This is a genomic window from Microvirga lupini (assembly GCF_014191055.1).
Lineage (GTDB): Bacteria > Pseudomonadota > Alphaproteobacteria > Rhizobiales > Beijerinckiaceae > Microvirga > Microvirga lupini_A.
Window position 1 is genome coordinate 398,893 of record NZ_JACHWB010000004.1, and the last position, 57,671, is coordinate 456,563.

Genomic DNA, 57,671 nt, shown 5'->3' on the forward strand with positions numbered 1-57,671 from the left:
TCGAGGGCCAGGCAAAGTAGTCGTCGGGGTTGACCGGATCCAGGCGCCGGCGAACCCACTCCTGCCCGATGGCGTCCAACAGGAATCTCGCGTCGCCGTGGCGGAAGGCCCGGTCCGGATCGCCAAGCGTGGTGAGGCAATTGCGCCAGAGCTGGATCGTCTCGGGCAGGTCCATGCGCGGCAGGGCGTCGATCAGCCTGAGCGTTGCCTGGCCCGCCGCCTGCCGCGCGGGAGGGGCGGCTGGAACTGCGGGGCGCCCGGTCGGCACAGCCGCGGCGGTTTTCCCCTGTGCGCGGGCATGGGCCTGAAGGTTGCGCTCATGGGCTCGGAGCTTGCGAAGGGACGCCCCGCATTGGGGCGCCACGGGAAGGGCCTCGATCTGGGCGATGATCCCGCGCACGTGCTCCGGGGACGTGGCATCCAATCCTTGGATGACGAGCGTGCTCACGGTTCTGAGCGCCTGGTTGACCTCTTTGTTGGTCAGTGGGGTGGCTGTCTTCTTGCCTTTCCACCGGGTGTAAGGAGGAGCCATGGACGTTCCCCAGTTCGGTGCCCGTTCCTGAAACCCGCTGTCAGATGTCGGCCTCGGAACCTTCCGGCTTCCACTCATCGGCCCGCAGCGCCTTGATCCGTGGACCCAGGACCCGCACGTAGGCCTCCGCGGTGTTCGCAAGCCAGCCGTAGTACTCGGGCCACTTGTCCGTCCGGGCGAAGTCCGCCGGCTTGAGCCCGGTGTAGATGTGGCTCTCCTTCTTGCCGGGGAGCTCCTTCCACTGCAGCTCCATCCCGAGCCCGGCCTCGATGGCCGCCTTGTCCCGCGAGAGCAGGTGGAAGAAGGCCTTCGCCTGGTCGTCGCCCATGACGAGGTTGACCGCGATGCCCTGGTCCCGGACGAGGGCCATGGTGTCGAGGCGGAACCCGGACCGGCCGATGCTGAAGGACACCCAATGCTGCGGCTGCGGCTTGATCGGGCGGATCTTGCCGTTGCGCCCGGCCAGGTGCTTCATGAACCCGGTCCAGAATTCCAACTGAGTCTGCTTCGCCTCCGTCAGATCGCCGGCCTCGATCCTGTGGGCCGCCTGCGAGACCTGGCGGCTCCAGTCGTTCGGCTTGGACACGATGTTGAACTTGGGCGCAGGTTCGGATTGCCCGATCTTCCAGAGCTCGACCTCCAGGCCGAAGAACTGGAATTCCTCGTCGGTGATCCCGTTGAGCCAGTCGAGCGTCGCCCGGTGCTCCTCCGTGAAGCGCTGGGCGATCCAGACGATGGTGACCGCCTTCAGCCCGGAGGCGTAGACGAGAAGCTGGCCCAGGTGGGTGTGGTCGGTGCGCTCAAGCTGGTTCTCGATCAGCACCCAGTTGCCGGTGCGCAGGTCCTTGCAGAGGATGTCGGCCCGGAACGGCCCCACGTCCTTCTCCTGGGCCTCCAGCTCCAGGTCGAGGCCAATGGTCTCGCCCAGCACCTCCAGGTTTTCCGGCCTGGCGAGCCACGGCGTGAAGTCGGCCGACTCCGACGACCAGACGCTCCGAAGGTCGACCTTCTGCAGCCGCCCAAGACTGATGTTCATTCCCGCGCCCCCCGGCCTGTGTTTGGTCGCCGTTAACCGTGGCCATTCTTCGCAGCTTTGACGCCCAGGAGAACCCCAACGAATCGCCTATACGGTCATTGCGGATCTGGATTCGCGCAAGTCGGCGGGGCGAGCAAGGCCTTGGATCGATTGCTCGAATCCAGGGTTCGTGCACAATTCGGCAAAACCCAAGAACATGCGGGGGGCAACCATGGACATGCAGACGATCACCCGGCCCATCTCGGGGCGGCCTTCCAACCGGGCGAACGGGTAAACCGCCATGGCCCGTGGATCCCTTGTGGCGGGTGCCCGCATCCGTGTCCGTGACGCCGAATGGGTGGTCGGCCACGTCGAGCCCAGCCCCCTGTCCGGCAATGTGATCCATGCCGTCGGCCTGTCCGGCGTCGTGCGCGACAAGGCGGCGATCTTCGTCGAGACGGTTGAAAAGGTGCGGGGGCGCGGGATCGAGGTGGTCGATCCGGCCAACGTCACCCTCGTGGCCGACGACTCCTCCGGCTACACCGACACCCTGCTCCACCTTGAGGCTGCCCTGCGGAAGTCCGCCCCCACGGGCGAGGCGATCCAGGTGGCCGGCAAGGCCGCCATCGACGACCTGGATTTTCAGCTGGAGCCCGTGCGCCTTGCCTTGAAGGCGCCCCGCGCCCGCATCCTGATCGGCGACGACGTCGGCCTGGGCAAGACCCTGGAGGCGGGCCTGCTCACCTCGGAGCTGATCCTGCGCCGCCGCGCCAAGCGGATCCTGGTCGTCGCCACCAAGGCGATGCTGGCCCAGTTCCAGCACGAGTTCTGGACCCGCTTCTCGGTGCCGCTCGTGCGCATCGACAGCGACAAGATCCGCCAGATCCGCGCCCGGATCCCGCTCAACCACAACCCCTTCGACCAGTTCGACAAGGCGATCATCTCGGTCGACACCCTCAAGAACGACCTCCAGTATCGCACCGCGCTGGAGAAGGCGTGGTGGGACCTGATCATCATCGACGAGGCCCACAACGTCGCCGAGCGCCGGGGCGCCGGCGGGGTGAGCCAGCGCAACCAGCTGGCGGAGCGCCTGGCGTCCCGCTCGGACGCGCTGGTGCTCATGTCGGCCACGCCGCATGACGGCTCCCGCCGCAGCTTCGCAAGCCTGATGCGGATGCTGGACCCAACCTCCATCGCTGATCCCGACAGCTACGGGCCGGAGGACATCAAGGGCCTGTTCGTGCGCCGCTTCCGCACCACGCCCTCCGTCCGCGCCGCCCTGAAGAGCAAGGTCCAGAAGCGCGTCACCAACCGCATCAACTTTGCGCCGTCGCCGGCCGAGGAGGCCGCCTACGAGATCCTGGCCAATCTCGACCTGCAGCAGGACAAGGCCGCCCGGAACCGCGGGCAGCGCCTGTTCAAGACGCTCCTGGAGAAGGCGCTGTTCTCCAGCCCGGCAGCCTGCGCCGAGACGCTCGACAAGCGGATCAAGGCGCTCATCAAGGAGGGCAGCCCTGAAGCGGAGGCCGACGCCTCCGCCCTCGGGAAGCTGCTCGACGCGGTCCAGGCCATCGGGGCCGAGGACTTCACCAAGTACCAGCGCCTGCGCAAGCTGCTCGCCGACATCAAGTGGTCGCCGAAGAAGAAGGACGACCGCATCGTCGTCTTCTCCGAGCGCATTGCCACCTTGGAATGGCTCGCCGAGCGCCTGCGCGCGGATCTCGGGCTGAACGAGGAGCAGGTGAAGACCCTGCACGCCTCCGGTGGCGACGCCGACCGCAAGGCGCAGGAGGTGGTCCGCGACTTCGGGCTGGAGCGCTCGCCGATCCGCATCCTGCTCGCGTCCGACATGGCGTCCGAGGGCCTGAACCTCCACTACCTGTCGCGCAAGCTCGTTCACTTCGACATCCCCTGGGCACTGCTCACGTTCCAGCAGCGCAACGGCCGCATCGACCGTTACGGGCAGGAGCACCAGCCTCACATCTGGTACCTCGTCGCCGAGCCGGCCCAGCCGAAGATCCGGGGCGACCTGCGCGTCCTCGACCGCCTGATCGAGAAGGACGAAGCGGCACAGGACAGCATCAGCGATCCTTCCGCATTCCTTGGCACCAACGACGAACTGGAGCAGGAGGACGTCGTCGCGCAGGCCATCGAGAAGGGCCTGTCCGCGGAGCAGTTCGAGGCCGAGATGGACGCCCGGGCGGATGCTTCGGACGCTGCGGGCGACGACGCCTACGCCGCCCTGGAGGCGTTCTTCGAGATCGCCCAGCCGGAAGCGCCTGCCGTCCCGGCCGAGCGCGAGGCGGGGCGCCCGTCGGTGTTCGAGACGACCTTCGACTTCACGACGGCGGCGCTCGAACGGGTGAAGGCGTGGAAGCACGACCTGGAGTACGAGGTCGACCGGAAGGACCGGGTGATCACTCTGCCGATTCCGGACGACTTCCGCGAGCGTTCGGACTTCGGCGGACGGGCGGCCCGTGCGGTCGACGCGCGCTTCATGCCGCCCGAGGCCGAGCCACAGGACGGACGGGTCAGGCTGACCGACAACCGCTCGCTGATGAACGACCGCATCGTCGCCTCGCGCCAGGGCGCCGGCGGTGGCTGGCCGGAGTTCCAGTACCTGTGGGACGTCCATCCGGCGGTCGACTGGCTGGCGGACAAGATTTCGGGCGTGTTCGGCCGCCAGAACGCGCCGGTGGCGCGCCTGGTCGGTGTTCTTGAGCCCAAGCAGACGGCGTTCGTCTTCAACGGCGTTGTTCCGAACCTCAAGGGGCAGCCCCTGGTGGACGAGTGGCCCGTCGTCCTGTTCTCCGGATCCGAGTTCGCAGGGATCGAGACGGTGCGCGAGTTCCTCGCGCGGGCTGGTCTTGGCCGAACTGAGATCCCCAACATCGGCGCAACCCGTCTCGACGACGTGCAGAAGCTGGTGGAGGAGGCGGTCAACCGCGCCCAGACCTACGTGCATGAGGCCCGGAAGCGCTTCCAGAACGAACTCGATGGGGAGCTGCTGGCCATTGACGAGCGGCTTGAAAAGCTGCGCGCCCAGCACCGTCAAGCAATCAGAGACCTGTTCGGCCGCCTGGAGGACAACGCCATCCAGCGCAGCAAGAAGGCGCGCCAGGAGGAGAAGGTGGAGCAGATCTTCGCGTCGTGGTGGGACTGGATCAAGAAAACGCGCGAGACGCCGAACGATCCCAATCCTTACGTCCGCCTTGTAGCCGTGTTTCGGGGGTGAACCATGCCGATTGAACTCGCCGGTATTTCGAACGAAAACGAATTCTACTCCGAGCACTACCTCTCGACGATCTTCGAGGGGGACATCGAGGAGACCTTCCGCGGGTGGAAGGAGGCCGAAAAGGCTGGGGAGACTCCGCCGAACAAGCTCATGGAGAAGGTCGGCGTCCAATGGCGTCGCCTGTCCGCGGCCTACCTTGAGGAGCGGGACGACCGCAAGCGCCTCCTGATCGGGCGCACGTTCGCTCATGAGATGCTGACCGCCTTGGGCTTCGAGCGGCATTCGGAGCTCGTTGTCGACGCTGAGGGCAAGCTCATCCCCGTTCTGGCTCGCCGTTCGTTCCACGACGGCCGTGACGCCGTCTGGGTGGTCGAGGTGCCGTCGCCGGCCGGAGCCGACTTCGAGGTCGACCCGCTGCAGATCCGGTTCCGGTGCGAGCAGTTCGAGGGGATCGCAACCGCGGAGGAGGTCGAGAAGCGCCGCAAGGACAATGCCGAGGCGGCCCTCGTGAAGGGCATCTTCGCGCTTGAGGCGCCCCCACGCTTCGTCGTGCTCCTCAGCATGTCCCAGGCAGTCCTGATCGACCGTAACAAGTGGTCCGACAGCCGCCTGCTGCGTTTCCGCTTCCCGGAAATCTTCGGGCGCGGCGACAACGCAACCGTCGGCGTAACGGCGGCTCTGCTGCATGCCGCGTCGCTGGCTCCGGGATCGGGAACCTCGCTCATCGACCGGATCGACGAGGAAAGCCACCGGCATGCCTTCGGCGTCTCGCAGGATCTCAAGTACGCACTTCGGGAGGCCATTGAACTTCTCGGCAACGAGGCGGCGGAACTGATTGTCGCCAAGCGCCGGGCCAACAAGGAAGGTGTTTTCACGGGAGGGAATGCCCTCGACGCGGAAAAGCTCACGACCGAATGCCTGCGGTACATGTACCGCCTTCTCTTCCTGTTCTTCATCGAAGCGCGTCCGGAGCTTGGCTTCGCGCCCATGAAGGCGAAGGCATACCGCATGGGCTACAGCCTGGAGAGCCTGCGCGAGCTTGAGTTGGTTCCTCTGGAGACGGACGAGGACCGCAACGGCCATTATATCTCGGACACCCTCGACACGCTGTTCAGCGTGGTCTTCGAGGGAACACCCGGAGCCGGCGTGGCGAAGGGGGACCTCACCGAGGAGTTCACCTTCAACCCGGTCCGGGCGCGCCTATTCTCGCCGGAGGCCATCGGGACCTACTTGCGGGGACTGCAGTTCCGCAACGCGACCATGCAGCGGATCATCGAGCTCCTGTCGCTGTCGCGCGGTGACCGCACACGGGGGCGCGGCCGCATCTCGTATGCCCAGCTCGGGATCTCGCAGCTTGGCGCCGTCTACGAGTCGTTGCTGTCCTTCTCGGGCTTCTTCGCGTCCGAGGATCTGATTGAGCTCAAGCCCGCGGGCAAGCCGGCACCGGGGCCGCTGGAGGCAGCCTTCTTCGCCCCCCGGAGCCGGTCTGATAACTTCGACGAGAGCGAGATTGTCTACGAGGGGACGACGGCGAAGATCTTCCCCAAGGGCACGTTCATCTATCGCTTGGCCGGACGCAACCGCGAGAACTCGGCCTCATTCTACACGCCTGAGCCCCTGGCCCGCGTCATGGTGAAGTACGCGCTGAAGGAGCTCCTTGCCGGCAAGAAGGCGGATGACATCCTGAAGCTGCGTATCGTCGAGCCCGCGATGGGATCGGCAGCATTCCTGGTCGAGGTGGTCAACCAACTCGCCGACAAGTACCTGGAACTCAAGCAAGTGGAGCTCAAGAAGCGGATCCCGCACGAGCGCTATGCCTTGGAGCGTCAGAAGGTTCGCGCCTACCTGGCTGACCGGAACGTGTTCGGCGTCGACCTCAATCCGGTTGCCGTTGAGCTCGGGCAGGTGTCCCTCTGGCTCGATTGCCTCCATGAGGGTGGGTTTGCGCCCTGGTTCGAGGACCAAGTTCACGCCGGAAACTCGCTAGTGGGCGCCCGCCGGGCCGTATTCCCCGTATCCTCGCTCGATGCGCGAAAGGAGGAGGACCGCTGGCACAAGCGTGGGCCGCGCGAGATCGGATGGTCTGGGGAGGCTCGCAAGGCGGAAGAGGTCTGGCACTTCCTTCTGCCAGATCCCGCCATGAGCACGTACGACCAGAAGGTGGTTCGTCCGCTTGCGCCCCAGGCCTGGGCTACGTTCGCTGAGTGGCGGCGCGACTTCATGCGTCCACTTGATAAGGATGAGATCGCAACCGTGAAGCGACTGTCCAGCGTGGTCGATACCCTGTTCGAGGATGTCGCAGATCGCCTTCAGGAAGTACGCAAGGAGGTTAATGACGAGATCTCGATCTGGCCGGCGGAACCGCAGCCAAACGAGCGGCACGTCGACTTCCAGGAGAAAATTCGCCGTCTGGAGAGCTTCCAAGGCCAGGGCGTTAAGAATGCCGTGTCGTGGCGTCGGCTCCGCAGCGCGATGGATGCATGGTGTGCTCTCTGGTTCTGGCCCATCGACCAAGCCGACAAGCTCCCGTCGAGGACAAAGTTCTTCCAAGACCTTGACCTCCTCCTCTCCCAAGGTGTCGACAACCAGAAGGTCGTCACTGGCGCGTTCGCGACTGGTGCATCTCAGGGGCGCTTGTTCGAGACCGTCACGCTGCCTGGCGCTAAAGGTTCAGGGGCCCTGTTTAGGACGGAGGAGCGCGTTGTTGAACTGCGAAAGAACGATCTGTTCGAAGATGTGAACGTCGATCAGCTAATCAAGGCATCGCCCTGGCTGCCGACCGCGATGGACGTCGCACACCGTCGCCGGTTCATGCATTTCGATCTTGAGTTCGCAGATGTGATGCGTGAGCGAGGGGGCTTTGATCTTGTCATTGGCAACCCGCCATGGCTAAAGCCTGCTTGGATTGATGCACATATCCTAAGCGAGCACGAGCCGACCTTCGGTATTCGAGAGGTTTCTGCCGCCGAGGTCGAGAAGGCTAAACCGCGTCTGTTCGAGCAGAACTCTCGCCTCAAGTCGTCCTATCTTGATGACTACGTTGAAATCGGAGGATTGCAGGCGTTTCTGTCATCGCCAAACTGCTATCCCTTCGCCGGTGGAGGGCAAGCAAATCTGTACAAGTGTTTTATCGATCTGACCTTCCGGATCACCGCGAAGGGCGGCTTTGGAGCCCTCATCCACCAGGACAATCATCTCTCAGATCCGGAAGGCGGACCGCTGCGTCGTGCTTGGTATCGTCGCATTAGGCGGCATTATCACTTCCGGAATGCCATCACCCGGAGGATGTTCGCCGAGGTTAGCGACCGTAAAACCTTCAGCCTTAATGTTTACGGCGGGCAAGAGCAGGAAATTGGGTTCGACCACGCCGCCTCACTTCTGCTCCCTACAATGATTGATGAGAGCTACAGTCACGATGGTGTCGGCTCCGTACCTGGCCTCAAGCGGCCTGAGGGCGGGTGGGACACTCGCGGCCATCGGAAGCGTATCGTACGAATCGACGATGAGGTTCTTCAGATATTCGCCTCAGTCATTGAGGAAGAAGGAACGCCAGCCGACTGTACCCGCTTCCTGTTCCCATTTTCGACGGAAACTCTTCAAATATTCAAGTCGTTTGGATTTGAACGTAGCTCTTTCGCTGTAGCTGCGAGATCTTTCCAGTCAAAGGGGCTGTGGGACGAAGGAGCTTCGACCAAGCGAGACAAGACTTTGGAGGTGAGGCCTCACTTTCCTGAGTCTGACCTTGAACTTATACTTACGGGTCCGCTGATCTATGTGGCCAATCCCTTCTACAAGTGTGTTAGCTCAGCTGGATCAAAGGAGGTCGAAGTCGATCTGCAGGAGATCCCGAGTGAGTACATCCCTCGCGCAAGATATGGACGGATATGCAGTCGAGAGAGATTCCGACAAGGAATTCCCAGCTTGAGTTGGGATACAAAGAGATTGCATACAGATGTCTATAGAATTGCGTTTAGGAGGATGATGAGCCCTCCAACGGAACGGACATTAATATCTACGCTAATTCCACCTGGCGTATCCCATGTGAACACAGTGGAGAGCATCGCATTTGATGACGAGAACAATCTCGTGTCTGCCTATCCACTATGGATATCGCTTCCGTTCGACTTCCTCGTAAAAGCCACAGGCATGTCCGACTTCCGGGAATCCAGTCTTAAGTTTTTCCCTTGGGCTTCTGTTGCGGACACAGCCAAACATCGCGCACTGCGACTTTCCTGTTTGACCTCATCCTATTCGGAAATATGGGATCGATGCGCCGCGACCTTGGACGTCCTTCCATGGTCCTCGCGGGACCCGCGCCTAGCGGTCGAAACTGCGCATTCCGACCCAAGTCTGACGAAGTGGAGTCGTGATGCAGGCCTGAGGTCTGACTTCGCGCGGCGCCAAGCGCTGGTCGAGATTGATGTCCTTGTGGCCCAAGCGCTCGGGCTTACCCTCGATCAGCTCATAGAGATGTATCGCACGCAGTTTCACGTGCTGGACGAGAATGAGCGAGGCACATGGTACGACCGCAACGGCCGCATCGTTTGGACCTGCTCGAAGGGCTTGTCGGGTATAGGTTGGCGGAAGCTGGATGGTCGTAAGCCGAGTGCCAAGGAGTGGGTGGAGACTTACGCTAACCTAGGGGAGGGCGAGCGTCTGGAGTGCCACCTGCCAGTCGAGTTCCTGCCTGACGGGCCGAAAACTGTTCATCGTGTCTACGAGGCGCCGTTCGTCACGTGCGACCGCGAGGCTGATTACCGAACCGCATGGGCCTTCTTCGAAGCCCAGAACCAGAAGAAAGCCGCCTGAAGATGCTTCCCTCTATCCTTGCGCGGCAAGTCCGGGCCGGCGTTGAAGACCAGCTGCGTGCCTCGTTCTCGCCGTCGACGAAGGCCTTCGAGAACATCATTGAAAGCTTCCTTGATGAGCCGGAGGCACTCATCAAGGGACCATGGCTGTCGCTCGACATGCCCTTCCGGCGCAGTGAGCGGGCTGAGGAGTTCTTCCCGGACGTTCCGCTCGGGTTCAGGCCGTACAGGCACCAGGAGCGGGCGTTCGAGCGCCTCTCCGGGATACGCCCCAAATCGACCCTCGTGGCGACCGGAACCGGATCGGGCAAGACGGAGTGCTTCCTCCTGCCCGTGCTCGACAGCTGCGCCAAGGCCAAGGGCGAGCCTGGTATCAAGGCGATCATCATCTACCCGATGAACGCCCTGGCGACCGACCAGGCGCGACGGATCGCAAAGCTCATCGACAAGAACCCGAGGCTCAAGGGCCTGCGGGCTGGCATCTACGCTGATGAGCGTCCCCAAAACGCGTCGTCGGTGATGACGCCAACCTGGATCATCGACTCCCGCGATGCTCTGGTGAAGAACCCGCCAGACATCCTTCTCACCAACTACAAGATGCTCGACTATATGCTCGTCCGCCCGGAGGAGCGCGAGATCTGGGAGAAGAACCGGCCCGACACCCTCCGCCACCTGATCGTTGACGAGCTTCACACTTTTGACGGCGCCCAAGGTACGGACCTGGCCAGCCTGATCCGGCGCCTCAAGGATCGCCTGAAGATGCGCAGCGGCGATCTCTGCTGCGTCGGCACCTCGGCGACCCTCGGCGGGCCCGAGGCCATCGAGGACCTCGTGGCCTACGCGCGCGAGATATTCGACGAGCCATTTGACGCCTCGTCGGTGGTCCTGGAGGACCGCCAGTCGGTCAACGAGTATCTGGAGGACATCCAGATCACAGCGTTGGACGTGCCGGCCGAGGATCAGATCACCGCACTTGTGCGCAAGACGGACGACCTCACGCCTGAGGAGCTCGTGCGGCTTGCCTTCGGCTTCTGGCTCAAGGCCCAGCCTCCCAGGGATGTCTCGGCCACGGATTGGCGGGTGTCCCTCGGACACATGCTGGACGGGCACGTTTTCTTCCAGACGCTCCTGAAAATCCTGAAGGGACGTCCGCGGTCCTACACCGACATCAAGGAGGAGTTTCGCCGCAACAAGCTCTACCGGGGACTCGGCGACGACCACCTCGACGCCCTGATCGACACCCTGACGGCTTTGATCGCGCATGCGCGACGGATCTATCCGGACGCCGTCGACGAGTCCGGCAAGCCCATCCCGATGCCGTTCTTCAACGTCCGTCATCAGCTCTGGCTGCGCGAGCTCCGGCGCATGGTGGCCAATGTCGGAACGACGCCGCGCCTGCAGCATCACGATGACCTGGGCTTTGAGGAGCAGCAGCGCGCCCTTCCGGTCATCCATTGCCGGGCCTGCGGCGGCGCGGGATGGGCCACCGTCACGCCGAACGACGAACGCCGCCCGTTGGGGGCGGAACTCCAGGAGGTTTACAGCGCCTATTTCGGCTACTCGGATCGCCTCCGCTTCATCTTCCGGGAGTCGCCGGTTCCGCGGATCAAGCGCCGGGTTGTTGGCCAGACGCGGTCCGCCTGGCTCTGCACCGAGTGCCTGGTGCCACACTATGGCGAAACCTGCCCGGAGGGCGGCTGTGGGTCCTGCCGCGCATCCACGGACAAACTCATCGAGGTCTTCGTTCATAAGCCGGGGCGCCTCACCGACGAGAAGTTCCGGGTCGACCACGATTGCACCTTCTGCGGGGCTCCCAATGGCCTCGGCATTCTGGGGGCGCAGTCCGTCACGTTGGTGACGGGCATGGTGGCGACCATGTTCGGGTCGGACCACAACGATGACCCCAAGCTCCTGACCTTCTCAGACTCCGTGCAGGATGCCGCGCACCGGGCCGGCGTCCTGCAGGCCCGGAACGCCTCCAACGTGTTCAGGGCTGGCCTGTCCCGCTTCGTGTGCGAGGCCGTAGCGCCGAACATGGAGACCGTCGAGGCCGAAGCCCCCAAGGCGATGCAGAAGGCGCTGGGCGACAAGACGCCGGACGGCGATTTCGTTGCCACGTACCTGCCGGCCGACATGGAATGGCGCAACGACTACAAGGCGCTCCTTGCAACGGACGAGCTTCCGCCGGGAAGCAAGCTGCCGGAGTACCTTCAGCAAAGGCTCGCCTGGGAGAGCTTCGCGGAACTCACCTTCCGCTCGCGCCTTGGCGCCACGGTCGAAAGGACCGGACTCGCCGCCCCGCATACCGACCTCTCTCTGGTCGGGCCCCTGTGCGAGGAGATCGCCGCAAGAATGCGGAACGATCTTGGGATGGCCTCGGATGCGATCTCCCAGGAGGACCTGCTTCGTTTCCTCGTTGGCCTCCTCGATCATATGCGGGCCCGCGGAGCCGTCGCGACCGACATCACTAGGCTTTACGTGGCCCGGGAGGCGAACTGGTACGCGGTGGTGAGGGCGCATCCGCACGGGCGTTCGCTGCCGCAGTACGCCCCGGCCGCACCCAAGCCAACGTTCCCGTCCAACCGCGTCCTGCGGGGCTTCGAGCCCGTGGCCACTGACGGCATCGGGGGCTGGTATGTGCCCTGGTTCCTTAAGTGGTTCGAGCACAAGCTGGTTCTCACGGGCGATTTGTACCGCGATTTCTACAACCTGATGTTCAAGGTCCTGGAGAACCGCAACCTCGTCGAGCGCCTTCCCATCGGCGTCGGAAAGGATGTCGCGGCCACCTGCGCCTGGGGATTGAAGCCCGAAACCGTCCGGGTGCATGCCAAGTCCGCCACCGTCCGCTGCGACACGTGCGGCAACCTGCATCACATCCCCGCCGCCCAGGAGTTCGTCGACGTCTGGACAGGCATGCGATGCACCCGGGTGGGCTGCGAAGGATCCATGGGACTGGACGGCGATGCGCGCCGCAACCGTTTCCGCACCCGGATCCTCACCAAGGGACGCATCAAGCGGGTTATCGCGGCGGAGCACACCGGTCTGCTGGGGCGTGAGCAGCGGCAGGAAGTCGAACGGCGGTTCATGACGGATGACCGCAAGACCTGGTATCCGAACCTGCTCGCCGCGACGCCGACGCTGGAAATGGGCATCAACATTGGCGACCTGTCCACCCTGGTGCTGTGCTCGGTTCCGCCCGAGCAGGCCAACTATGTCCAGCGCATCGGGCGCACCGGACGCCGTGACGGCAACTCGCTCAACGTGACCGTTGCGACCGCCAGGCCACATGACATGTGGTATTGGGCCGATCCGGAGGAAATGATCTCCGGCAAGGTGCGGACCCCGGGCGTCCACCTGAAGGCGGTGGCGATCCTGAAGCGCCAGTTCGCCGCCTACACGCTGGATCGCTGGGTGTCGGAGGCTGGCGCCGGCGTGAAGAGCTACGGCAAGGTCCGCGATGCGCTCAACGCCATAACGGCGAAGAACCAGAATGCCTTCCCGCTGTTCTGGTTCAAGTTCGTCGAGGAGAAGGCCGAGAGCCTGTTCAACGATTTCTGTCGCCTGTTCCCACGGCTTCTGGAGGACACCGAGGCCTTGGAGGCCCTCCGGGCGTTCGCGTTCGGGGGTGAGAACGACAGTCTCGCCTATGCCGTCGCGAACGAGTTCGCCGGCGTCTCCGCCGAGATCTCCGCAATCCAGGAGCGCATGGACGCCGCATCGGCCATGGCGAAGAAGCTCAAGGCCGAGCAGCCGCCGCCCACCGACCTGAAGGAGCGCCTGGACGCGCTTGACCGCGAGAAGCGGGCCCTGGGGATGATCAAACGCGAGATCAACAGCGGCGACATCGTCGGCTTCCTCACGGACCGGGGCATTCTCCCGAACTATCTCTTCCCCGAGCAGGGCGTCACGCTAAAGTCGATCCTGTATCGCACGGAGGTTGCGAGCGAGGAGGACAAGGCCCCGACCATCACGGAGTACATGAGGCCAGCGGCGGCGGCCCTGGGCGAGTTCGCCCCAAGCGCGCTGTTCTATGCCGACAGCCGCAAGCTCAAGATCGATCAAATCGATCTTTCGGCCTCGCCCATCGAACATTGGCGGGTCTGCCCGGACTGCACCCACATGGCGCTCGCGCAGGCCGAGACGACGGAGGAGGGCTGTCCTTGCTGCGGCTCCAAGATGTGGGCCGACAAGGGCGCTCGGCGGCCCATGATCCGCCTGAAGCAGGTCTACGCCGTCGGCAACGACCGGAACACCCGAATCGGCGATGACGGGGACGAGCGTGAGACCCGCTACTTCGACCGCGACTACCTGCCTGCGTTCGAGCGCAACCAGATTGGAAACGCCTATGCGGTCGAGGACGGCGCCCTGCCGTTCGCCTTCGAGCATCTCCGGCGCTGCACCTTCCGCGAGGTCAACTTCGGCGAAAACGGCGACACGCCGTCCGGGCAGAAGGTGGCCGGCGAGCGCCGCCTCGGGCACGGGTTCTCCCTCTGCCGTTCCTGCGGACGGGTTCAGGATCCCGAAGAAATCCGCCGCATGCGCCGGGACGGCTCCAAGAAGGGGCTCCATCAACCGCGTTGCCATGAGGTGAATTCCGAGGATGACGACACCTACGTCTCGGTCGTCTACCTGTACCGGGAGTTCACATCCGAGGCGATCCGGTTCCTGCTGCCGCTCGCCTCATCCAAGGACCACGACAAGGTGAAGTCCCTGCGCGCGGCGATGGACCTCGGCCTGCGCCTCCACTTCAAGGGCAAGGTCGACCATCTTCGCACGTCGCTGGTGGAGACGGCCGACGGCCCGCTCACCCGGCGGTACCTGTACCTCTACGACACCGTCCCCGGCGGAACGGGCTATCTCAAGCAGCTCGCCACCAGGCCGGACGAGATGCAGGACGTGTTCGCGCTTGCCTTGGCCCACATGCGTGACTGCGTCTGCAACACGGATCCGCGCAAGGACGGCTGCCCGCGGTGCATCCGCTCGCATGCCTCGACGTTCGGCCGCGGGGAGGTGTCGCGCGACACGGCCAGCGGCATCATCGCCGAAATCCTGGCTGACTGGGACAAGCTGCGCCCCGTCGACAACGTCGATGGCGTGAAGCTGAACAAGGCCCTTGAGAGCGAGCTTGAGGCGATGTTCGTCGCCCGCTTCAGGGACAACGTGCAGGCTGCGGGGGGCAAGTTCATCAAGGCCGTGGTCAACGCACAGCCCGGATTCTTCGTGAAGCACGGGGATGGCGAGTGGCGGCTCCAGCCGCAGGTGGACCTCAGCAAGCATTTCCCGGGTGTGCCCAAGACCCGCGCCGACTTCGTCCTCTGGCCGGCCGTCCCGACGCCCGGCTCAAAGCCCGTCGCGATCTATCTCGACGGGTGGCAATGGCATCACGACAGGATCCCCAACGACCTGCGGGTGCGCCAGGAGCTCATCCGGTCCGGACACGTCCTGGTGTGGTCGCTGACCTGGGCCGATGTCGAGACCGCGTCCGGAGGTGAGGCGAAGAAGCACTTCTGGGATCCTTCCTCGTCGCTGCCGGGACCCATGCTCAATCGCCTTACGGATGGAGAGCAGACCCTGACGGACCTCAGGGCCGTCCTGGAGGCCGCGCCGTTCGATCAGTTCCTGCGGTACGTCCGCTGCCCGGACATGACCGCTTGGACGGGAAGGGCGTGCGCGCTCTCGACCGGTCTGTTCCTGTCCGGCATGCAGGCCGGCAAGGATCCCAAGGCCGTCATGGCGGCCACGGAAGAGTTCAGCGGTGACGCCGGGCGGGCGACGCTGGAGGCGATGCCGGGCACGCCACTCTATGGCTACAGGCTCGACAAGGGCGTGGGGTGCGTGACGGTCGCGGTCGAGCAGCCGTGGCGGCCGCCCGAATGGCCCCAGGGCCGCACGCTGACCACGGTCGTCGGGTTCGAGCACCGCCTGGCGGAGTCGCCGGAAGCCAAGAAGGCCTGGAATGGCGCCCTGCGGCTTCTTAACCTGCTTCAGTTCGGAGGCCCCTTGTACGTCGGCTGCACGGAGGAGATCGGACTTGATCCCGCTCCCCGGCCGGCGCCCGAGCAGGAGGATGCCTACAGCGAGGCGTGGGCCGACGTGGAGCGCCTAGTTCTCGCCGACCTGCTGCCGCTCGTGCGGAAGCTGAGGCAGAAGGTTCCGCCGGTCACGCCGCCGGAGGCCCTCTACGAGGTGGCGGATGCGGAAGGAAACGCCATCGGAACCTTGGAGCTTGCCTGGCCCGAGCAAAAGAAGGGGATCGTGCTTGAACCCGACCTCGCACGCCTCTTCCCGGGCTGGACGATCATCGTCTATGCCGGGCAGGACAACATCTTTGAAGACGATCCAGTGGGAGAGCCGGCATGACCGCGCGGAAGCCTGACGTTCACATCATGATCGACGCGCTGCTGTCGCAGAATCGGCTGCCCCGCGCGGTTCAGGACAAGGCGGCGAAGCTCATCCTCAAGCTCAAGAACGATCCCGCCGCGAACGGGATCAACTTCGAGAGCATCGAGGGTGCCCGTGATCGCCACATGAAGTCGGCTCGGATCGACCAGGGCCACCGCGCCATCGTGTACGACCGCGGTGGTGCCCTGATCGTGCTGTGGATGGACAAGCACGACGACGCTTACCGCTGGGCGCGTGACCGCATCATCGATGTCAACCCGCTCACCGCCTCGGTGCAGGTCACCGACATGAGCCTGGTCGAGGTTCCCCCCGCGGCCCAGGCCGCAGGGGCCGCCGAGAAACCCCGGTTCGCCGATTACAGCGATGCCAACCTGGTTGCCGTCGGCGTTCCCGAGGCGCTGCTGCCGGCCATCCGGGCCATCCGGACCGACGAGGAACTTGAAGCCAACAAGCCGGGTATCCCGGCCGACGCTTACGACGCCCTGGTTTGCCTGGCGGCCGGCTACTCTGTTGAGGAGACGCTGGAGGAGTTGGAGCGCACCACCGCTTCCAACATTTCCGCGGACGACTTCGCCGCGGCTCTCAAGACCCCGGAAAGCCAACGCTCGTTCTGGTTCGTCGAGGACGACCAGGAGCTCCAGAAGGTGCTCGACGAACCGCTGGAGTTCTGGCGCATCTTCCTCCATCCATCGCAGCGCAAGCTCGTGAACCGGCAGTGGAATGGCCCAGTTCTCGTCAGGGGTGGCGCCGGCACCGGCAAGACCGTGGTCGCGATGCACCGCGCCCGCTACCTGGCCGGCCGCCTGATCACCGCGAAGGACGCGTTGGGCAAGATCCTCTTTACGACCTTCACTTCCAACCTCGCGGCTGATGTCAAAGCCAACCTGATCAATCTTTGCTCTCAGGAGGAGATGGACCGGATCGAGGTCATGCATCTTGATGGATGGGTGACCGATTTCCTCCGTCGCCAGGGCTATCAGCGTGAAATCCTGTACGGGGATGATCCCCGCCAGACGGATGCATGGGATGCCGCCTTCCGGGTCCATGGCAAGGACATTGGGCTGAGCCTGGAGTTCCTGCGGGACGAATGGCGCCAGGTCGTTCAGGCGAACGGCATCTCCGACATGCCTGGATACCTCAGGGTGCAGCGGACCGGGCGTGGCACATCCATCGACCGGAAGACCAAGGAAAAGGTCTGGGCCGTGTTCGCGGCCTACCGCGCCAGGCTCGACGAGGAGCAGCTCTCCGAGCCCGAGGACGCTTATCGGCACGCCCGCGATATCCTGCGTGCCAAGCCGGCCCTGCTGCCCTACCGGGCCATCATGGTCGACGAGGCGCAGGACCTTGGGGCCGAGGCCTTCCGGCTGATTGCGGAGATCGCTCCAAAGGCCGATGGCGTCGCCGGCCCCGACAGCCTGTTCATTGTCGGGGATGCGCACCAGCGCATCTACGGCCGGCGGGCGGCCATGTCGAAGTGCGGCATCAATGTGCGGGGCCGCAGCCGCAAGCTCCGGATCTGCTACCGCACCTCCGACGAGATCCGGCGTTTCGCTGAGGCCATCATTCAGGGCGTTACGGTCGATGACCTCGACGACTCCACCGACGACCTGAAGGGCTACCGCAGCCTCTTCCACGGTCCGCGGCCGGACATCGCCATCACCTCCTCTCCGGAGGACGAACTGTCGGCGCTCGTGGAATGGATCGAGCGCTGCAAGGCAGACGGCATCGAGGAGAGCGAGATCTGCGTCCTTGCGCGCACGAACGATCTCGTGAAGGCAGCGGCCGACGGGCTGAAGGCCCTCGGCTTCAAGGTGAACATGCTCGCGCGGAAGAAGGCGGACGACCGGACCAAGGCCGGATTGCGCCTTGGCACGATGCATCGCGCCAAAGGGCTGGAGTTCGCGGCTATCGCCATCGTCGATGTCAACGACGGTGTGATGCCACCGCGCTGGCTCTTAGATGCCGCGCCTGATGCCGCGATCAGGCGGCAGGTCATTGAGGCGGACAAGGCGCTCCTGCACGTCTCGTCCACGCGGGCCAAGAAACGCCTTTTCGTAGCGACTTCGGGGGATGCGAGCGACCTGCTGCCAAAAGCAACGGCGGGTGATCGGAAGGCAGCACAGCAGGCGAGGGCAGCGTGATGAGTTCAAGCACTTCCGCTGCCTTTGCGGATCCGGCCATTGATGAGGCTCTGCAGCGATTCATGCTGCCGGCATTCTGGTCTGGCTTCAAGGACGAAGCTCCCTTCGTCCATCCACAGGATCGCCCGGTCATCGCCAAGTCTCCCCATGGAGGGTGGCTTGCGACGGCCGCCGCCGAGAACTTCGACACCGTCGTTCAGACGGACAGCCTCGGTGTCGGAGATGACCGGTTCTATTTCTCGCTTCTCCCTGTCCCATATGCAGGCGACCTCGCCCGGGCTGACATCTTCATCCTCCTGCTGAACCCGGGTGGTGGCGGCGTTTTCGACTTTCATGTCGAGTATCGCTGCCCCTCTTGGCGGGATCGTGTCCTGGGCAACCTCTCCCAGGCCGTCCACGGGATGGAGTTCCCCAACCTCAACCTGGATCCAGAGTTTTGCTGGACAGGCGGCTATCAGTGGTGGGAGCGCAAGCTGAGGGCCGTCGCCATGGAGCTTGTCCCTCTGTGTGGGAGCTACCGCAATGCGCTGCGCGAGTTGTCTCGACGCGTCGCATGCATTGAGCTTGTGCCCTATCACTCCACATCTTTTAACGGGCATAAACTCCTTGAGGTCCTTCCCTCGACCCTCCAAGCCCGGCGCTATGTTCGCGATGTACTCCTGCCGCGGGCGCAGGGGGACGAACTCAGCATCATCGTGACCCGCCAGAGCAAGACCTGGGGCCTTCCTGCACAGGAGGGGGTGCCAAGCATAGTCCATTACACGGGCCAACAGGCACGCGGGGTGCATTTCGGACCCACCACAACAGGCGGGCGCGAGATCCTGCGGCGGATCAGGAAAACGGGACCTCTCAGCTAGACCGGGAAAGTCATGAAGAAGCGTGAACCAAAGAAGCCATCCCGCCTCGGGTTGGAAATCGAGGCGGCCGTGGAGCGCGACCCGCGTTTCGAGCGGCATCAGCCCAACCGGCTCTACCAGTGCACCTTTCGCACCGTGGAGGGGCGCGAGGTTTTCGCTTTCGAGCGAGTCACGCTGGATGCGATCCGATTCTGGCTGCCGCCGACGGAGGCCGTCAAGAAGGCCGTGACCGCAGAGGGCATCGTGGTGCCGGAGATCAGCATCCCTTACCCGGATCGGAATGATCCTGAGCGCTATGGGCGGCTATCAAATCTCTTGGGTGTTCCCGAACTCAAGGATGAGCCGCTGCTTCCTGTTCCCATCATGTCGGCGGATCAGGCCATCCGCATCTTGGCGGCTCTGCCCTGACGCGGCGCCAGGACGACCGTCACCAAATAATCCGCGCCGCAATGTCGAATCGGTATTCTCGTTCTGGGAGGCCAGCCTAAGGAACCATCATGGACATCTATCGAAAAGGATCCATGAGTGTCGGTCCAAGAGCAGACGCCATTCCATCAAGCATCGGCCAAAACTGGAACCGCCGGGAGTTGCGCTCCAAATCAACGGGGGAGATGAACGTGAAGAGTTTTACTGCTCCACGGGTGGCAGCAGCGCTTTGGGTGCTGCTCATCCCAGGACATTCCTATGCCGGCGGCGACTTTCCGGTGGCATCCTGCAAGTCATGGAACGGCACGGTTGTCGAGCGCTTGGGCATCGACACGTCCGCCGCGACGATGAGGGGCATCATCACCAAGGCTGATCTTGAGGAATACTGCGAGCGGGATCCTGGCGGCGAGACGAAGCAATACGGCGGTAAGCTCACGACAGGGCAATGCGTCTCCCGATACCAGAAGACTGAGAGAAACATCGTGCTGGCAGCACAGGCCGACTGCCGTGCGGGGACCATCCAGTTCCGCTACGGCAGCCAGGCGCCACGGAAGGTCAGGTTTCCGCTTGGGGAGGAGGCGGACACGTCTTGCGCTTCCGGCCTGCCACCATTGATCGAGCAATTCAAGATGCTCTGCCCAACGGCGGCACGGCGTATGGGTGTCGAGTAGGGCTTGGATCGAAGATGCTGAATGCCATCCTGCACGGTAAGGGAAGAACCCTTCCAGACGACGTCAAACCAGGCGCATCCCTGAAGAGCACGTTCAAACGCTCGGAGGATCTGCTCACTGCAACCATCTTCGAGCGCTTGTCCTACTTGGACGGGGAGATCATATGGCAACTTCTCCGGAAGACCTTCAAACCGGATCTCCTTCCCAATCGCCGGCTGGCCTCTCTGGAGGAGATCGAATTCTGGCCACTTTGGACCAAGGCGAACTCGCGTCTGAAGAAGGATGTCGAACCCGATGTAGTGCTCCGGTTCGCCGTCGGTGATCCGGCGCGGACTGTCACCCTCATCATCGAAAGCAAGCTGGATGGGGTTCAGTATCCCGACCAATGGGCCCAGCAGTGGATCGCGCATGACGAGGAGTATTCCGGGGAGGACGGTCCGGACGAATGCTATTTCCTAGCCCTGGGCGGGTTAAGGGGCAGTGCCGAAATGACCGTCTCGACTTTCTCCGAGAGAATAGCCGAGCAACACGGCATCAGTGTCCAAGCCGCTGCCGCCGACTGGTCTGATCTTATGACCGCCCTGGATGAGGTTGACATCGAGCGCCGAGATGTCCGCCGCATTGTCACTGATCTTCAGGAGGCTCTAGCGCTTCATGGCTACCGCCGCGTCCGACCCCTCGCTGAGTTGCCCTCCTGTTCCGACCGTCTGCGGGGCAATTTCGAGCGGTCTGCAGCCCAGCTGCGCTCCTGGGCCGTCTCTGATTCCGAACCGGTGCCGATGACAGATCTCGGCGATTTAGCGGGATGGGCGGCAACCACCATGCGGTTCAGGCCGATCCTGTCAGACGGCCGTGTCCTTCGTAAGTTGGAGCTTTGATATGAACGAGATGGTTGAACTCTCGACAGCGTTGACCGATGTGCGGCGCGCTTACAGGCTGCTTTGGTCCTATCAGCGTCGGGCGCTGGACATCATTCGTTTGATCGCCGACGGATTCGACGGACATGAATTCTATCTCTGGGAGCCCGTGAACAATGATCGTCCCGTTGGGAGGCTGAAGGACCCGACCACCCGTTGGGCATGGGACATGCTGCCGATGGGAAAGATGACGTATCTTTGCCTTCCGCAGGGAGCCGAGCGGAACCATCCCAAGGCCGGTGAATGGATGCTCGAAATCACCCTGGACTCGGACACTGGCTTTTCGGATCCCGAGACGGGGGAGGAGCCGGACCCGCAAGACTTCACCGATGTTGCCAAATCCGTGTCGAAGATCAGGCTGGTAGCATGGCAATGCACATCATCAGCTGATCTCAACTGGTACGAGGATGTTTGGAACTCGACCGACTGGCCGGATCAGGACGGAGAGTTGGTGGAACATTCCGATCCGCCGTTCCGGGCATTGAGCAAGGAATACGATTTGAAGCATCTCGCGGACAAGAGCGCGGTGAACAATGCAGTCACCGAGTTCAAGGCCCTGTTGAAAGCTAAGATGGGCATAGAGGCCGCCTAGCAAGAGGGAGGCCGTCGTTGACTCCACCTTGCAGGCAGTCGCATGTGAACACCAACGAACCAGTTGCACTGCCTTCAGGCGCGAATTGCCGCCTGGGGCAATGCCCTTGATCAGCCTGATAGAGACAGAGACGGGTCAACGCCGCTTGGCCAGGATTTGGTCAGCCTTCTCCTTGACCGCTTTGTCCAGCTCGTCTTTCGCCTTAATCGCATCCCCATCGCAGGCTTCGACGAGTTTCGCCCATAAGGTATCGGTCACCCGCGGCGGCTTCTTCGACCGTGTCGTTCTTGCTGGGGCTCTGCCGAGCAACTGCATCGGGTCCTGTGGATCATCCAACCTCAAAGGCCGCTTGGGCTGTGCGAGTGCCTTCAAAATGTGACGTGCAAGCGACCTCACCTCTTCGAAATCAAGATCGGCGACGAGCGTGATGTTTCCGTCGTCGTCCTTGTTCCACACCCTCACACCACTGAACAGGCCGTCACGTTCCAATGGCAGAATATTGAAATGAGCGATGCTGTTGCGGAGAAGCCGAGGAAGGTTCTTGAGCGACCCCGGGTCGACCCTCTCCCTCTCCCCGTCTGCGCCCGTGATTTCAACGCCATTCTTAAGCTCTGTCGGGGATGGGTACACAATCCTGACTGCATCGGGCAGGGGCTTGTAACCCTTCAATAGCTCGCCCAATGCATCTGGAGCCCGCTCGTGTGGGAAGACCAGAACTCCCAGCAACGAGATCAGGAGCTGCGTATCAGAGTAGGGAGCACGGTTCTGATCAGGATCTCCAGGCTTTGGGGCCAGGGACTGGATCAGATCAAGGTTTGCAAGAATGCGCTCCGCAAGCGCCTGCAGGAGGGGGCCGATTGGATATGCCATGGGATATCACGCACCTTTGCGGTGTTTGCGAACTCGAACTTTCAGCAAGAGCGGTGAGAAGGGATCGCAACTAAGATCGGGGTTTTCTGATCAGCGCCAGGAGCCCTTCACAAAGTTCACGTTCAGTCAGGCACTCGGCTGTGAGATAGGCGATATACTCCAGGTCGCTTTCGGCGTCCGAATCCACGTTCCTGTTGCTCAGGTACGCGGCCACGAGGGTGTCGCCCAGGACGTCCATGGCCTGCAGATATTTGCGAAGCCCGCTCGCCTTCGAAAGCAGCTCCGTGCCCCGCGAGTAGTATGGATCGGTAAGTGCAAGCCTTGGCAGCCTTGCGACCTCGGTCAGGAACGCTGCCACGTGGCCCCAGCCGGATTGGTGGGCGCTCTTTGCCCCAATCTCCGGAATGACTTTGTTGTATTCGTAAAGGGGGGCAAACCGCCCATCCATCGCTTTCTCCAAGCGGGCCCTGGCACTGTCCAGGATGCCAGCCAAGGCGGGGTCGTTCTCGCTGAGGGGGCGGCCCATTTGGTCTGCCATGGTGCGCGCGTCGTCGATGATGCGTTTGCTCTGGCGCCCGATGAAGGCTTCTATGTCGCCCCCGATGGCAGCGACCAATGCCGTTCTTCCCTTCTGGTCCTCGTTTTGGAGCTCGGCCTCGAAGAGCGGCCTGGCGAGGGATGGAACCCACCTCTGCGCATCTCCCATCCCGAAGCTGAACTTCCTCAAAAGGGTGGAGCAACGCGTTTTTGCGTTTTCGATCTCCTTCAGCATCTTTTCGTCAGGCAGGATGTTTAGACGGTACTTTGACTCGCGTACCACGGTTCCCGCGGTGTCCTTGCCCTGCTTTTCAAACAGGGTCGGTGGCAAGGGCAGTCGTAATGGGGGCAGGCGGCTTGCCTCGTTGACGATGGCGATTGCGCCCTTCTCGAATACCCCGCTGAGATCCCGCTTCAACGGGTCTATGGGTGTCAAGATGCCGGAGCTGGTGAGCGTTGGTACGGGATTGCCTTCGTCGTCCTCGACTGTGACGTCGCCGGTTTCCGGGTCCACCGTGACCGTGTTCAGAGCCCCTGGCTGATCGTCGAGAAGCTCCTTGTAAGCCTCCCAGAGAAGCCGGCCCTCCTCGGTGCCTTCGGGATGAACCAGGCGAGGGATATCGCACACCTCGCGGGAGAGGCGGGTGGAGCTGCCTTGCACCAAGTCTATCCATTGGCGAAGGCTGTCTGCCTGCTGCAGGCTAAGAGGGAGACCAAGCGTCAGCCGCGTTGCTTCGGGGGCGTTCAGGAGAAAGTTCTGGTCGGCCCCAATCAGGACCGTTCCGCAATCGTCGTTCTCCCGCTGCACCCAGAGGACGTTCGTCGGCGAGGTGACGTTGTCGGTGTGGAGGTACAGATGGAACTCGTAGTCTCCACCGGATGCCACTTGGATCTCGTAAAGGTCCAGCAACACGTCCTTGGTCGTCGGGCAGGCTGCCGACAGCACGATGACCAACTTCACATACCTTGGAGCACCCTTGTCCGAGAGGACCTGGAGGTGTGCCGCCGCTCTGTGGTCCAAGCCTGAAACGACGCCGATCAGGGTGCGTGCGTCCTCAAGGGCGGGAGGGCCGCCCTGGGGGGTGTGGCCGCTGAGTTCCAGCGTGGAAGGACGCAGATACAAGTCCACGCTCTGGGTAGATTTGGAGGGCGAACTCGTCCCGTGGTCAATCGCCTTCTGGTCCATAGGGATTCCCAACATTTGTAGCCGCCCATCAGTAGCACGGCCGCTTAAGCTTAGCGATTCGGCCGCCTTCGGGGCATGGGCTGACTCGGCATGAGTGTGCAGGGCCGGAGAGCCAAGGCATCGGTCAGGGGTGTGGCGGGATAGGCATTGAATCGTCTATTCTTGTATTGGGTATATCTCGGTCCTGGGCGGCCTCTTGGCAGAGGAACCGCCCAGGATGATGCCGTGGTGTTCCCGCTGCCCTTCACGAACCCCTTTCCAACCAATGGATATGATGTCGCGAACACTACTCAGGACGCTGGCGATCTGCTTCGGCGTTACGCTGTCTCAACAGGCTGCCGCCGCCGATATCCGGACCGGTACTCTCCCGGATGGTTCGACAATCGTGATCGTGACGGGCGATTTCGTGGCTTCCGACATAGAGGTCTTCAAATCGAAGATCGCGGGGGTGCGAAAAGGGGTGGTTGCCCTGGACAGCAATGGGGGGAGCCTTCACGCGGGCATTCAGATGGGCACCGCAATCCGCCTGCGCGGGCTTGCAACTGTTGTGCCGGTCGGAAGCCAATGCGCCTCCGCATGCGCGATTGCATGGTTGGGTGGCACACCGCGGATGATGGGCAGTGATGCCAAAATCGGGTTCCATGCGGCCTATAGGCTGGAAAACGGCGCCGCCATCGAGACCGGGGTCGGAAACGCTCTCTTGGGCGCATACCTCAGCAATCTAGGGCTTTCAGACCAAGCCATCGTCTACGTAACCATGGCTGCACCAAGCTCCATGACCTGGCTCAGCCGGAGAGAGGCGGAAACTCTCGGCATTGATATATTAAACGAGACAGAAGATCGTCCTCCGGCCGTTTCAGCGCCGCGCCAGGAATCACCAGCCCCGGCGAGCCCGGCGCCGACACTGTCCGCGGAGTTCCTGGCCCGTCAGTTCGCCCATGAATATTTCGAGAAACTTGGATCGTACGCTGGGGCGACTTCAGAATTGTTTGAAGAATCCTATGCCGCATCCGTCTTCTATCACAACAAGACCGTTCCCCGGGGCCAGATCGTACGGGAGAAGGTTAACTACGGGGCACGATGGCCCAAGCGGTCCTACAAATGGCGTGAGGAGACCCTGAGCGTCTCCTGCGCCCCCGGCGGCCAAACTTGCACGGTGGAAGGCCTAGTCAATTGGACCGCCCGCAGCGACGAAAGGCGGAAATCCGCTGCAGGCGTGGCCAGCATGCGTCTGACCATCATGTGGGATGGTGTCCGCAGGCAAATCATCGAAGAGGTTAGTAAGGTCGTTGCGAAGGACTCTTAAGAGAGCCTCTCGGGAGCAATAATCGGCATTCTCAAGTCAGAGAGGCAAAGCCTGGCTGGCTTCGGTCGCCAGCGGGCCCGGGCTTGGGCAGCACCGCTCCATCGCACAGCTTTAGGCTTACGTCTCTACGAAAGACTTCGAATAGACTTCCCCAGGGCTTTGGGCTCGACAGATCCGGAGACCTGCTCCGAAGGGAGAAAGGCGACTGACCGAAATATTCCGCACCGGCACGTCGAATCGCTATCCTCGTTCCTATCAGTTGGCTGACGGATCCTCATAGGCCGTCTAAGACGAACACTTCTGCGAGGCAGTTTGAGAACGGGGCGGCATCCCGATATGCCGCGGCTCACGTTGAAGACGACACCGAGATGTTGTGCTCGCGTCCTGCGTTCGGATAGGCATTGAGAGGCCGTTATGGGGCGAGATGTTGAACAGATGATGCGCGTTGGGTTGAGGTCACTGCTGGCGCTTAAAAGGACCAGTGCTTCATTGCTGTTCTGCTCGGTTGTAGCCTTCCATTGCATTGGCGCTGCATCTGCAATGGAATTCAAGCTGGAAAACTCAAAAGATCACACAAGTGCAGCTGTGTTTGCTCGGGGCCCGATTGAAGCGGGCGATGCCCAAAAGATGCAGCAGCTTATAGGAAGTAGCTCGCTGCCAGTCGAGATCCTGTCAATAGAGAGTCCTGGTGGCAGTGTTGCCGAGGCAAAGAAAGTGGCAGAGATAGTAAAGCTCAGCCAGTTAATTGTGGTCGCCGATCACGAATGTGCGTCGGCTTGCGCCCAAGTGATATTCCCGGCAGGCAAGTACTCGATTCTTACAAAGGGTAGCCTTTTAGGTATCCACTCTTGTTCCAGTCAGGGGGTAAGGTCTGAAGTCTGCAATGAAGATATTGCGAATTTCGTCGTGTCGAATGGTTTTCCGCACGGGACAGTCGATATGTATATGGACCTGTACAATCCGTCTGACATGAAATGGATGGGCGAGATAGCTGCGCGTTGCTTCGGATACTACCATGCAATCGGAGAGCCCCTGCCCAATAACGGCGGGAAGAAAGCGTGCGTGGATGGATACATATTTACATCCAGTTCGGGGATCAAAACTAGACCCTACGGGCCGAGTTTCGATTGCACCAAAGCGCGAACCAAAGTGGAAAAACTGCTTTGCATGGACAAAGAGTTGATGGCTTCCGACAGCGTATTGGGGCGAGCTTATGATGCAAGACGCCAGAAATCGAATGATGACGAAAAGCCCCGTTTGAAGGCAGAGCAGATCGCTTGGATCAACAGAAGAAACGACAAATGTTCGGGGTTGATACCGGACGAGCTCGGCTATATCGACACGCGTGAAGCTGCACTTTGCCTCTTCTTAGCCAATGAGGCCAGAATTTATGAACTCATAGGGTTCGATCCTGCCAAGCCTTCTAGCTCCATCCGGCAGACGCCTTGAGGCGGAAGGACTCCTAAGGACTGCTGGCTCTCTCTTTGCTCCACCGGGTCCTCCGGCCGTCGGTCGTCTCGGCCGCCGTGACCTCGTACCGAGGGTGCTTGTCGATCTCGGGCTTCAGCGCGTCTGACGGGAATTCGCCGTATCCTCCGCCCTCGTTGGCCTGGGCATGGCCCTGGATCGCGTCCAGCTTCGCCGAATCCATGCCGCATCGGCGCCCCACCGTCTTGAACCGATGCCGCCATGCATGGTTGGGCAGAACATCGCGATCATCAATCCCAAGACCGCGGACCCACAAGGCGATGCTCTGGCCGACGCGGACGTAGGTGGGGTTCTGCCCCGAGACTCCCTCCTTCTGCCGCTCGGGCGCATAGAACAGCGGACCCTTGCCACGCTGCTGGACGAAGTCGATGAAGCCCTGCTCGACCAGGTGGTCGTGCAGGGGGATCATGCGGAACCGGCGGGTTTTCACGCTTCCGGCCTCGGGCGTGATCTTGATGGTGTAGAACGTCACCTCGACTTTGCGGCCATTCTCCATCCGGACCATCGAGTCCTCGAAGACGTCCTGGCCACGGAGCTGGGTGATCTCGTTGACCCGTGCGCCGGTGTAGGCGCACAGCCACGGCACCCAGCGCCGTGCGGCGGCATGCTCCGGCGTGATCAGCGGGCTCGGCGGCGCCAGCGCGGCCGACAGGATCATCCGCGCCTCTTGATCCGTGAACCCCTTCCCGCGGCTCTCCACCTTTTTCGGCACCGTGACCTCGATCTCGCCGGCCGGATTCGCCTTCACCTTGCCTTGTCCCTTGGCCCAGCCGTACACGGCGCTGGCGGCGGCGATGTAGACCTCCTTGACCGTCTTGGGACCGAGGGGCTTCCCTTTCTTGTTCTTGGAGTCCGGCTGCGGACTCTCCAGAAGGTGGTCCCGCCACCGCATCAGGTCCTCTTCCGTAACATCGCGCGCGTCCCTGACGCCGACGAAGGCCACCATCTTCTGGATGACAGGCTCCCAGCGCTTGACCGTCTTCGGACTGATCTGCTTGCTCTTCTTGTAGGCCTCCCAGAGCTCCTCCATGGTCAGCGGGGGCCCAAAACGCTGCGGCGCCGGGAAGCGCTCGGCCTGCGGGTCGGGCCGGTAATCGCCCTCGGCGTTGCGGCGCAGCTGGGCGTGGGCGTCCCGCATCGCCTCCGCAGTCGCGAGGATGATCCGCTTGCGGTCTTGCGGGCTGACCTGGAGGCCGTGCCTGGCGAGCAGGTCGTCCACCCGCGGGCCGTAGCGGTCGCGGGCCAGGGCCTCGGCCTCGGTCCAGCCGGTGGTGAGCAGGAGTCCGGACGGGATTTTGCGCTGCCGCTGCCGGACCGAGTGGATCAGGTTGTCGAAGGCGAGGGCAAAGACCCAGAGTTCGGTCCCGCCCGGATTCGCCCGGTGGGCCACGACCTCCTCGCGGTAGACCTCGCCGGCCAGGGCATGGACCTGCTCATGGCTGAGGGCGACCAGGCCTTGGCGCAGGCTCTTCCAGCGCTCCTCGAACTCCGCCGCGACGGCGGGAAAGCGCGCCCGGGCAACGGCCGGATCCTTGGTCCCGAGGCTGCGGACCACCTCTTGCTTGCCGACGACGGCCACCAGGTCCGCCGGCACGCGCTGGCGGAAGAGGTAGACCCCGGTCTTGCGGTGCCGCTGGGGACGGACCATGCCAAGCGCCATTGTGGAGCACCCTTGTGTAGCACAGGGCGCCACGAAGCCGTTGCACGGCTAGAATCCTATAGCAGAATCAAGGGATTGGGAAGGCAATGGCGGAGAGGGGGAGATTCGAACTCCCGATACGGTTGCCCGTATGCCGCATTTCGAGTGCGGCTCCTCTCAAGTTAAACCCGCTGCTCGTCGGGCTGATATTGTTTGCGACATCGAGGTATGACTTCAAGAAAGGATGCCAAATAGCATCGGCTCACATCTGAGAGACGTTTGAGAAGTACATGAACTGTACTTCCCCTATGAGTTGCTTTCACGATGCTCCCAAAAAAGCTTGTTGAAAAGTTCTGTTACGCCGAGGGATCCCGGCTCCACGGTGTCTAAAGTGTAGACAACGGAGATCTCGGTCTGATTTGATCGAGCAGGGGAACTTTCTAGGGGCGGGGCTGTGAATTTGCGTGGTGCTCTTGAGCACGTATTATCAGGATATAGAGATGCGGTTCTCGAACCCGTTGGCGGCCACCCGATGGCCTTCTTTGTTCGACGAGACCTCAAACAAGCTGTCCAAGACTCCCTTAGTAAAGAAGGGAAAGGCCTTATAGTTGAGGGTAGTGCCGGAGCTGGAAACTGGGCCACTGTGCCGTGGGTCTCAATCTTTGACCCTGTTGTAACGAAAGGTGCGACGACAGGATACTACGTTGTTTACCTGTTTAGTGCTTCCAAGCCGGTGGTTCATCTCTCTCTAAATCAAGGTACGACAGCCGTCCGAGCCGAGTTCGGAGGAGCAACCCGTGAAGTGCTTCAGGATCGAGCCGGCTTGATGAGGCGTCGCTTGCCTGAATTCAGTGCCAAGATATCCGCAAAGCCCATCTATCTTGGCTCCTCAAGAGTTTTGCCGGCCGACTATGAGGCCGGCCATGCACTAGGTTTCACCTATGAACTCGGATCTATGCCAAGTGAAGAACAGCTTCAGGCTGATCTTCAGGTGCTCGTGAGAGCATACCGGGCTTTGACATTCCGGGGTGGTTTAGATCCGTCTGCCGAAGGTGGAGCACATGAAGAAGGTTCTGGTACGGAGCCGACATCGCTCATAGAGACTAGACGCTATCGCTTTCACCGCCGTATCGAACGCAACAGTTCCGCCGCTCGTCTCGCTAAGAAGCACCATGGCACAAGGTGCCAATGCTGTGATTTCGACTTTAACGAGACTTATGGAGCTGTCGGAGCCGGATACATCGAAGCGCACCATCTTCGGCCAATTAGTGAGCTCGAAGAAGGAATAGCGGTCACTTACGACACAGCTAAAGACTTCGCTGTCCTGTGCTCGAATTGTCACCGAATGATCCACCGTATGGAAGATCCATCGGACCTCAATGCGTTAAGGGCGCTACTCCACACCTCTGTGAGCCCGCCTTCTGCGGCTTGAGTCCAATAGCGGATCGGATCTCATAAAGCAGGCCAACCACTTAAGCTAACTGTCGAACAGAACAAGAATCAGGTTAATTATAAATGGCATGGCGGGATGATGTCCAAGCGGCTCTGGAAGCGATTGGCGGCCAGGGAGCACTCCAGGTAATTTACAATGCTGTCGAACAAATTCGGCGCCGCAACGGGGGCACATTGCCACCGTCATGGCAAGCGGTTGTAAGAAGGGAGCTAGAGTACAATTCTTCGGACTCGGAGAGCTACCAAGGACGCTTCGACCTCTTTTACAGTGTTAACGGCATCGGGGGTGGCGTATGGGGTTTACGTGCACTGGAGCGCCTCACCCCTGTTGCGGTCGACTCGGCTGAACCAGATAGCCCTTTAGCTAGGATGGAAACGTACCGTATCTTGCGTGATACAGTGATGGCTCGGAGGGTGAAGAAGCTTCACCAAAATACATGTCAGATCTGTAGCACCGTCATTCAGCTGTCGGCTGGTCAATCCTACTCGGAAGCACACCACATTCGGCCTTTGGGCCGGCCGCATAATGGCCCTGATATTCCTGAAAACATCCTCGTGGTTTGCCCTACCCATCACGTTCTTTGCGACTACGGGGCAATCAAGCTTGATGAGGCAATGCTCACCAAACGTAATGGGCATACGATCGATCCTAAGTTTCTGAACTACCACAATACTTCGATCTTCGAATCGGTCATCGACGATGAGGTGTGATCCTCGCATGGGATGAGTTGGCCCTGCTAAAGGGTCAGGATACTTGAAGGCTGACGCCACAGGACAGTGCGATAGGGAAATGTACGAGCCTGCTGAATACGGGAACGTTGAGGAAAGCAACCATGCTAATAGGTTGGTGAATGGTCCTATTCATTGGTTTTCGAACTGGCCGACAGGTGATGTGCCAAATTTTGGAGCGATCACTTACACGATTTGGAACCGAGAGGGTTCATTCATCTATGCCGGCCATGCAGGTCGTAGCTATAAGGGAGGGAACGAAGGCAATGGGAAGGATGGCCCGTTCGGTCGGTTGAAGAGCCATGCAAGCGGCCGACGTAGCGGCAATCAATTCTGCATCTATGTTGCTGATTGGCTCGTTCTCCCTAATCTCCACAATCGTATATCGGAGATTGCCGACCGCACTCTGTCACTAGATGCAGCCACACGTGACTACATCAAAGCAAATTTGGGCTTCAGGTGGGTATCGATGGAGAGCGGAGGCCATGCCCGTAGCCTAGAAGATAGACTTCGACGAGGTGAGGTCGCTTGCGGGAAACCGCTATTGAATCCGCTCTAGAGATTGTTTGATCGACCGAAGATCTATCTGGTTTGATCGCTTTTGTTAGATTAGGGTCATGCGGGTCTACCACTTTGTAAATCAACAGTTCGGACTTGAGAATCTAGAACGGCGTCGACTCAAGATCGCCACGCTCAATGATCTCAATGATCCTTTTGAACTCGGTATTTACTCCACTAATTCAAAGCTTCGGAGTGACTTCAAGTCCTTGAAAAGTCGACTTGCTCAAGCGTTCGGTCTTCTCTGCTTTAGTCGAGATTGGAAGAACCCCGTTCAGTGGAGCCACTATGCTGACCGGCATCGTGGTTTGTGCCTAGGCTTCGATATACCAGACGAGCTTCTAACCCCTGTCATCTACAAATCGCAACTTCCAAAGCCCGATCTACCCATATTGATGGGGCCGGGAGGGCCGGCAACCGACCACGTTAAACAGATCCTCTCTACCAAGTTTCGTCACTGGCGGTACGAAAATGAGGTCCGGTGTTTCGTACCGATAGGGAATGAGGATGGAGAGAAGCCGGGATTATACTTTACACCCTTCTCAAATGATCTCCGGTTACGAGAGGTCATCGTTGGGCACAGTTCACACGTCTCACGTAGTCAATTGAGTAAGGCACTAGGAGATCTTCGATCCGAAGTCTCGGCCTGTAAGGCCCGCCTAGCGTTCCGCTCATACTCTATCGTCAAGCAGAGGCGAGGCGATCTATGGGAGTAAACTTCAACAGCGTGGAAGGAAGGACTCATTCTTCCCCTCTAAGAAGCCGGTAAACGGAGGCACGTCCTATCCTAAGGCGTTTGGCGATCTCTGATGCTCCAAGTCCTTGTGCTTTCAACGCCTGGATTTGACCAACATCAATCGAAGGCTTCCTCCCCTTGTAGACCCCATCAGCTTTGGCTTTTGTGATACCCTCCATCTGACGCTCTCGCCTTAGGTTCGTCTCAAATTCAGCAAAGACGCCGAGCATATCGAGAAACGCTTTCCCCGCCGCTGTGCCTGTGTCGATCGGCTGTTCCGTTGCTTTTAGAGATGCCCCCTTGGACTTAACCATCCGCACGATGTCTTGAAGGTCGGCGACTGACCGTGCCAAGCGATCAATGCGTGTGACGATCAGAACATCGCCAGCTCGTATAAAGTCGAGGAGCGTGGACAGCTCTGTACGTCCTTCACGAGTAGTGCCGGTAATCTTCTCGGAGCGGACGATCTCACATCCCGCCCTTTTCAGAGCCTCAATTTGAACGGTCAGATCTTGGTCGCTCGTTGATACTCTCGCATAGCCGTAGGTAGCCATAGTTCCTCAAACTGTCTCATTAGGCTCTAGACCACTCTACCATCATGTCTCGCAAATCAGGAGTCAACCCTAATGAGACGACGAGGGTGTCTCAAGGCTGTGTTTCGCTGAAGTACACCCAAGCGAGACGTCTACATAGAACAGTAGGAGCACGAAACGCACAGCGGGCATCGTGTGGACACAAGACTGAAACCAGATCGACCTACCGACTGGCACCGAAGTGGATAGACAAATTGATACCGTTCAGGACCTATTACGAACAGAACACAAAGGAAGATGGCTCGGACGTAGCATCGCTCGACCATGAAGATCTGCAACAGCAAGCACAGATCGAAGAGGACCTCTTCGGTCCAATCGATGAAGGCCTATCGGCGTATGCTTCGGCAACTCATCGGATAGACGAAGTTTCGTTTCGCCTAGCTCAACAGCAATATGACCGAGCAAAGTCGGATCGTGAGAGGCAGGATGCAATGAACAAGAAGTTAGATGTGATTGGACGAGTTCTCTTCAGGTTCAGCGCATAGCGGGAAGTTGTAGGCAAAGCCTCTCACTTGACACCGCATATGTTATGTTGTAATATAAAGGTGTCACAGCTCACGAGCAGCTGTTGTCTAAATACTTACAAGAACCGTGGACACTCGTCCCTGGCTTGAGGGAGCCAGCTTAATGAGCCCTCCAACAACAACTCCGGGTAACGGATGGCAACTGTTGATAGCCTAGCGGTCGGGCACTGTTCTGCGCTCTCCACGGAGCGAGAACAGCTTCGTTATAGAAGTCGAAAGACAGCATCGGTGCTCTGTGAACCATCCACAACACCTTATCGATCGGATTGTTGCCTCGTTAGCGCCGATTGACCCCGCCAGCGTAGAAATACGGAAAGCGGCACGTAAAGCGGAGACAGGCTGACGCCCCGTTACCTTGAAAAGGTTGTGCCAACGAGGAGTGTTTATCGGGACGTGGATCAAGACCCCGAAGACACGTTTCCCCGTGACAGGGAAAGTGTGTCTTCAAACATGGATCAAAACACTAGGATTTTGATGACGATCCTACCAACATGGTTCTACTTTAGGGTATGCGAAGCAACGGCCGCAAAGCGGCCGTTTCACTAACGTGAAGGTTCAAGTCAAACTTGATGCCAGCAAGCCCAAGGGCCGTATGAGTCTCGATCTCCAAGCCTTAATGTAGCTAGGTCATCAGCGATTTCCGCTTGGTTCACTTCGTTCACCAAGGTTCACTCGCTTCGCTCGTTCAAACCTCTAGCTCTGTTGGGATCTATTGATCACGACGTTCAATGGACTTTCTGGCACCTTCAGGGAGTCCATTGAACATAGAGTCGATCTGATTGGGTTGGGTAATCATCTGATCTGCAATCAAGTTTACCAGTCCAAATAACTTGATTGCTGTTTCCCGATCATCACGTAGATCCACCTGACCAGGATGAACTGCATTGTTCCCAATGACCCGGACGATATCCAACGCTTGCTGGATCCTTTGATTCAGACCCTTCTTCACCAATGAGGCAATGTCCTCATTGATGTTGTCGCCCTTTTCGCCAAGGTGTTTGAGGAGCCGTTGAATAGCGAGGCGGAGAAGTGCTGCCGCTCCACGTGGTGAGTGCTGAACTATGATCGCTGCCTCTTCAAAGTCAGCTTTCACCTCCAACGGGAGATCCTCGTTTGGAGCGACTTCGAACTTCACATCTGGATAGACGGTCTTGTCCCCAACCCACACAGTTATCCCTCGGCAACTAAAGCACCGAGATAGCCATAAATTACCGACCTCGCTTTGGGACCACATCCCGGAGTCAAGGCGATCGATGAAAGGTTGCCTTGATCTGGACTTCTCGGCCCATTTGAGAAGCGAGGCCTTTTGCTCTTCATCCAAGTTTCGGTTCTTGCGGATGTCCTCAATTGTGCCCTCATCGGTGACAAAGGGACGAACTTCACGCTCGAAGGGTTCTGCCAAAAGCTTATACCAATGCTGATGGGCCAACGCAGCACAATGAGGACAATTGAAAGAGTCAGTGCCTAATGTGGGAGGTGTATGCTTCGTCATTTCTTATGCTTCAGAAATTTCTTGGTTGATCGTCTGGAAAATGGTTACGTGGTCAGAGTAAGGCAAAAATAGACCGTTCCACGTCGACAGCTCTCCAGGGCCTCTTTGTTCCGTTAGTTTCCAACCAAGTGGATCCCTTTGCATTCAATTCCGCCGCTGTATCGATGCAAAACTCACACCACGATGTGTAGGCACTACCCTTCGATTTTGTATATCCGAGACCCACACTCACGACCCTGGATCCCCACGTGCGATCGAGTTGAGCAAGCCGAGCAATCTTCTCGGCTATCTTGCTATCGTAGATCACCGCTCGGCTCGGATCGAGGAACATCAGAACTTTTGATGCGAAAGACATGCCCAAGTTCGGAATGCCCATCAATGCTTTGAGGGCGTGATCGAGGCGCCCCTCTTTCAGATGAGTGCGCCCATCTCGTAGAGCTGCCTCTAGCGTGTTCATAGAGGGTTTCGGCTTTCCAGCTTTGCCCTCCACCATCCACTTTGTTCGAGCAAGGGCAAAGCCATTGGGACCCTTTGTAGGGTCGGAACCGGCGTAGTTGCCCCAAAACACTACCGATAAGAGTCCGTGTAAATTGTCCTCGAAGCCGTCGGACCAGAGTAACTTCGAGTGGAACTCGTCGAGTGTGTGTCTATCCGAGGTTGCGATAAGCGAGAGATCCTTGGTAAGCGTCAAGTTGCCGTGTTGAAATGAAGTTGCGCCTTCATCAAGCGTCCGGATGAGTCGGGCTGGTGGGTAAACGTAACAGTTTCGTGCTCTCTCCCAATCGGGTGCGCCCCAATCTTGTATGTTCATTTTATGCCCTGAATCTTTCCCATCTGTAATGTAGTTCAAGGTGCCCTTGAAGGTCCAGCTACACCTGCTGTCCTAAGAAGACACCGGGAGACGGGCTTTGTGAAACTCTTGTGGAGCAATCATTCTCACAACATCAATAAGAGCGGTGTTCCCCTAACCGGCTCCGATCTGCTTTCGAGAATGGAAAAATAGCTGTTCTGTATTACTGGAAGGAATCCGAACCATCATGCGGTCATCCATGCCACTGATCCAGAGTTCGACTGGATGGAGCTTGTGTTCCGATCGGGAGGGCAGGTGTTTCCCATTCGACTGAACCGCCACTTGGTTGCGGAGAAGTAATCGATATTCATTCTGAAGGTTGGCGGGACTTGATAAACGCCCCAAATTTCAGCCGTGCATCAACATGAGATAGATAATGCCTTTGCAGCATCTCAACACTCGTCAGCCCGTTAAGGGCAAGGGTCATGGGATCGATGTTAGAATTCACAAGGCGATCAACAAAGGCTGTGTGTCTCAAGCTGTAAAGCGTCCGGGTACCGTTGGCACCTCGCTTCATCCGGTGAAGATTGAGAGCGTGATCGAATAGTCTCCTTACCTCTGCAAGGGCATATGTCCGATTGGGGATCGTAGGAAGGAATACGTAATCATCAGAGCTATGGGCAATGCCTTCTTCTATCCTCCGTCGGAGCAATGCTCGATAGACTTCGGCGGCTCTCGGCATAGTCATGGACAGCCGACGTACTGTCTTCGATCGCACAGGGTCGATGAGAAGAACCTCTGTCTCGTCCTCATTGTGAAATCTGATATGGCCGTGCCGAAGGAGCTTCAAATCGCTTGGTCGTACAAAGCTGTTCACGGCAAAGACCACGTAATCCACGATGTCCTGATCCAGCCGAATGTATCGGAGGAAGCGGCCACTCCGCATGTACCGGATAGGCTCATCGGCCGAAACTAGACGCTGGAGAGTGGAGACGAGCGTGGCAACCTCGGAGTGTGTAAAGTGGTCTCTTGGCCGATCGTCACGACGAGACGAGGGGAGGGACGGTAAACCGGGAATTATACCCGCCTCCCAAGCGTGTTTGAGTACCTTGCGGATCACGACAAGGTACTTGTTCCGAGTGGTTGTCCTCACGCCTCGTTCATTGTGCAACCGGAGGAGGCAATCGTTCACGGCGGCTTTCCCAACCATATCGATAGGGAAGCAGCCTATAACCGGGAAGATATGGGATCGAAGCTTGAGGCCCTCCTCATAAATTGACCTTTCGGACACCTCACCGAGCGAAGCCCTGTTTTGCTCTGCCGCTAGATAAGTTCCGGCGACCTCCGCAAACGTCGGAGCCTTAGAGGTAGCTGGAAGCACTTTGGCTCCGATTTCGAGGTCTTGAAGGAAGGCACGAGCGAACTCAAAGGCCAAGTCTTGCTCTACACAGCCGGTGCTCCTCCTAACTGTTCGGCCATCGAGACGGGTATAGAGATACCAGTATGGACTACCGCTGACCTGGAAGATTGAGGCTCGTCCGCTTGAACCTGGAACAGGAAGGTAGCTGCCGAATGGGCCCTTCATCTCGCCAATCCACAAATTGATAGGAGGACTGAAACGAGACTGATTCCGATCAGCAGGCAACACCGCCGCTGTTCACTATCCGAGCCACCATGGCGGAGCGATGCCAGTAGTCAGAAGCGCAAATCAGGTGGAGAGCAGTATTCCCAAAGTTGCAGAGACTTTGCCGACTTTTGCCGAACAGTGTCCCAACTAACTGACATGTGGCCAACGGTCTTTGATAGTCTCGGAGGGTGAGGAGAGACGTTTGAGCCTTAATTGAATGCACCGCACTCGTTTGAAATACAACGAGATTTGGGCCGACTTTGCTCAAGTCGGGTCAATCACAAATGCATGGTCGTTAGGAAAATATGGCGGAGAGGGGGAGATTCGAACTCCCGATACGGTTGCCCGTATGCCGCATTTCGAGTGCGGTGCATTCAACCACTCTGCCACCTCTCCGGGTCGCGAAGGGCTGATGCCCCGCTGGTTGAGGCCGGGTGGATATCATGGGCTTGGCAGGTCTTCAAGCGCCAAAAGCAAGGTTTTTGATTGACAAAGACCAGGCTCGCCCGTAGATAGGCGTCCTCTATGGGCGGGCACGAGTGCCTGCGCATATCCGTGCGGCAGCTTGAGGCTGCCGTGAACCGAAGCCGGAAACTGCCAAAAAGCCAATCCGGCGGGGTGATCCCCGCTGAGAATTGGGTTTGAACACGAGGATCAAGATGTTCGCAGTGATCAAGACCGGCGGCAAGCAGTATCGCGTTGCCGCCAACGACGTCATCACCGTCGCCACGCTCGCAGGCGAGCCGGGCACCGCCGTCACGTTTGACCAGGTTCTCATGGTCACCAACGACGGCTCGACCCAGGTTGGCGCCCCCCTCATCGAGGGCGTGACCGTGGCCGGCGAAGTGGTGGAACACACCCGCGGCGAGAAGGTCATCTCCTTCAAGAAGCGCCGTCGCCAGAATTCGCGCCGCAAGCGCGGGCATCGCCAGGATTATACCGTGGTGCGGATCACCGAGATCCTCTCCGGTGGCGCGAAGCCCAAGAAGGCTGCGGCCAAGAAGACCACCAAGGCTGCGGCTGACGAAGCTGCGCCGGCCACCGCTGAATAAGCGCTCGGCTCAACACAGGACACGGGAGTAACCCATGGCTCACAAAAAAGCAGGCGGTTCGTCTCGCAACGGTCGCGACTCGGCAGGCCGTCGTCTGGGCGTCAAGCGCTTCGGCGATCAGCAGGTTGTCGCCGGCAACATCATTATTCGTCAGCGCGGCACCAAATGGCATGCCGGCGCGAATGTCGGCATGGGCAAAGACCACACCCTCTTTGCCACGGCCAATGGCCGAGTCCGATTCCTGACGCGTCAAGGCCGAGCCTTCGTATCGGTCGTACCGGCCCAAGAGGCAGCAGAATAAACGGCGAGAGCAAAACGAAGGAGCTCCCGCCGGCATCACACCGACCCGGCGGATCAGAAGCTCCGAAGTAGGCCCGAAAAGGCCAAGCTCAGATCCAAGAACCGACAGGGGAGGTGGGATGTCCACCTCCCCTTCGTGTTTTCCGGGCCCAGGGAGGGCCCAATGGATCGGAGCAAGACGATGTTTCCCGACCTCACCCGTGACGATGTTTTCCGCCTCGAGACCCGCAGCCTGTGGCTGCGCTGGGCTCGTCTTGCGGATACGCAAGCCATCGTACGCCTCGCCGGGGAGAAAGCGGTCGCGGAGATGACGGCGCGAATTCCGCATCCGTATCACCCGGACGATGCCGAGCGATTTATCTTCATGTCCCGGCGGTCCAATGCGGACGGCCAGGGTCTGCAGCTCGCCATCACGCCCAAGGGCAAGCCCAACAGCCTCATCGGCATGGTCGGCATCGGCCCGAGCGCGGAGACGGGCAAGCCCGACCTCGGCTACTGGCTCGGCACCCCTTATTGGGGCAAGGGCTATGTCACCGAGGCGGTGCGCGCCCTGATCGATGCCTTCTTCGCCTATGGCGAGGAGGACGAGATCACGGCCTGCGCACGGGTGATCAACCCAGGCTCCCGCCGGGTGCTGGAGAAGTGCGGCTTTGCCTATCAGGGCGCCGGGCTCTCCGAGCTGCCGGCCCGGTGCGGCCTCTATCCGGTGGATCACTTCCGGCTCGACCGGCGCACCTGGGAGAGCCTGAAGGCCTGGGGCCAGACCGGCTTCGTGCGCGAACCTCTCTCTCTGGAGGTTGAGGTGGAGCGCGAGATGTCGCTCGCCAGCTGAGAACATGGAAGCGCTTCCGAGCCATTTCGGGAGCGCTTCCGCTTGATTTTGCGTTGCTCCCGCACGGTTACCGTGACGGGAGCATTTTTTCACCGCGAGAGCGGATCGGCTTTTGCGAAAAATGCTCCGGTCCCGTAAAGGATGCGGGTTATGAAATTTCTCGACCAAGCCAAGATCTATATTCGCTCCGGCAATGGCGGTGGCGGCGCCATCTCGTTCCGCCGTGAAAAGTTCATCGAGTTCGGTGGTCCCGACGGCGGTGACGGCGGCCGCGGCGGCGACGTGTGGGCGGAGTGCGTGGAGGGGCTCAACACCCTGATCGACTACCGCTACCAGCAGCATTTCAAGGCCAAGACCGGTGGTCACGGCATGGGCAAGAACCGGCACGGCGCCAAGGGCGCTGACGCGGTGCTGAAAGTGCCGGCCGGCACGGAGATCCTGGAGGAGGACGGCGAGACCGTCATCGCCGACATGACCCATGTGGGCCAGCGTGTGCTGCTGGCGAAGGGCGGCAATGGCGGCTTTGGCAACGCCTATTTCACCACCTCGACCAACCGGGCTCCGCGCCGGGCCAATCCCGGCCAGGAGGGCATCGAGCGTACGCTCATCCTGCGCCTCAAGCTGATTGCGGATGCGGGTCTCGTCGGGTTGCCGAATGCCGGCAAGTCGACGTTCCTGGCGACGACCACCGCGGCCAAGCCGAAGATCGCCGATTACCCCTTCACCACGCTCCATCCGGGCCTTGGGGTGGTGCGGGCCTATGGCCGCGAGTTCGTGCTGGCCGATATTCCGGGGCTGATCGAAGGAGCGTCCGAGGGCGTTGGCCTCGGCGACCGCTTCCTGAGCCACGTGGAGCGCTGCCGGGTGCTGCTGCATCTGGTGGAAGGCACGAGCGAGGATGCGGGCGAGGCCTACAAGACCGTGCGCCACGAAATCGAGGCCTATGGCCATGGCCTGGACGAGAAGCCGGAGATCGTGGCCCTCTCCAAGGCGGATGCCCTGGATGAGGACACGCTGAAGGAGCAGCTGAAGAAGCTGAAGAAGGCCTGCAGGCAGAATCCCTACGTGATCTCCTCGGCCTCGGGCCAGGGTGTGCAGGAGGTGCTGCAGGCGCTCCTCGGCGTCATCGATCAGGCCAAGATCGAGGAAGAGCCGACCCAACCCCAGGAAGAGTGGCATCCGTGAGCCCGCAGATCAGCCAGTTCCGCCGCGTCGTCCTGAAGGTCGGCTCCGCGCTGCTCGTTGATCGGGCACGCGGACGGCTGAACCATGCCTGGCTCGCGGCGCTCGCTGAGGACATTGCCGATCTCCATGCCCAGGGCGCCGACGTGCTCGTGGTCTCCTCCGGGGCCATTGCCATGGGGCGCACGGTGCTGGGCCTCCCATCCGGTGCGTTGCGCCTCGAGGAGAGCCAGGCGGCCGCAGCCGTCGGACAGATTGCGCTCGCTCGCATCTGGTCCGAGGTGCTGGCCCATCATGGCATCGCCGCGGGCCAGATCCTGGTCACGCTCTCGGACACGGAGGAGCGCCGCCGCTATCTCAATGCCCGCGCCACCCTCCTGAAGCTTCTCGAGATGCGCGCCGTTCCGGTGATCAACGAGAACGACACGGTGGCGACCTCGGAGATCCGCTACGGCGACAACGACCGCCTCGCGGCCCGCGTCGCCACCATGATCGGGGCCGATCTCCTGGTGCTGTTTTCCGACATCGACGGCCTCTACACGGCCCCGCCTGCCGCCGATCCCAAGGCCGAGCACATCCCGGTGGTCGAGCGCATCACGCCGGCCATCGAAGCCATGGCGGGCGGTGCGGCCTCCGAATTGTCACGCGGCGGCATGCGCACCAAGATCGAGGCCGGCAAGATCGCCACCGCTGGCGGCACGCACATGATCATTGCGGATGGCCGCACGAAGAACCCGTTGAAGCGCGTGGCGGAAGGCGGGCGCTGCACATGGTTCCTCACGCCGTCCAATCCCGCCACCGCGCGCAAGACCTGGATCGCCGGCGCGCTCGAGCCGCGCGGCGCGCTCGTCGTGGACGAGGGCGCGGCCCGGGCCCTGCAGGGCGGTGCAAGCCTGCTGCCGGTGGGTGTGCAGCGGATCGAGGGCTCGTTCCATCGGGGCGATGCGGTGACGATCCGCAGCGAAGCCCGCGTGCTCGGCCGCGGGCTCGTGGCCTATGACGCGGAGGATGCGGCGCGCATCATCGGCCGTCCGAGCCGCGAGATCGAAGGCATCCTCGGCTATCCCGGTCGCACCGAGATGGTTCACCGGGACGATATGGCGCTCAGCGACTGATTCTCGTTGAGCAGCCTTAGTAAGGTCTGAGCGTCGCCGGGCGCGGCGCTCTTGATGTCGTTGTCGAAATATACATAGACGCTGCGCTCATCCTTCCGCCAATCGGCAATGCGCCCGGTCCAATCCTGCAGGGTCTCGGCCGAGTAGCTGCCCGCATAGCGTCCATTGGTGCCGTGGGCGCGCACATAGACGAAGTCGGCGGTCGCCTCCCAGGGTGCAGGCGCATCCGCATGATCGGAGATGCACAGGGCCGCGTTGTGGTCTCGCAGGATCCGGAAGGCGTTCTCCTCGTACCAGCTCGGGTGCCGGAATTCGAAGGCGCAGCGGCGTCCCTGCGGCACGAGCGAGAGGCAGTGCGCCACGCGCTCCCGCGTCTCGGCGTCGGCCTTGAAGGTGGGCGGCAGCTGGAACAGGACCGGGCCGAACTTGTCGCTTAAGCCGCGCATGCGACCGAAGACGAGATCGATGCTCTCCTCGATCCCTTTCAGCCGTTTCATGTGGGTGATGAAGCGCGAGGCCTTCCAGGCGAACAGGAACCGCTTCGGCGTGGAATCGTGCCAGGCCCGCACGGCCTGCTCGGTCGGGAGCCGGTAAAAGGAGTTGTTGATCTCCGCCGTGTCGAAGCGCTGGACGTAGTAGGACAGGAAATCCTTGATCTTCAGGCGCGCCGGGTAGAAAGGTCCATGCCAGGACCGATAGTGCCAGCCCGAGGTTCCGATCCGGATCTCAGGCAAGGTGGAGCGGCTTGGCTCTGAGGCCGCCTGCCGTGCTATGGGTTCCGAATGAGGCATTTCCCCTGAGGTCATCAGGGGCCGGGACTTGGACATGGACGACATTCGCGCCTTGATTTCAGAAGTGCTCGCCGACTATCTCAACGCACCAGGGGTGGCTTCAGGTGCGACTTCGGTCGGAGAGCCGGATGTCCCGGCACTCATGCGCGAGCTCGGCCGCAGGGCGCGGATTGCTGCCCGGCGCGTGGCGCTGGCCTCCACTGATGACAAGAACGCTGCCCTGCGGGCCATGGCGGCTCGCATCCGGGCGCGGGCAGGCACGATCCTCGCGGCGAACGAACAGGATCTGGCCGAGGCGAAGGCCAAGGGGCAGCCTGCCTCCTTCATCGACCGCCTCATGCTGAACCCCGAACGGCTTGAGGCCATTGCGGCTGCGGTCGAGAGCATCGCCGATCTGCCCGATCCGGTCGGGCGGATGCTGGCGCGCTTCGAGCGGCCGAACGGGCTGGAGATCGACCGGGTGGCGACCCCGCTCGGCGTTATCGGCGTGATCTTCGAGAGCCGTCCCAACGTGACGGCGGATGCGGGGGCGCTGTGCCTCAAGGCCGGCAACGCGGCAATCCTGCGCACTGGTTCCGAGAGCTTCCGCACGTCGCTCGCTATAGCCCAGGCGATGGGGGAGGGGCTGGAGCAGGCGGGCCTGCCGTCTGACGCCATCCGCCTCGTTCCGACCCGCGACCGGGCGGCGGTGGGTGCCATGCTGTCCGGGCTCGACGGCAATATCGATGTAATCGTGCCGCGCGGGGGCAAGAGCCTCGTGGCCAGGGTGCAGGAGGAGGCTCGGGTGCCCGTCTTCGCGCATCTGGAGGGCATCTGCCACGTTTTCGTGCACGGATCGGCCGATCTGGAAATGGCGAAGAGAATCGTGCTGAACGCCAAGATGCGCCGCACCGGCGTCTGCGGTTCGGCCGAGACGCTGCTGGTGGACCGCGCCTGTGCCGCGACGCATCTGAGGCCGCTGGTGGCCATGTTGATCGAGGCGGGCTGCGCCGTGCGCGGTGACGAGGCCGTTCAGACGGCTGATCCACGTGTGACGCCAGCGACCGATGAGGATTGGCGCACCGAATATCTCGATGCCATCATCTCCGTGCGGGTCGTCGATGGTCTGGATGAGGCCATTGCCCATATCGAGACCTACGGCTCCCACCACACGGATTCCATCGTCACCGACGACGATGCCGCCGCCGAGCGCTTTCTGGCCGAGGTGGATTCGGCCATCGTGCTCCACAATGCCTCGACCCAGTTCGCCGATGGCGGCGAGTTCGGCTTCGGGGCCGAGATCGGCATCGCTACGGGGCGAATGCATGCCCGCGGGCCCGTTGGGGTCGAGCAGCTGACCTCGTTCAAGTACCGCATCCGTGGCTCGGGCCAGACCCGTCCGTGAAGCCTGCGGCCTCCCGCTTTCGCATCAGGCCCTCCGGCCTGACCCGTCTGCCGCGGGTGGCTCCCGGCATGCGGATCGGCCTCTATGGCGGGTCCTTCAACCCTGCCCATGCCGGGCACCGGCATGTCAGCCAGATGGCCCTGAAACGGCTCGGGCTCGACCGAATCTGGTGGATCGTCACCCCGGGCAACCCGTTGAAGGACACGGGCGAACTCGCCACCACGGCCATGCGGGTGGAGGAGGCTCAGACTGTGGCCGATCACCCCCGCATCGACGTGACCGCCTTCGAGGAGGAGATCGGGGCCCGCTATACCGTGGATACCCTATCCTATCTCAGGCGCCGCTATCCGAATGTCCGGTTCGTGTGGATCATGGGGGCGGATAATCTGGCGAGTTTCCACCGCTGGCGCGGCTGGCGGCGCATTGCCCGGATGATGCCGATCGCCATCATCGACCGTCCCGGCTGGACCCTGAAGGCCGCCCGCTCCCGCAGCGCCCTGGCCCTGTCGAGGGCCCGGATCAACGAGGCCGATGCCCGTGCTCTGGCCCGCCTGAAGCCGCCCGCCTGGACCTTCCTGCACGGGCCCCGGTCCCATCTCTCATCCACAGAGCTGCGCCGGTTGCGACGAACTTCTCCCATCGGGGGACGTTGAAAAATGGGGCCTTCCCGCATTATCTTATGGGTCGGCACCTCCGAGTGCTGTTGAGAAAGGGTCTGAACCTGAACCGACTATCTTCCGTCGAAGCGGACATGAACCCGCTTCCACCTCTCTCCGGAGCGGACGCTCCTGCTGCAGAGGACATCCGGGCCGTCGTCCTGGCCTCCATCGAGGACATGAAGGCCGAGAACACGGTCGAGATCGACCTGGCCGGAAAGACCTCGCTTGCCGACACCATGATCGTCACCTCGGGCCGCTCCGACCGCCATGTCGGCGCGATCGCCGAGCGCGTGATCAAGGACCTCAAGGACAAGGGGTTCGGAAACGCGCGCGTCGAAGGCCTGCCTGCCTGCGATTGGGTGCTCATCGATGCCGGCGACGTGCTGATCCACGTTTTCCGCCCCGAGGTTCGTGGCTTCTACAACCTCGAGAAGATGTGGGGCGCCGACCGCCCGCAGGACCGCGCCAGCTAACCTAGGGCCTGCATTGTGCGACTGAGCTTGCTGGCCGTGGGCCGTCTGAAGAGCGGCCCCGAGCGGGAGCTGGTCGAACGATACAGGCAGCGGGTCGAGGGCATGTGCCGGGCCTTGGGTCTGGCCGGGCTCGACACGGTCGAGTTGCCGGAAAGCCGCGCGCGGCGGGATGACGACCGGCGCGCGGAAGAGGCTGCGGCCTTGCTCGAGAAGGCCGGTGCCTCCGTGCTGGTCGTCTTCGACGAGCGCGGCAAGAGCCCCTCCAGCGAAGCTTTTGCCGAGAAAATCAGACAATGGCGGGATGAGGGCCGCTCCGGAATCGCCTGCGTCATCGGCGGGCCCGACGGTCTCGATCCCAAGCTGCGCCAGCGCGCCGACCTCGTGGTGTCCTTCGGGGCGCTCACGATGCCGCACCAGATCGTGCGAGCGCTCGTGGCCGAACAGCTCTATAGGGCCCTGACAATCATCGCCGGTCACCCTTATCATCGCGCCGGCCATGATGATTCCTGATCGGATGTTCCGCTTCAAACCCTTTTCCCGCAAGATTTTTGGCCTTGCTGCCTTGATGATCGCCGCGAACCTGGGCTCCGCCTGGGCCCAGCAGCCCGCGCCTGCGGCGCCGGCCGTCTCGGCGGAATCGGCCGAGGAGAAAGCCCGCCGGGAGCAGGACCTGAAGGTCCTGGAGGAGGCGATCACGGCCAATGCCGATGCCCGCCGGCGCCTCGAGGAGGAGATCCAATCCATCAAGGCGGACCGGGCCAAGCTGAATGCGGCTCTGATCGGAACGGCCGAGCGCGTGCGCGGCACCGAGGACCGGATCCGGGGCTTGGAGCAGAGACTTCAGACCCTGACCTCCAGCGAAGCGGCCATTCGTCGCTCCCTGCAGAGCCGGCGCGGCGTCATCATCGAGGTCTTCGCCGCCCTGCAGCGCATGGGCCGGCGCCCGCCGCCTGCTGTGCTGGTGCGGCCCGAGGACATGCTGGAGGCGGTGCGCGCCTCGATCATGCTGGGAGCCGTCCTGCCCGAGCTGCGCGTCGAGGCCGAGATCCTGGCCACGGACCTGACCGAACTCGTGCGCCTGAAGGAGGCTATCACCGCAGACCGCACGACCCTGAATGGCGAGCTGACCGCGCTCACCCGTGAGCAGGAGCGCCTTGCCGCCCTCATGGAGGCCCGCCAGGGGCGGATCGCCGAGGTTGAGCGCGATGCCGGCGCCGAGCAGCGGAAGGCCGAGGAACTGGCCCGTCAGGCCGGTACGCTCAAGGAACTCATCGATCGCATGGAGGCGGAGATCGCAGGGGCGCAAAGAGCAGCGGACGAGGCCCGCAAGGCGGCCGAGGCCCAGGAGCGCCAGACCCGCGAGAAATTTGCCCAGCTGGCCTTCCGGGATCCGGCCAGGCTGGCCCCGAAGATCCCCTTCGCGGAGGCGCGAGGACTGCTGCCACGCCCCGTGGGCGGCGAGACTACCCTGGAGTTCGGCGCCTCGGACGGGTACGGCGGAACGACGCGTGGCATTTCGATCACGACTCGGCAGAATGCAACCGTGGTATCACCGGCGGACGGGTGGGTGGCCTTTGCGGGGCCCTTCCGTTCCTATGGTCGACTCTTGATCATCAATGCCGGTGGGGGATACTATATTCTTCTGGCCGGGATGGACCAAATCAACGTCGATGTCGGGCAGTTCGTGCTCGCAGGCGAGCCTGTTGCGACCATGGGAGAGGCTCCTCTCATGAGTTTGATCGGCGCCGCCATAGAAAAGAACAATCCCGTCCTCTATGTTGAGTTCAGGAAAGACGGCGGTTCGATTGACCCAAGTCCCTGGTGGGCAAAATCGCAAAGCGAAAAGGTTCGCGGATAATGCGCAAACTATCCCTCTTGATTCTCGGTGCGGCCATCGGTGCAGGCAGCGCGACCATGGTGTCGCAGACCAGCCTTCTGTCGGGCATGAGCGCAATTGCCGCCTCGGCCGACACGTACCGGCAGCTGAGCCTTTTCGGAGACGTCTTCGAAAAGGTCCGCACGGATTACGTCGAAAAGCCTGAAGAGGCCAAGCTGGTCGAGGCTGCCATCAATGGCATGCTGACCTCCCTCGATCCGCATTCGAGCTTCATGGATGCCAAGAGCTTCCGCGACATGCAGGTGCAGACCCGCGGCGAGTTCGGTGGCCTCGGCATCGAGGTCACCATGGAAGACGGCCTCGTCAAGGTCGTGACCCCGATCGACGAGACCCCCGCCTCCCGGGCCGGCATCCTCGCCAATGATATCATCACCCATATCAACGACGAGCCGGTCCAGGGCCTCAACCTGAACCAGGCGGTCGACAAGATGCGCGGTCCGGTCAACTCCTCCGTCACCCTCAAGATCCAGCGCAAGGAAGCCAAGGATCCGGTGGTGGTGAAGCTGACTCGCGAGACCATCAAGGTGCGCCCCGTGAGGGCCCGAGTCGAGGGCGACATCGGCGTGCTGCGCGTGACCCAGTTCAACGAGCAGACCTACGAGGCCCTGCGGGCCGGCATCGACAAGCTCACCAGCGACATCGGCGCCGACAAGGTGGCGGGCTTCGTCATCGACCTGCGCAACAACCCGGGTGGCCTGCTCGATCAGGCGATCATGGTCTCCGACGCCTTCCTCGACCGCGGCGAGATCGTCTCCACCCGCAGCCGGAACGCCGAGGATACCCAGCGCTTCAGCGCCAAGGTTGGCGATCTGGCCAAGGGCAAGCCCCTGGTGGTGCTCGTCAACGGCGGCTCGGCCTCGGCCTCCGAGATCGTGGCCGGCGCCCTGCAGGACCACAAGCGCGCGACGGTTCTCGGAACCCGCTCGTTCGGCAAGGGCTCCGTGCAGACCATCATCCCGCTCGGCGGCAACGGCGCCGTGCGCCTGACGACGGCCCGCTACTACACGCCGTCCGGTCGTTCGATCCAGGCCAAGGGCATCGATCCTGACATCGAGGTGCTGCAGGACATCCCCGAGGAGCTGAAAGGCAAGGATGAGACCAAGGGCGAGGCCGGTCTGCGCGGCCACCTGAGCAATGGTGGCGACAAGGAAGAGCGCGGCGGTTCCTCCGCCTACATTCCGCCGGATCCGACCAAGGACAAGCAGCTCATCGCGGCCTACGACCTGCTGCACGGTGTTCGCAAGGATGCCGCTAATACGGCTACGCGGCCGAATCCGAACTGAAAACGGATCGTCCTTTCGTTTGAGAAACAGTAATGCAAATGGGCCCGGCGGGATGGACATCCTCCGGGCCCATTTCTGTTGCGGCATCCACAGGTCTGCGGAAAGGCTTGTGCGCGAGCCGGTGAAGCGGCACTCTCTGATGCTTCGCGGAACCAGGACCAAGCGTCGGCAGTATTCAAGAACCGGCTGCATTCGAGTTTCGCAATTCAAGGGAGTGAGTGTCGGATGAGGAGCGCAAGAGGATCACAGGCCAGAAAGGATCTGCCCTACCGCTCCTGCGTCGGTGTGATGCTGATCAACAAGGATGGTCTGATCTTCATCGGCAGGCGCCGTTCAGAGTCCGATGCGGCATCCGATGGTTATTCCTGGCAGATGCCCCAGGGGGGGATCGATCCTGGCGAGGAGCCCTATCAGGCTGCCCTGCGCGAACTCTATGAGGAAACCAGCGTCCGCTCCGTGAGCCTCATGGCGGAGGCGCCCGAATGGTATGCCTACGATCTGCCCTCCATGGTCGCCGGACGCGCCTGGCGCGGGCGCTATCGCGGACAGAACCAGAAATGGTTCGCCTTTCGGTTCGAGGGCAGTGACAGCGAGATCAACATCCATCAGCCGGGCGGCGGCGGCCATAGGCCTGAATTCGACGAATGGCGCTGGGAAGAGATGCATCGCCTGCCCGAGTTGATCATCCCGTTCAAGCGACCTGTCTATGAAAAGGTCGTGACGGCTTTTGCGCCGCTCGTATCAGAGCAGCTGCACAGCACGGCTCATCCCTGACGATCCGCATCTCTTGCCAAACCGAGCATCACAAGATTCCATGACGTGGGCTCAAGACGACGGCTGCCGTGCGTGTTTCCAGGCGATGAGATGAAGCAGATCAGAACGCCAGCACGAAAAGAAAAACCCTGATTTTGCAGGGACTCTCGTTCATGTTCATGAACCGCAGATGTACGCTGCCGACACTGACGGGTAGGAACGGAACCCCCACTGAAAACCCCCGTTGATAGGCATTGCAGAGGGCCATTGTGGGCTCTCCATCATCGGGAGGTTTGATCCAATGCGTGTGACTTTACTGGCCGGCGTAGCAGCAGCAACTCTCTCCCTGAGCGTGGCTGCGATGGCACAGACGAGCGGTAGCTCGAGCGGCGGCACCTCCGGTGGCGCTTCGGGTGGCTCCTCGAGTGGCTCCACGATCATGACGCCTGGCGGCTCCTCTGGCTCGACCTCAGGCGGCGCATCCGGCTCGACGAGCGGAACGACCTCGGGCTCGGCGTCCAGCAGCACCAGCGGTTCCTCCGGCACTTCGACCACGGGCGGCAGCTCGACCGACAGTGCCCAGTCCGGCACGTCAGGTACCTCCGGCACCTCCTCCGGCACGGCGCAGGGTACGACCCAGGGCACGAAATCCGGCACGGCCTCCAGCGGCACGGGCGGCAGTTCGAGCGCCACGGGCAATGCGTCCACCACGAAGGGCGGCGCAGCCAACACCAACACCACCGGCAGCACGAATACGTCGAGTTCCGCCAACATCAATGTGACGTCGGAGCAGCGGACGGAGATTTCGCGCTCGTTCAGCAGTGTGAACGTGCAGCCGCTCACCAATGTGGAGTTCAGCGTCAGCGTCGGCTCGACCGTTCCGACCTCGGTCACGACCCTTTACGATTGCCCGAGCACGGTCGAGCGCATTCTGACCGGCCTGCCGGAGTGCAAATACATCGTCGTGCGCGATCAAATCGTGATCCTTGAGCCTCGCACCCGTCGCATCGTGACGGTGATCGAGCATCGCGGCTGATCGACGGCATAGCGACGACGCAACCCACGTGAGGCGCCCGCGGCTCTCCGAGCCGTGGGCGTTTTCTCATCGGTAGGTGATGGCCACCACGCCCGCATCCCGTGATGGCAGCGGCCTAGAGCATCGACCGCAAAAGTGGGCACCGGTTTCGCGTGGAAAGATGCGTCAAACCAAAAACTTAAAGCATCGGACGTGAATCCCAACTCACGTCCGATGCTTTAAGCCGCATAAGGAAAGGCAACGGCCTGCCTGTCGTATCGCTCCTGCCTGCGATGCTGCGCGAGCAGCGCCAGCGCGATCCGGGCATGCTCACGGAATTCCTCCTTGATGATCTCCGGCTCCTGCTCCCAGACCTGAGCATCGTCTTCGACAGAATACAGCGCACGCGCGACAGCTTCGATTTCAGATTCCATGACATGCCCCTCCCGGCTTGGAATGATCTGATCCTCGATGCGGCATGATTGTCTTGGAGCACCCTTCCATGCGAGGCCCCAAGTCCCCATTCGCATCCGGCGTCCCCAGCCCGGGCGCATTTGTTTCAAACCCAGCCAGCGATGCAATGTGGAAGATGGGGTAGCCCGAAAGCGATAATCCGTTGAGGCGGCCCACAAGGCAGCGATGCTGAACGCCCCGCCTGGGGAAGGGCTCAACGGTTTCGGATTTTATGAAAATGCATTGGCTTTTCGCCGTACCATCGAAAAAGGCGATGGTGCCCCTGGCCGGGATCGAACCAGCACTCCTTGCGGAACTCGATTTTGAGTCGAGCGCGTCTACCAATTCCGCCACAGGGGCAAGGACCTGCGACGTACCATGAGGCATGAAGGCTGGTCAATGTGCGAGATGGGAAGGGAAGCCGCATCGTCGAGCATCGGCCCGAATGTGGACGCTGCTTTCGGGATCCATCCGATACTCAGTTCTTGAAGCGGCGCATCGGGCAAACCTCTCGCCTTTCCGGACGTCGTGTGCTCAAAGGGCGCGGGACGTGAAGTCCTTCAACCGGTCGGAACCCTATGCTCAGACGCCTCTATGATTGGACCCTCTCCCTCGCGGCGCGGCCGTCGGCCCCCTACGCGCTGGCAGCCGTGTCCTTCTCGGAAAGCTCCTTCTTCCCGGTTCCGCCGGACGTGATGCTCGTGCCCATGATGCTGGCGCGGCCGGACAAGGCTTGGTTCTATGCCCTGATCTGCACGATCGCCTCGGTTCTCGGCGGCATCCTGGGCTATTTCATCGGATTGGGGCTCTACGATTCCGTCGGAGCCTGGCTGTTCCAGCTCTATGGCCTCGCGGAGGGGGCGGAGACGTTCCGGCATGCCTATGCCGACTACGGTCATTGGGTGATCCTGCTGAAAGGCCTGACGCCGATCCCCTACAAGCTCGTGACCATCACGTCGGGCTTTGCGGGCTATCACCTGGGCTGGTTCATTGCGCTGTCGATCCTGACCCGCGGCGCCCGGTTCTTCCTCGTCGCCCTGCTGATGAGTCAGTTCGGGCCGCGCATCAAATCCATCATCGACAACAACTTCAACCTGGTGGCGGCCCTGGCCATCGCGGCCTTCATCGGCGGCTTCGTGGCGTTCCGCTATCTGTTCTGAGGAGGGGATCGATGCGTCTTGCTCTCTCCATGCGTCAGGCCGCTCTGGCCGTGGCCCTGGGCGCTGCGGCTACCGTCGGCGGCGCGCTCGTGTTCGAGCATGTCTTCGGCTACGTGCCGTGCAAGCTCTGCCTCATCCAGCGCAATCCCTATTACATCGCCATTCCGCTTGGCCTCGCAGCGGCCCTCCTGCCGCCGCGCTGGACGCGGGCCGGCCTGTGGTTGCTGACTCTCGTCTTTCTCGTGAGCGCGGGGCTCGGCGCCTATCATTCGGGGGTCGAATGGGGATTCTTTGCGGGCCCCAGCGACTGCGGTGGGGGAGCGGGCCAGGGCGCGGGCAATGTGGGTGATTTCCTGAACCAGCTGCAGACCACCCGCGTGGTCAGCTGCACGGAGGCTGCGTGGCGCTTCCTCGGGCTGTCGCTGGCGGGATGGAACGTGCTGATCTCGCTGGGGCTTGCGGGTTTCGCGGCCAAGGCGGCCGCCGGCAAGGGGTTCTCCCTCGGACGCTGACAGACTGAAGGCGAGGGGCCTTACGGCTCCAGTTCGCTGTCCCAGTAGAGATAATCCATCCAGCTGTCGTGGAGATAGTTCGGCGGGAACAGGCGGCCGTTGGAGTGGAGGTCGTGGATCGTGGGGGCGAAGGGGCTCTGTCTCGGCCACATCTCCACCTCGCGGGGCAGCTTGTCCCCCTTCCTGAGGTTGCAGGGCGCGCAGGCGGCGACGACGTTTTCCCAGGTGGTCTGGCCACCCTTGGATCGGGGGATGACGTGATCGAAGGTGAGGTCCTCGCGAATGCCGCAATACTGGCAGCTGAAGCGGTCGCGCAGGAAGACGTTGAACCGGGTGAAGGCCGGGTGCCGTGACGGCTTGACGTAGGTTTTCAAGGAGATGACCGAGGGGAGACGGAATTCAAAGGTCGGACTTCGCACGACCTTGTCGTATTCCGACACGATATTGACCCGGTCGAGGAACACCGCCTTGATCGCATCCTGCCAGCACCAGATGGACAAGGGATAGTAGCTCAAGGGCCGGTAATCGGCATTGAGCACGAGGGCCGGGCAGGCCTCCGGTCGCACAACAGGCTGGACGTGTATCGTCACCTCACCTCCTCTTCCATTAAGAGAAGTACCCCGTCTGATTAGACTATAGGCTCTGTGACGCTGTTGTGAAGATCAAAGGCGGTACGTCTGTGACGCACCCACAAGGATGTGGATGCGCATTCAGGCTTGCCGCAGGGGAACTTTTAGCGGGTCGGAACCGGCTTCTCGCCACGGTAATCGTAGAAGCCGCGCTTGGTCTTGCGGCCGAGCCAGCCGGCCTCGACATATTTCACCAGAAGCGGGCAGGGGCGGTATTTGGAATCGGCCAGGCCCTCGTGCAGCACCTGCATGATCGACAGGCAGGTGTCGAGGCCGATGAAGTCGGCCAGCTGCAGCGGCCCCATGGGATGGTTGGCGCCGAGCCGCATGGCCGTGTCGATGGCTTCCACCGAACCCACGCCCTCATAGAGGGTGTAGATCGCCTCGTTGATCATCGGCAGCAGGATGCGGTTGACGATGAAGGCCGGGAAGTCTTCTGCGGCCGTCGAGGTCTTGCCGAGCTTGTGGATGAATTCCTTGGACGATTCGTAGGTCGCGTCGTCGGTCGCGATGCCGCGGATCAGCTCGACGAGCTGCATCACCGGCACCGGGTTCATGAAGTGAATGCCGATGAACTTCTCGGGGCGATCCGTGGCGGCCGCGAGCCTCGTGATGGAGATCGACGAGGTGTTCGTGGCGACCATGGCGTCCGGCCGGAGGGATGGGCAGAGATTGGTGAAGATCTTGCGCTTCACCTCCTCGTTCTCGGTCGCCGCCTCGATGACGATGTCGCAGGCGCCCAGGTCGTCATAGGAGCGTGCCGGCTTGATGCGCTCGAGCGCCGCCTGCCGGTCGGCCTCGGTGATGGCTCCCTTGGAGACCTGGCGGGCCATGTTGCCGTTGATCGTGGCAAGGCCGGTATTGATCCGCTCCTCGGCGAGATCGTTGAGCCGGACGTTGAACCCCGCGATCGAACAGACATGGGCGATGCCGCTGCCCATCTGTCCCGCGCCGATCACGCCAACCGTTTTGATCTCAATGCCCATCGATCTGCTGCCTGCATCCAACCGTCAAAGCGGCCGGGCGGAGGTTCCGCCCGGTCCGTCACTATTCCTGACCTTATTGACCGGCTTTGGTCAACTCCTCCTTGAGTTCGGGGAGGATAGTGAAGAGGTCGCCCACGAGACCGTAATCGGCCACCTGGAAGATCGGGGCCTCCTCGTCCTTGTTGATCGCCACGATCACCTTGGAATCCTTCATACCGGCCAGGTGCTGAATGGCGCCTGAAATGCCCACCGCGATGTAGAGGTCGGGCGCCACCACCTTGCCGGTCTGGCCCACCTGCCAGTCGTTGGGCGCATAGCCCGCATCCACCGCCGCGCGGCTTGCCCCCATGGCCGCCCCGAGCTTGTCGGCGATCGGCTCGATGTACTGCTTGAAGGCGTCGGCCGAGCCGAGCGAGCGCCCGCCCGAGATGATGATCTTGGCCGAGGTCAGTTCGGGCCGGTCGTTCTGGGCGATCTCCTCGCCCTTGAAGCTAGACGTGCCCGGATCGTCGGCGGCGTTGACCGTCTCGATGGTGGCCGAGCCGCCCTCGGCGGCCGCCGGAAAGGCCGCGGTGCGCACGGTGATTACCTTCTTGGCGTCGGTGGCCTGCACGGTCTGGATGGCGTTGCCGGCATAGATCGGCCGCTCGAAGGTGTCGGGCGCCACCACCTTGGTGATGTCGGAGACCTGCATCACGTCGAGCAGCGCCGCCACGCGCGGCATGACGTTCTTGCCCTTGCTGGTGGCGGGCGCCACCAGGGCATCATAGGAACCGGCCAGCGACACGATGAGCGCTGCGGTCGGCTCGGCGAGCTGGTGCTCGTAGGCCGGGCTCTCGGCCAGCAGCACCTTCTCCACGCCCTCGAGCTTGGAAGCAGCCTCGGCCGCCGTACGGGCGTTGGCGCCGGCGATCAGCACGTGGACGGGCGCGCCGAGCGCCTTCGCGGCGGACAATGCCTTGTGGGTGGCGTCCTTGAGGTGAGCGTTGTCGTGCTCGGCAAACAGCAATGTGGTCATTGTCTTCAATCCTCTTAGAGCACGCCGGCTTCGACTTTGAGCTTCTGGACCAGTTCGGCCACGGAGCCGACCTTCACGCCGGCCTTGCGGCCACCGGGCTCGGCGGTCTTGAGCACCTTCAGGCGGGGGGCGACATCGACGCCGAGCGTCTCGGGAGAGGTCTCGTCGAGCGGCTTTTTCTTGGCCTTCATGATGTTGGGCAGGGATGCATAGCGCGGCTCGTTGAGGCGCAGGTCCGTGGTGACGATGGCCGGCAGCTTCAACGCCAGCGTCTGCAGGCCGCCGTCGACCTCGCGGGTGACGTCGATGGAGCCCTCGCCGACATTCACCTTGAACGCGAAGGTGCCCTGCGGCCAGCCCAGGAGGGCTGCCAGCATCTGGCCGGTCTGGTTGGCATCATCGTCGATGGCCTGCTTGCCCATGATGATGAGGTCGGGCTTTTCCTGCTCGACCACCTTGGCCAGGATCTTGGCGACGCCGAGCGGCTCGACGGTGGCGTCGGTCTTGACCAGGATGCCGCGGTCGGCCCCCATGGCGAGCGCGGTGCGGATGGTCTCGCCGGCCTGCTGCGGGCCGATGGACACGGCCACGATCTCGGTGGCCTTGCCCTGCTCTTTGAGGCGCACCGCCTCCTCGACGGCGATCTCGTCGAAGGGGTTCATGGACATCTTGATGTTGGCGAGTTCCACGCCCGAGCCGTCCGGCTTCACCCGGATCTTCACGTTGTAGTCCACAACCCGCTTCACACACACAAGAAGCTTCATTCGTCCGTCCTCACCAAAGGTCAGAGCCGGATATGGCTGAAAACCAGCCCTCCGGACATATAGGAAAAAGGCGGATGGGACCCTAGCGGCCAACACCCGATTGTCAACGCGGCGCTTGCAGTTCCTGCGCCTGGACGCGGGCGAGCACGGGGTCGTAGCGGCGGCGCATGAAGGGGATGAGAATAGCGCCGACGAGGAAGCCGCCAAGATGGGCGAACCAGCCGACACTGTCGTCTCCACCCAGGAAGGCGGCGATGAACTGGAGCGCGAACCAGAAGCCGATGGTCCAATAGGCCGGCAGGTGCAGCGGAATGCCCTTGAGAAAGAGGCCCCAGATCTTCACCCGCGGGTACAGGATCAGGTAGGCGGCGACCACGCCCGAGACGCCCCCGGAGGCTCCGATCAGGGGCCGGTTCGGCTCTGGCGTTATGTAAGCATGAGCCAGGCTCGCTGCCGCTCCGCAGAGCAGGAAGAACGCGATGAAGCGCCAATGCCCCATGGCATCCTCCACGTTGTCGCCGAACACCCACAGGAACAGCATGTTGCCGATGAGATGAAACAGCGATCCGTGCAGGAAGATGTTCGTGACCAGTGTCAGCTCCACGGGCACGAAGGGATAGCCCTCGGGCAGCACTTCCGTGCCGAACAGGACCGCGGGGATGAAGCCCAAGCCGCCCACCATCGCATCAGGACCCGGCGGGGCATAGAAGGTGACGAGATAGGCGACGATGCAGAGGCCCATCAGGAACCGCGTCGCGAGCGGCGTCTTCATGTTCTTGAGCGGGACGCCGTCGTGAAGCGGGAGAAACATGGCGCTGTTTCCTACCGGTTCTGTCCCGGCACCCACAGAACGTCGAGCGCGCCCTTATCATTGACATAGCGGGATGCGACGAACAGAAAGTCGGACAGTCGGTTCAGGTATTTCACCGCTTCCGGTGAGACCTTCTCGTCCGGCTTCTCCGTCAGCTCGACCACATGGCGCTCCGCGCGACGGCAGATCGTGCGGGCGAGGTGGAGCGCTGCGGCGGCAGGCGTTCCGCCCGGGAGCACGAAGGAGCGGAGCACCGACAATTCGTTATTGAGGCGATCGATCTCCTGCTCGAGCCGGTCCACCTGGGCCTGCGTGATGCGCAGGGGCTCGTAGGGGAGGGGCTTGTCCGTCTCGACCGTCGCGAGATCGGCCCCAAGATCGAACAGATCATTCTGGATGCGGCCGAGCATCGGATCGATATCATGGCCGGAGGTATGAAGACGAACGAGCCCGATGCAGGCATTGGTCTCGTCCACCGTGCCATAGGCCTCGATGCGAAGGTCGTGCTTGGGGCGGCGCCCGCCGGCGGCCAGCGCCGTGGTGCCCGTGTCGCCGGTGCGGGTGTAGATGCGGTTCAGAACGACCATGAAAGGCCTGACAGATTAGGACTCGTTAAAACGAATACCCAACCCGTGCGCCGACATTCGTCAAGCCTCTATTCTCATCCGAGCAGGTTCCACCATCGGACAGGTGCTCGATGGTCGCCATCACGCTCCAGTTGGCGGAGAGCCGTACGCCCACCGAACCGGATTCCCGGAACAGGGGCGAGCAGCCCACGGACTGGCGATCCTCCGCAAGCGGATGGGAGGAATCCTTGCCGTTGTGGATAGCGCCGCCGAAGCTGCCCTCGACGAAGATGTTCGGCGTGACGTCGATCGTCCAGGACAGGCCAGCATAGGCGAAGCTGGTGCGATCGTCGAAATTCAGGCTGCCGCCGATATGCGGCCGGGGAATGAAATAGCTGGTGAAAAGGTCCGATGCGGTGAAAGGCTTGTCGAAAAGGATCTCGCCGGTCAGGTTGGCCGACCCGTCGCGTCCCTCTCGTCCCCATGGATCCTGAGCGGACAATCCGAACCGGAATTCCGATAGGATGCTCGATTGGTATGCCCCTGGGGAAGGGGTGGCCTGTCGGTTGAAATCGGAGCCCAAAGCGCCTGCCGATCCCATCAACAGGACCAGAAGGCTCAGGCCTAGGGCCGGGCTGGTGCGCATTAAAAGGTCCATAACTCAATAAAAATCAAGGCCAACAGGCTACGCCGTTATGGCTAACGATCTCTTAATACAAACCGTGGCGAAAAAGTGTCAATACGGAGAAGCCCGGAACATTATCCTGGCGGATGATGCCGGTTGTCCACGCTTATGAATGACACCGTGAACCGCATTGCGGGATCTCACGGATGGGAAAGCCTTTGATGCTCAAGCGGCTCTCCACCAGATCACGCCCATGATGATGATGATGGCTATGAATTGAAGCAGTAC

47 protein-coding genes and 2 tRNA genes (2 of these 49 only partly in view) are annotated in these 57,671 nt (G+C 61.5%); 28 read left to right on the forward strand and 21 right to left on the reverse strand.

Features of this window, described 5'->3' with window-relative positions; translation table 11 throughout:
- Both FHR70_RS17130 and FHR70_RS17135 read right to left on the reverse strand, forming a co-directional pair.
- Positions 1 to 532: the 5' portion of a hypothetical protein gene (locus FHR70_RS17130; protein ID WP_183452353.1), read on the reverse strand. The gene continues 380 nt to the left of window position 1, outside the view; the window shows 532 of its 912 coding nt (coding positions 1-532); the start codon lies at positions 530 to 532; its stop codon lies beyond the left edge, outside the window.
- A 40-nt stretch (positions 533 to 572) separates the two neighbouring features.
- Positions 573 to 1,568 carry a DUF4268 domain-containing protein gene (locus tag FHR70_RS17135; protein WP_183452355.1) on the reverse strand — a complete coding sequence of 332 codons (996 nt, stop codon included), beginning with the start codon at positions 1,566 to 1,568 and terminating at the stop codon, positions 573 to 575.
- A 280-nt stretch (positions 1,569 to 1,848) separates the two neighbouring features.
- On the opposite strand from FHR70_RS17135, the gene FHR70_RS17140 reads away from it, so the two are divergent.
- The 9 genes from FHR70_RS17140 (at position 1,849) to FHR70_RS17180 (ending at position 21,596) form a co-directional block, all read left to right on the forward strand.
- A complete protein-coding gene (locus FHR70_RS17140; RefSeq protein WP_183452357.1) occupies positions 1,849 to 4,782 on the forward strand; it encodes a DEAD/DEAH box helicase in 2,934 nt (977 codons plus the stop codon).
- 507 nt (positions 4,783 to 5,289) lie between these two features.
- The gene (locus FHR70_RS17145) at positions 5,290 to 9,591 is read left to right on the forward strand and encodes an Eco57I restriction-modification methylase domain-containing protein (protein ID WP_183452359.1); all 4,302 of its coding nucleotides are present in this window, start codon (positions 5,290 to 5,292) and stop codon (positions 9,589 to 9,591) included.
- Positions 9,592 to 9,593: 2 nt separating this feature from the next.
- Entirely contained in the window at positions 9,594 to 15,950 is a 6,357-nt protein-coding gene (locus tag FHR70_RS17150; protein ID WP_183452361.1) for a DEAD/DEAH box helicase, read from the forward strand.
- Positions 15,947 to 18,133 (forward strand): UvrD-helicase domain-containing protein, encoded by a 2,187-nt coding sequence (locus FHR70_RS17155; RefSeq protein WP_183452363.1) that lies wholly within the window; start codon positions 15,947 to 15,949, stop codon positions 18,131 to 18,133. The genes FHR70_RS17150 and FHR70_RS17155 overlap by 4 nt, the downstream gene beginning before the upstream one ends.
- On the forward strand, positions 18,133 to 18,990 hold the full coding sequence (locus tag FHR70_RS17160; RefSeq protein WP_183452365.1) for a hypothetical protein: 858 nt from the start codon (positions 18,133 to 18,135) through the stop codon (positions 18,988 to 18,990). Before FHR70_RS17155 ends, FHR70_RS17160 begins: the two co-directional genes overlap by 1 nt.
- Positions 18,991 to 19,002: 12 nt before the next feature.
- Positions 19,003 to 19,398 carry a hypothetical protein gene (locus tag FHR70_RS17165; RefSeq protein WP_183452367.1) on the forward strand — a complete coding sequence of 132 codons (396 nt, stop codon included), beginning with the start codon at positions 19,003 to 19,005 and terminating at the stop codon, positions 19,396 to 19,398.
- A gap of 209 nt (positions 19,399 to 19,607) precedes the next feature.
- Entirely contained in the window at positions 19,608 to 20,087 is a 480-nt protein-coding gene (locus FHR70_RS17170; RefSeq protein ID WP_343058834.1) for a hypothetical protein, read from the forward strand.
- Positions 20,088 to 20,101: 14 nt separating this feature from the next.
- Positions 20,102 to 20,965: a hypothetical protein gene (locus tag FHR70_RS17175; protein ID WP_183452369.1), complete on the forward strand. Its 864-nt coding sequence runs from the start codon at positions 20,102 to 20,104 to the stop codon at positions 20,963 to 20,965.
- Position 20,966: 1 nt separating this feature from the next.
- Positions 20,967 to 21,596, forward strand: a complete 630-nt coding sequence (locus FHR70_RS17180; RefSeq protein ID WP_183452371.1) for a hypothetical protein — start codon at positions 20,967 to 20,969, stop codon at positions 21,594 to 21,596.
- A 135-nt stretch (positions 21,597 to 21,731) separates the two neighbouring features.
- On the opposite strand, the gene FHR70_RS17185 is transcribed toward FHR70_RS17180, so the two are convergent.
- Together FHR70_RS17185 and FHR70_RS17190 are read right to left on the reverse strand one after the other, a co-directional pair.
- The gene (locus FHR70_RS17185; RefSeq protein WP_183452373.1) at positions 21,732 to 22,466 is read right to left on the reverse strand and encodes a HEPN family nuclease; all 735 of its coding nucleotides are present in this window, start codon (positions 22,464 to 22,466) and stop codon (positions 21,732 to 21,734) included.
- A 70-nt stretch (positions 22,467 to 22,536) separates the two neighbouring features.
- Positions 22,537 to 24,189, reverse strand: a complete 1,653-nt coding sequence (locus tag FHR70_RS17190) for a hypothetical protein (protein ID WP_183452374.1) — start codon at positions 24,187 to 24,189, stop codon at positions 22,537 to 22,539.
- A gap of 274 nt (positions 24,190 to 24,463) precedes the next feature.
- Here FHR70_RS17190 and FHR70_RS17195 point away from each other — a divergent pair, with 274 nt between their 5' ends.
- The gene (locus FHR70_RS17195) at positions 24,464 to 25,495 is read left to right on the forward strand and encodes a COG3904 family protein (protein ID WP_210277668.1); all 1,032 of its coding nucleotides are present in this window, start codon (positions 24,464 to 24,466) and stop codon (positions 25,493 to 25,495) included.
- Positions 25,496 to 25,909: 414 nt separating this feature from the next.
- Positions 25,910 to 26,944, forward strand: a complete 1,035-nt coding sequence (locus FHR70_RS17200) for a lysozyme inhibitor LprI family protein (protein ID WP_183452378.1) — start codon at positions 25,910 to 25,912, stop codon at positions 26,942 to 26,944.
- Positions 26,945 to 26,957: 13 nt separating this feature from the next.
- Here the strand turns inward: FHR70_RS17200 and FHR70_RS17205 are convergent, their stop codons facing one another.
- Positions 26,958 to 28,643, reverse strand: coding sequence for a DUF6538 domain-containing protein (locus FHR70_RS17205; RefSeq protein WP_246408241.1), 1,686 nt, complete (start codon positions 28,641 to 28,643; stop codon positions 26,958 to 26,960).
- A gap of 433 nt (positions 28,644 to 29,076) precedes the next feature.
- On the opposite strand from FHR70_RS17205, the gene FHR70_RS17210 reads away from it, so the two are divergent.
- Positions 29,077 to 30,054, forward strand: a complete 978-nt coding sequence (locus FHR70_RS17210; RefSeq protein WP_183452380.1) for an MrcB family domain-containing protein — start codon at positions 29,077 to 29,079, stop codon at positions 30,052 to 30,054.
- An 83-nt stretch (positions 30,055 to 30,137) separates the two neighbouring features.
- Entirely contained in the window at positions 30,138 to 30,785 is a 648-nt protein-coding gene (locus tag FHR70_RS17215; protein ID WP_183452382.1) for an HNH endonuclease, read from the forward strand.
- A 1,317-nt stretch (positions 30,786 to 32,102) separates the two neighbouring features.
- Here the strand turns inward: FHR70_RS17215 and FHR70_RS17220 are convergent.
- The 5 genes from FHR70_RS17220 to FHR70_RS17240 form a co-directional block, all read right to left on the reverse strand.
- Positions 32,103 to 32,651, reverse strand: coding sequence for a recombinase family protein (locus FHR70_RS17220; protein ID WP_183452384.1), 549 nt, complete (start codon positions 32,649 to 32,651; stop codon positions 32,103 to 32,105).
- A gap of 1,272 nt (positions 32,652 to 33,923) precedes the next feature.
- Positions 33,924 to 34,706: a DUF4145 domain-containing protein gene (locus FHR70_RS17225; protein ID WP_183452386.1), complete on the reverse strand. Its 783-nt coding sequence runs from the start codon at positions 34,704 to 34,706 to the stop codon at positions 33,924 to 33,926.
- A gap of 52 nt (positions 34,707 to 34,758) precedes the next feature.
- A complete protein-coding gene (locus FHR70_RS17230; RefSeq protein ID WP_183452389.1) occupies positions 34,759 to 35,556 on the reverse strand; it encodes an 8-oxoguanine DNA glycosylase OGG fold protein in 798 nt (265 codons plus the stop codon).
- 307 nt (positions 35,557 to 35,863) lie between these two features.
- Entirely contained in the window at positions 35,864 to 37,081 is a 1,218-nt protein-coding gene (locus tag FHR70_RS17235) for a site-specific integrase (RefSeq protein ID WP_183452391.1), read from the reverse strand.
- Positions 37,082 to 37,429: 348 nt separating this feature from the next.
- A tRNA-Ser gene (locus tag FHR70_RS17240) sits at positions 37,430 to 37,519 on the reverse strand.
- 263 nt (positions 37,520 to 37,782) lie between these two features.
- Here FHR70_RS17240 and rplU point away from each other — a divergent pair.
- The 5 genes from rplU to proB all read left to right on the forward strand — a co-directional run bounded on the left by rplU (position 37,783) and on the right by proB (position 41,604).
- Positions 37,783 to 38,175, forward strand: a complete 393-nt coding sequence (rplU, locus tag FHR70_RS17245) for a 50S ribosomal protein L21 (protein WP_183452392.1) — start codon at positions 37,783 to 37,785, stop codon at positions 38,173 to 38,175.
- A 34-nt stretch (positions 38,176 to 38,209) separates the two neighbouring features.
- On the forward strand, positions 38,210 to 38,476 hold the full coding sequence (gene rpmA, locus FHR70_RS17250) for a 50S ribosomal protein L27 (RefSeq protein ID WP_036355650.1): 267 nt from the start codon (positions 38,210 to 38,212) through the stop codon (positions 38,474 to 38,476).
- 180 nt (positions 38,477 to 38,656) lie between these two features.
- Complete coding sequence (locus FHR70_RS17255; RefSeq protein ID WP_183452530.1) at positions 38,657 to 39,307, forward strand: GNAT family N-acetyltransferase; 651 nt, start codon at positions 38,657 to 38,659, stop codon at positions 39,305 to 39,307.
- Between the two features lie 150 nt (positions 39,308 to 39,457).
- The gene (obgE, locus tag FHR70_RS17260; RefSeq protein WP_183452394.1) at positions 39,458 to 40,492 is read left to right on the forward strand and encodes a GTPase ObgE; all 1,035 of its coding nucleotides are present in this window, start codon (positions 39,458 to 39,460) and stop codon (positions 40,490 to 40,492) included.
- Positions 40,489 to 41,604, forward strand: coding sequence for a glutamate 5-kinase (proB, locus tag FHR70_RS17265; protein ID WP_183452396.1), 1,116 nt, complete (start codon positions 40,489 to 40,491; stop codon positions 41,602 to 41,604). The genes obgE and proB overlap by 4 nt, the downstream gene beginning before the upstream one ends.
- Here the strand turns inward: proB and FHR70_RS17270 are convergent.
- Positions 41,574 to 42,338 carry a DUF72 domain-containing protein gene (locus FHR70_RS17270; protein WP_425487876.1) on the reverse strand — a complete coding sequence of 255 codons (765 nt, stop codon included), beginning with the start codon at positions 42,336 to 42,338 and terminating at the stop codon, positions 41,574 to 41,576. The two genes, proB and FHR70_RS17270, sit on opposite strands and share 31 nt — an antisense overlap.
- A gap of 199 nt (positions 42,339 to 42,537) precedes the next feature.
- On the opposite strand from FHR70_RS17270, the gene FHR70_RS17275 reads away from it, so the two are divergent.
- From FHR70_RS17275 to FHR70_RS17310, 8 genes are all read left to right on the forward strand, one after another.
- Positions 42,538 to 43,779, forward strand: coding sequence for a glutamate-5-semialdehyde dehydrogenase (locus FHR70_RS17275; RefSeq protein WP_183452532.1), 1,242 nt, complete (start codon positions 42,538 to 42,540; stop codon positions 43,777 to 43,779).
- Positions 43,776 to 44,432, forward strand: a complete 657-nt coding sequence (locus FHR70_RS17280; protein ID WP_183452400.1) for a nicotinate-nucleotide adenylyltransferase — start codon at positions 43,776 to 43,778, stop codon at positions 44,430 to 44,432. Before FHR70_RS17275 ends, FHR70_RS17280 begins: the two co-directional genes overlap by 4 nt.
- A gap of 98 nt (positions 44,433 to 44,530) precedes the next feature.
- Complete coding sequence (gene rsfS, locus FHR70_RS17285; RefSeq protein ID WP_183452402.1) at positions 44,531 to 44,911, forward strand: ribosome silencing factor; 381 nt, start codon at positions 44,531 to 44,533, stop codon at positions 44,909 to 44,911.
- A 15-nt stretch (positions 44,912 to 44,926) separates the two neighbouring features.
- Positions 44,927 to 45,421, forward strand: coding sequence for a 23S rRNA (pseudouridine(1915)-N(3))-methyltransferase RlmH (gene rlmH / locus FHR70_RS17290; protein WP_183452404.1), 495 nt, complete (start codon positions 44,927 to 44,929; stop codon positions 45,419 to 45,421).
- 55 nt (positions 45,422 to 45,476) lie between these two features.
- On the forward strand, positions 45,477 to 46,769 hold the full coding sequence (locus FHR70_RS17295) for a murein hydrolase activator EnvC family protein (RefSeq protein ID WP_425487877.1): 1,293 nt from the start codon (positions 45,477 to 45,479) through the stop codon (positions 46,767 to 46,769).
- Positions 46,769 to 48,091 (forward strand): S41 family peptidase, encoded by a 1,323-nt coding sequence (locus FHR70_RS17300; RefSeq protein WP_183452408.1) that lies wholly within the window; start codon positions 46,769 to 46,771, stop codon positions 48,089 to 48,091. The genes FHR70_RS17295 and FHR70_RS17300 overlap by 1 nt, the downstream gene beginning before the upstream one ends.
- Before the next feature lie 225 nt (positions 48,092 to 48,316).
- Entirely contained in the window at positions 48,317 to 48,865 is a 549-nt protein-coding gene (locus tag FHR70_RS17305; RefSeq protein WP_183452410.1) for an RNA pyrophosphohydrolase, read from the forward strand.
- 280 nt (positions 48,866 to 49,145) lie between these two features.
- Complete coding sequence (locus tag FHR70_RS17310; protein ID WP_183452412.1) at positions 49,146 to 49,880, forward strand: DUF1236 domain-containing protein; 735 nt, start codon at positions 49,146 to 49,148, stop codon at positions 49,878 to 49,880.
- 218 nt (positions 49,881 to 50,098) lie between these two features.
- Here FHR70_RS17310 and FHR70_RS17315 read toward each other — a convergent pair whose 3' ends face one another.
- Together FHR70_RS17315 and FHR70_RS17320 are read right to left on the reverse strand one after the other, a co-directional pair.
- Positions 50,099 to 50,293, reverse strand: a complete 195-nt coding sequence (locus FHR70_RS17315) for a hypothetical protein (RefSeq protein ID WP_183452414.1) — start codon at positions 50,291 to 50,293, stop codon at positions 50,099 to 50,101.
- A gap of 294 nt (positions 50,294 to 50,587) precedes the next feature.
- Positions 50,588 to 50,672 (reverse strand) — tRNA-Leu (locus FHR70_RS17320).
- Positions 50,673 to 50,890: 218 nt separating this feature from the next.
- Between FHR70_RS17320 and FHR70_RS17325 the strand changes: the two genes are divergently transcribed.
- Both FHR70_RS17325 and FHR70_RS17330 read left to right on the forward strand, forming a co-directional pair.
- Positions 50,891 to 51,472, forward strand: coding sequence for a YqaA family protein (locus FHR70_RS17325; RefSeq protein ID WP_183452416.1), 582 nt, complete (start codon positions 50,891 to 50,893; stop codon positions 51,470 to 51,472).
- An 11-nt stretch (positions 51,473 to 51,483) separates the two neighbouring features.
- Positions 51,484 to 51,984: a disulfide bond formation protein B gene (locus FHR70_RS17330; protein WP_183452418.1), complete on the forward strand. Its 501-nt coding sequence runs from the start codon at positions 51,484 to 51,486 to the stop codon at positions 51,982 to 51,984.
- Positions 51,985 to 52,004: 20 nt separating this feature from the next.
- Here the strand turns inward: FHR70_RS17330 and FHR70_RS17335 are convergent, their stop codons facing one another.
- From FHR70_RS17335 to FHR70_RS17370, 8 genes are all read right to left on the reverse strand, one after another.
- The gene (locus FHR70_RS17335; RefSeq protein ID WP_183452420.1) at positions 52,005 to 52,574 is read right to left on the reverse strand and encodes an HNH endonuclease; all 570 of its coding nucleotides are present in this window, start codon (positions 52,572 to 52,574) and stop codon (positions 52,005 to 52,007) included.
- Between the two features lie 143 nt (positions 52,575 to 52,717).
- On the reverse strand, positions 52,718 to 53,599 hold the full coding sequence (locus FHR70_RS17340; protein ID WP_183452422.1) for a 3-hydroxybutyryl-CoA dehydrogenase: 882 nt from the start codon (positions 53,597 to 53,599) through the stop codon (positions 52,718 to 52,720).
- 73 nt (positions 53,600 to 53,672) lie between these two features.
- The gene (locus FHR70_RS17345; RefSeq protein WP_183452424.1) at positions 53,673 to 54,617 is read right to left on the reverse strand and encodes an electron transfer flavoprotein subunit alpha/FixB family protein; all 945 of its coding nucleotides are present in this window, start codon (positions 54,615 to 54,617) and stop codon (positions 53,673 to 53,675) included.
- 14 nt (positions 54,618 to 54,631) lie between these two features.
- Positions 54,632 to 55,381 carry an electron transfer flavoprotein subunit beta/FixA family protein gene (locus FHR70_RS17350; protein WP_183452426.1) on the reverse strand — a complete coding sequence of 250 codons (750 nt, stop codon included), beginning with the start codon at positions 55,379 to 55,381 and terminating at the stop codon, positions 54,632 to 54,634.
- 103 nt (positions 55,382 to 55,484) lie between these two features.
- A complete protein-coding gene (locus FHR70_RS17355) occupies positions 55,485 to 56,192 on the reverse strand; it encodes a rhomboid family intramembrane serine protease (RefSeq protein WP_183452428.1) in 708 nt (235 codons plus the stop codon).
- 11 nt (positions 56,193 to 56,203) lie between these two features.
- Positions 56,204 to 56,779, reverse strand: coding sequence for a cob(I)yrinic acid a,c-diamide adenosyltransferase (locus FHR70_RS17360; RefSeq protein WP_183452430.1), 576 nt, complete (start codon positions 56,777 to 56,779; stop codon positions 56,204 to 56,206).
- A 25-nt stretch (positions 56,780 to 56,804) separates the two neighbouring features.
- Complete coding sequence (locus FHR70_RS17365) at positions 56,805 to 57,404, reverse strand: acyloxyacyl hydrolase (protein ID WP_183452432.1); 600 nt, start codon at positions 57,402 to 57,404, stop codon at positions 56,805 to 56,807.
- 204 nt (positions 57,405 to 57,608) lie between these two features.
- Positions 57,609 to 57,671, reverse strand: partial view of a twin transmembrane helix small protein gene (locus FHR70_RS17370; protein WP_183452434.1) — the end only. Its footprint extends 129 nt past the window's final position; the window shows 63 of its 192 coding nt (coding positions 130-192); its start codon lies off the right edge, out of view — the gene reads right to left on this strand; its stop codon occupies positions 57,609 to 57,611.

Coding starts and splice junctions, on each gene's coding strand:
- FHR70_RS17135 (WP_183452355.1), bottom strand. CDS start 1,568: ATGAACATCAGTCTTGGGCGGCTGCAGAAGGTCGACCTTCGGAGCGTC.
- FHR70_RS17140 (WP_183452357.1), top strand. CDS start 1,849: ATGGCCCGTGGATCCCTTGTGGCGGGTGCCCGCATCCGTGTCCGTGAC.
- FHR70_RS17150 (WP_183452361.1), top strand. CDS start 9,594: ATGCTTCCCTCTATCCTTGCGCGGCAAGTCCGGGCCGGCGTTGAAGAC.
- FHR70_RS17155 (WP_183452363.1), top strand. CDS start 15,947: ATGACCGCGCGGAAGCCTGACGTTCACATCATGATCGACGCGCTGCTG.
- FHR70_RS17160 (WP_183452365.1), top strand. CDS start 18,133: ATGAGTTCAAGCACTTCCGCTGCCTTTGCGGATCCGGCCATTGATGAG.
- FHR70_RS17165 (WP_183452367.1), top strand. CDS start 19,003: ATGAAGAAGCGTGAACCAAAGAAGCCATCCCGCCTCGGGTTGGAAATC.
- FHR70_RS17175 (WP_183452369.1), top strand. CDS start 20,102: ATGCTGAATGCCATCCTGCACGGTAAGGGAAGAACCCTTCCAGACGAC.
- FHR70_RS17180 (WP_183452371.1), top strand. CDS start 20,967: ATGAACGAGATGGTTGAACTCTCGACAGCGTTGACCGATGTGCGGCGC.
- FHR70_RS17185 (WP_183452373.1), bottom strand. CDS start 22,466: ATGGCATATCCAATCGGCCCCCTCCTGCAGGCGCTTGCGGAGCGCATT.
- FHR70_RS17190 (WP_183452374.1), bottom strand. CDS start 24,189: ATGGACCAGAAGGCGATTGACCACGGGACGAGTTCGCCCTCCAAATCT.
- FHR70_RS17195 (WP_210277668.1), top strand. CDS start 24,464: ATGTCGCGAACACTACTCAGGACGCTGGCGATCTGCTTCGGCGTTACG.
- FHR70_RS17200 (WP_183452378.1), top strand. CDS start 25,910: ATGGGGCGAGATGTTGAACAGATGATGCGCGTTGGGTTGAGGTCACTG.
- FHR70_RS17205 (WP_246408241.1), bottom strand. CDS start 28,643: ATGGCGCTTGGCATGGTCCGTCCCCAGCGGCACCGCAAGACCGGGGTC.
- FHR70_RS17215 (WP_183452382.1), top strand. CDS start 30,138: ATGGCATGGCGGGATGATGTCCAAGCGGCTCTGGAAGCGATTGGCGGC.
- FHR70_RS17220 (WP_183452384.1), bottom strand. CDS start 32,651: ATGGCTACCTACGGCTATGCGAGAGTATCAACGAGCGACCAAGATCTG.
- FHR70_RS17225 (WP_183452386.1), bottom strand. CDS start 34,706: ATGACGAAGCATACACCTCCCACATTAGGCACTGACTCTTTCAATTGT.
- FHR70_RS17235 (WP_183452391.1), bottom strand. CDS start 37,081: ATGAAGGGCCCATTCGGCAGCTACCTTCCTGTTCCAGGTTCAAGCGGA.
- rplU (WP_183452392.1), top strand. CDS start 37,783: ATGTTCGCAGTGATCAAGACCGGCGGCAAGCAGTATCGCGTTGCCGCC.
- rpmA (WP_036355650.1), top strand. CDS start 38,210: ATGGCTCACAAAAAAGCAGGCGGTTCGTCTCGCAACGGTCGCGACTCG.
- FHR70_RS17255 (WP_183452530.1), top strand. CDS start 38,657: ATGTTTCCCGACCTCACCCGTGACGATGTTTTCCGCCTCGAGACCCGC.
- obgE (WP_183452394.1), top strand. CDS start 39,458: ATGAAATTTCTCGACCAAGCCAAGATCTATATTCGCTCCGGCAATGGC.
- FHR70_RS17275 (WP_183452532.1), top strand. CDS start 42,538: ATGCGCGAGCTCGGCCGCAGGGCGCGGATTGCTGCCCGGCGCGTGGCG.
- rsfS (WP_183452402.1), top strand. CDS start 44,531: ATGAACCCGCTTCCACCTCTCTCCGGAGCGGACGCTCCTGCTGCAGAG.
- FHR70_RS17295 (WP_425487877.1), top strand. CDS start 45,477: ATGATCGCCGCGAACCTGGGCTCCGCCTGGGCCCAGCAGCCCGCGCCT.
- FHR70_RS17300 (WP_183452408.1), top strand. CDS start 46,769: ATGCGCAAACTATCCCTCTTGATTCTCGGTGCGGCCATCGGTGCAGGC.
- FHR70_RS17305 (WP_183452410.1), top strand. CDS start 48,317: ATGAGGAGCGCAAGAGGATCACAGGCCAGAAAGGATCTGCCCTACCGC.
- FHR70_RS17310 (WP_183452412.1), top strand. CDS start 49,146: ATGCGTGTGACTTTACTGGCCGGCGTAGCAGCAGCAACTCTCTCCCTG.
- FHR70_RS17315 (WP_183452414.1), bottom strand. CDS start 50,293: ATGGAATCTGAAATCGAAGCTGTCGCGCGTGCGCTGTATTCTGTCGAA.
- FHR70_RS17325 (WP_183452416.1), top strand. CDS start 50,891: ATGCTCAGACGCCTCTATGATTGGACCCTCTCCCTCGCGGCGCGGCCG.
- FHR70_RS17330 (WP_183452418.1), top strand. CDS start 51,484: ATGCGTCTTGCTCTCTCCATGCGTCAGGCCGCTCTGGCCGTGGCCCTG.
- FHR70_RS17340 (WP_183452422.1), bottom strand. CDS start 53,599: ATGGGCATTGAGATCAAAACGGTTGGCGTGATCGGCGCGGGACAGATG.
- FHR70_RS17345 (WP_183452424.1), bottom strand. CDS start 54,617: ATGACCACATTGCTGTTTGCCGAGCACGACAACGCTCACCTCAAGGAC.
- FHR70_RS17350 (WP_183452426.1), bottom strand. CDS start 55,381: ATGAAGCTTCTTGTGTGTGTGAAGCGGGTTGTGGACTACAACGTGAAG.
- FHR70_RS17355 (WP_183452428.1), bottom strand. CDS start 56,192: ATGTTTCTCCCGCTTCACGACGGCGTCCCGCTCAAGAACATGAAGACG.
- FHR70_RS17360 (WP_183452430.1), bottom strand. CDS start 56,779: ATGGTCGTTCTGAACCGCATCTACACCCGCACCGGCGACACGGGCACC.
- FHR70_RS17365 (WP_183452432.1), bottom strand. CDS start 57,404: ATGCGCACCAGCCCGGCCCTAGGCCTGAGCCTTCTGGTCCTGTTGATG.